The organism is Prevotella micans F0438 (genome assembly GCF_000243035.1).
Taxonomy (GTDB): domain Bacteria; phylum Bacteroidota; class Bacteroidia; order Bacteroidales; family Bacteroidaceae; genus Prevotella; species Prevotella micans.
In genome coordinates this window covers 115,344-161,794 of the sequence record NZ_JH594521.1, presented here as the reverse complement: position 1 = coordinate 161,794, position 46,451 = coordinate 115,344, and the positions used below count along the sequence as shown (strand labels likewise).

Here is a 46,451-nt window from a genome sequence, read left to right as displayed (position 1 = left end):
GCGGGGGACGACGGGGCGTATTCGTAATGCTGGCATCAATAATGGCGCCACGCTTTACAATGATTCCTTTAGCTTCCAATTGCCGATTTAAACTCCTCAAGAAGCGTATCATACAAATCCGCTTCAACAAGAATGTTGCGAAAACGGCACACGGTAGTACTGTCAGGGACGATATCTTCCATGCCAAGACCTGCAAAGCGACTAAAAGACAGGCGGTCGTTAACCTGTTCTTCAACTTCTCCGTCACTCAGACCATACCAGGTGCGGAGTAATTCAATCTTGAATAAAACAAGGCTGTCATAGCCGGGCCGGCCGGTAGACTTATAGCCTTTTGTATAAGCCACTTCTATTATAGCACGAATAGGTGCCCAATCAATGACTGTGTTTATTTGTGAAAAGAATGTCTGCTTGACCTTTCTTTGCCCAAGGAATAGGTCAGCAAAACTTGGAGAGGATAACTTTTGTTTCATACCATAAAGGTACAAAAAATATTTAAGAAAGACAAATTATAGGAGGAGTTTTGCAGAGGTCTCAGTACAGGAGTGGTATATCTTATATAAGAACCCCAAGATACCGTTCCTCCTAAAGAGGCTAGTGCCACCTGTCCGTAGTAGTTGGTTACCTCGACGGTGTGCTGTGTTGCGTCCGTTATATTGTAGTAGAGCGTTACGCCGTCGCTGTTGGGGACGGAGAAGTCGGCTGTTTGTGCCGTGCTCACATGTACTGCCATCAGGCAGAAAAGCAATGATAAAAGTTTCTTCATATTTATCTCTTTTATTGTTGAATGTTTAACCTGAATAATCGTCGTTATTTCCCTCTTGCGCAGCTTGGCAAAAGGGCACGAAAAAGCAAACAAAGGGAACCCTTACGAGCCCTTTGTTTATAGGAGTTACGGCACGCTTCGCGCGCGCGTAAGCGAAAGAAAATTTTGTATTGTTAGAGGCTAGGTGCCTGTGTGTGTGTGTGTGTGTGTGTGTGTGTGTGTGTTAGCACTTTTTCTGAACCCTGCAAGAATATAGTGTTAAAAAACACGGGAGAAATGGAATTCTCTCGCGCCGTATTATTGCTATAATAAAAGAAGGGTTTGTTACTCATGGCGGCAAAGGTATATCATTCAGTCCTTTCTGGCAAATTAATCTTGGAAAGATGTGCCTCGTCATCCGAAACTCCATCCTTATAGTATGGCCTTAACTAACAGCGTTACTTACCGTTGAATAGACCACTAAGGATAGATTTCTACCTTAATAAATCAAGAACGACAGTTGTATAAAAAGCAACTGTCGTTCCTAACTTATATCAATACTCTCTAAACGAGTTTAGAGACCTAATGCTTGCTTTGCATTCTGATTGTCGGGGTTTATTTTCAGCACCTTATTGTAATATTCATTTGCAAGCTGCTTATTCCCTTTCTTGGAGTTATAGTAACCCAGTCCATAATAAACGGACTCTAGATAGCTCTTAGATTCATCATCAAGTTCTGTCTTCGCTTCTTCATAGGCAGCTACCTTGATGTAAAGCTCGACAACCTTATCCGGGTCGTTCATCATGTTTGCAACATTAGCTTGATTCAACCAAATCCAATCGGATATTGACGGGAATTTAGCTATCATACTTTCATAAACATCCATAGCCTTGGAGTATACAGAATTTCTCTCGGCTGTATCTTCAATCTTCTCGGCCTTAGCTATATATGTTTGTGCAAGTCGTGCCCAGTCAGCTGAAGTAGCCTTGGAATTCTTAGCAAGATATTCCTGCTCGTACTCGAGAGCCTTGTCTTGGTCTCCTTTATCAAAATAGACCTCGGCCAAAACTTTCAGAATATTGAAGTTGTTGTTATCCATCTCCATGGCTTTATTGAGGTTTGCGAGCGCCTCATCATACTGCTTGTTACCGAGCAGCGCCCTGGCATAGACAACATAGTCATTAGAGACTTTTTTTCCGCTTCCGGCAAAAACAACCTTCGCAAAGTTCAATGCGTCTGTATAATCTTCCTTCTCAACAGCAGCCATAAGGCCTATTCGGCTGATATATTCACTGCCTGGGAATTTCTGTAACCCAGCTTGCACAACCTCCATTGCTTTTGTATACTTCCTATTGATGTAGCAAACAAAGCCATAGTTGTAAAAGTTGTCTTCCGTGAAATAATCACGATTGCCTTTGTCATACCATTCAATAGCTTCGGCATATTTTCCATCTTTAAGCATAATCTCTGCCGCAGTTGCCTCAACCGGATATTTTGGATTTACAGTACGGAGCTCTTGCAATTTATCAATTGCGAGCTTGGGGTTTACGCGTCTGTAAACTCTCGCATAACGTTCGTAAGCTGCATAATTTCGTGGGTCTAGGTCAATAGCTAGCTGATATTGAGTTGCTGCTGTACCGGCATTACCAATACTATCCTTCAGCGCGGCAATATCTCCAAGTAGCAAGTAAGCAAGACTGCCATTCATTCGTTTATTATTTGTAACGAGATTTGCCATCTCCGTTGCACGGGCAAAATCATGCTGAGCAAGAAAAACATTTCCTAAGGCCACAAGAGCAGCTTCATCTTTTTTATACTGTTTCTGATAATTCTTTATAAGATCTTTACCTGCCAACGGATTGTCTGGAGCAGCCTCTAAAGCACTTATAATCGGCTTGAGTGCGGCTTTATATCCATTATCCTGCGCCATTACAGATGTTGACAATCCCAGCATCATGGCACTTGCTATGAGATATTTAATAGTTTTCATAATCCTTCTTCTTTAAATCAAAATTCCTTTGTTATTATATATTTTATCTGATAATGCACGACTTGCATTAAACGTAGGTCTACTTCGTCTTAACCTTTACTTCTCGAATATTTATTTCCCCTCTATACGGCAAAAGTCCTGCCTTAAAAATTATCATTTGTCCAACAGGACCTGTTATGAAATTAGCAAAAGCCCATGGAAGAGCTTTATGAGGATCGGCAACAATAGCATATATCGTTCTGACAAACGGGTATCTTCCATCCAAAAGATAGGCTTGATAAGGCTGCCAGCTATTACTCGGAGATGCGATGGTTGCACTGGATATAGACATTACCTTTATATTCTTCTTAAAAGTGGTATTGGTAGTGTCTCTACGATCATTCAACCAATTAGAGCCGATAACACCAATAGCATTCGGGGTCTTATCTACATAATCTATTACAGCCTTACTGTTCTTTGCTGCAACAATATTGTTACTCTTTATATTTTTTCCCTCTAAAATAGAGTCTACAACATAGTGAAGAGTGGCTGAAGCTTTATTATCAAAAACAACCTCTATGTCTCCTTTATCTGACTTGGAGAATATCTGTTCCCAACGAGTCACCTCTCCCTTGAGTAATCGTTTTATATCATTAACCGTAATACATGTATCAACATTACTACGATTAACAATAAAAGCAACTCCATCATAGGCTATTGGAAATACTGATGGTATCGGCCCTTTTGTACGCAAAAGGGCATCTTCTCCTTTCTTCAAAACATGGGAGGTGAAGAAAAGATTAACTTTCTGATCAAGTAATAATTGCATTCCTGTGTTATCATCCGTATATATTGGTAGTAGATGAGTGTGCGGAAAGCGATATTGATATGTCTGTATCTCCTCTTCTATAATGGGGCTAAAACTTTCGTCAGAGGCGAATTTAATCGTCCCTGACGTCGGTGTATCTGTTCTGCCATCCTTAGCTTTTCTCTTTCCACATGAATAGAGAAAAGTAAGTGACAGCATCAATCCTACTGTTAAGTAGAATGTTGTTTTATTCATATTATATTACTCAAGTCTGAAAGTCACAGGAAGTGTGAACCATACATTGGCCGGTTGTCCATTATTCATACCAGGATTCCACTTAGGCATAATATTAACGACACGCAATGCTTCACGGTCAAGAGCCGGATCGATACCACGTACAACTTGGGCTTGACTTACGCTACCGTCTCGACCAACAACAAACTTAACAATAACTTTACCCTCAATACCATTATCGGCTGCAACCGGAGGATAACTAAGATGAGATTTTAACCAAGCTTGAACATTTCCTTTGAAAGATGGCATCTGTTCGGCAACAGTAAAGATTTTATTCTCTACTTCTTCTTTAGGTGCCTCAATCTTTGGAGCTTCTTCTTTAGGTTTTTCTATCTTCGGAGGAATCTGATCAGGCGTTACAATTGTAGTTCTATTAGCAAAATCAGAACGGTCATCAGTACCTTCTTTTGTTTCTAATCCAACAGCCTTGGTCTCTTTATTCATTTTGACCATAGGAGGCATTTCTTCCTTAACATCCTTATCGTCCTTAATAACCGGTGCGGTGAACTTTACAGTTGCACGAGTCTCAGGAACAACCTTTTCAGGCTCTTCCTTTTTGGGCTCTTGTTTCTGTTGATTCTTCTTACGCTCTTCTTGTTCCTTTTTTGCCCTTTCAAGAGCAGCAAGTTCCATCTTAGCTGCATACTCTGCTTGTGCCGCTAGCTCATCATTATGTCTTTTTATCTGATAAGCCAAATATCCTCCTCCAAGGAATGCCGCAACTAACAGAATCGTCAATGATTTAATGTTTCGCTGAGAAACAGAACGACGAAGTTTATAAGCTCCATATTCTTTATTTTTACCAGCGAACACCATATCGATCCACTTAGGATCGTATAGATCTATTTTTGCCATTGTTCTTTTTCTTTAATTGTTACAATCATCATGGATTAAGCAGTTACACCTTTCTTGGCTAAGAGGGCTTTATCCTGCTCGTTTAGCTTATCAATAACATAAGTTCCAACATATGATATCTGCATCTCATCTAGAATATCTACAAGATGACGGTATGAAGCTTTATCAGTTGGCTTAATAATTACAGTCATTGTAGGTATTTTCTTACCATTAACTGTACCCATTTTTATAGCCGTAATCTCTGACTGATAAATACTATCTGGATAAGCAGAGGGGTTTGCCGCCCTTTTACGTTGAAGTTCTTTCATTGCAATATTCATATCCTGATAAGGAAGTGTTATGGGTTCTCCTGTAGAAGGATCGCCAACTTGCTTATGTTGAAGAACATAACGAATCCCATTTTTAGTATTACTCCAATCAGCAGGTTTCAACCATGCAGGATTATCATATTGTTGTTTACCTTCACCATAGAAAATCTTATCGCCTTCAGCAATGTAAATAGAAATAGAATGGGAATCTTTTGCTTCATTCTTTTTCGTTTCATCTGTAGTCTTGTCATTACTCGGCATAGTAAGTTCCATCGTAGAAGGCTTACTCAAAGTTGTACATAACATGAAGAAAGTGATTAGCAACATCAGCATGTCAACCATAGGAGTGAAGTCCACACGGACATTCATCTTCTTCTGTTTACTTTTTACTTCTTTTGCCATTTACTTAACCTCCTGATTAGCAGCCTGGACAGCTTTTTTTGTATCTAATTGTGTAATCATATAGTAATGACTCTCATCCATATCTTGGAGTTCACTCATTACTTTTTTAATCGTACCATAAGGAGTATCAGCATCGGATTTTATTGCTAATCTTACCTTGGGATTAACCTGACGTGCTGCATTTATCCATTTCTGAAATTCCGTCATCTCCTGTCCTTTTATACTGTCTAGAGGAATACCCATCGTCGGAAGTTCTTTGTTACGAACAGCCGCAGACTTAGACAAGAAAGTCGGTAATTTATCTAATGGGACACCAAATGTTGCCTCAGCGGTGAAAGTCCTTTTTTGAGCCGGAGTTAATGTCGTCATCATATCAACAATGTCCCCAAGCTCTTTAGTGTTATCATAACTCATAAACACCTGACCTTCCCCAGTAGGTTTTCCATTAGCACCTTTCTGAGGGCTAACTAGTATTGTTAGGACTCCATTTTCAGGCACTTTCATATCAGACACAGACCCTGGAGTATTTACTTTCACTGGCTCACTTTTTACAAAAGTAGAAGTAAGCATAAAAAAAGTAAGCAACAAAGTCATAACATCCGACATCGGTGTCATGTCTATCCAAACATCACTTTTCTTAATTTTTACTTTACCCATAGCGATAATATATTTAAAGGGTTAGCAAAAAATTAAGCTTCTTCTGTATGATTTACTTCGTATGTCTGAGCGATAGAATAACCAACCTCGTCAAGGGCATAAGTAAGTTTATCAACCTTGTTTGAGAAGTAGTTGTAAGAAACCACTGCAAACCACGAAGTTGCAATACCGAACGCTGTATTGATAAGAGCCTCTGAAATACCTTGTGAAAGTGCAGCGGAATCAGCACCACCACCTGCAGACAGAGCAGAGAAAGACTTGATCATACCTGTTACAGTACCCAGTAGTCCTGTTAGAGTACCCAATGTCACAATAGTTGCAATAATAGGTAGATTCATTGTTAATGTAGGCATTTCTAATTGAGTAGCTTCCTCATGTGCCTGCTGAATCTTCACTACTTTCTGCGACTTCTTAAGATTAACATTAGCTCCTGTTTCCATATCTTTATATGCATTCAAAGAAGCTTTAACCACATTAGCTACAGAACCTTTTTGCTGATCGCAAAGTTGGTTAGCTTTAGCAAGGTCATTACTATTAAGGGCAGCTTTGATATTTGCAACAAATCTGGGAAGAGCTCCTTTACCGAAAGCTGTCTTCAAAGCTAACCAACGCTCAATAGACATAGCAAGTACTGTAAGTAGTAGAGCATGGATGACTGGAACCACGACCCCTCCTTTAAATATTGTTCCCCATACATCAGCAGGATTTTCTTTTGTTCCTGGATCTTGGAAGTGCATATCATTTCCAAACCAAGTGTAGAATAGAGCGAATGCGACTATAGCACAAACGACAATAATCCAAAACGCACCTCTAACTCCTGTAAAACCCTCTGCTTTTTTCTGCTGGGCCATTTTTTGCTGTGTAGTTGCCATAATTTGATAAAATTTTAAATTTCAGTTATTAATGAATTGAATTGTTAATATACTCTTGATTATAAAGCTTTTAAATAGTCACTAAAGACCACCTCAATATGGTATTATTCCACATTTTGCGCAAAGATAACAATTAAGGGATAAGCAATAATGCGATTAACAGCTTTTAACCGCAAGTAAATCTTTATCCCTAAACTTATAAAATTATAGGTTACTATTATATGTAATGAAGTTACATTAAAGACTTGGAAAATTATAGCAAACATTATATCTACAAATGCAGATCATGTCCCATCCTCTCCTTTTTAGTTTTCAGATAACGGTAATCATATTTATTTGGCGTTATTTCTATCGGTATATTTTCGGTTATTTCTAACCCATATGCTTCTAAACCAACCCTTTTTGTTGGATTATTAGTCATCAAGCGCATTTTATGTACACCCAAATACCTTAACATCTGAGCACCACAACCATAATCACGTTCATCTGGTTTAAATCCTAAATGCAGATTTGCATCTACTGTATCCAAACCTTCATCCTGTTGTAATTTATATGCTGCTATCTTATTCATTAAGCCTATACCTCGGCCTTCTTGCTGCATATAGATAACAACACCTTTACCTTCCTTTTCTATAGCTTGCATTGCCTTATAAAGTTGTTCTCCACAATCGCATTTACGACTTCCTAATATATCTCCCGTTGCACATGAAGAGTGCACTCTAACTAAAACAGGTTCATCTTTTCTCCAAACACCTTTAATCAGCGCCATATGCTCTAATCCATTGCTACTTTGCCGAAAAGGTATTAAGTGAAAGTCACCATATTCGGTCGGCATATCAACCTCTTCACCAACTTCTATACTAGTTTCATTAGACAAACGATATGCTATTATATCTCTAATACTTATGATTTTAAATCCCCATTCTTGGGCTCTTTTCTGAAGATCTGGCATACGAGCCATTGTCCCATCATCGTTCATGATTTCCATTAATACGCCAGCAGGATAACATCCTGCAAGCCTACAAAGATCTATGGCGGCTTCCGTATGTCCAGAACGTCTCAGCACCCCATTGTCCTGGGCATAAAGAGGGTTAATATGACCAGGACGTCCGAAAGTGCGGGGAGTAGATGCAGGATCAGCAAGAGCTTTTATTGTGGCTGCACGATCATGAATCGATACCCCTGTAGTACATCCCTCCAGTTTATCGACAGTAACAGTGAACGGTGTTCCAAGTACAGAGGTATTATCTGATACCTGATGAGGCAAATCAAGTTCTTTCGCACGAGATATTGTTATTGGAACGCAAAGTACTCCACGTGCATTTTTAAGCAAGAAGTTAACCTTTTCCGGAGTGATTTTTTCTGCTGCCATAATGAGGTCGCCTTCATTTTCTCGATCCTCATCATCAACTACTATTACGAATTTTCCTTCCTTGAAATCTTCAATAGCTTCTTCTATACTATTAAGTTTAAAGTTCTCCATTATATATACTTTTAGTCTAAACCGTTTCTATTTTTTCTTATCTCATTTATTATAGTCTCGTTAGTCGCTGTTATAATTTTCAGATCTCTGTAGAGACGTATCCTAAACATCCACATCCTAATGTAGAAAAATAGTCCAGCCGGAATAATTATAGCAGAGACGATATTCAGCCACTTATGTTCAAACGGACGAGTGTGTGCCTTAACCGTAAGTATCGGATATCTATTAAGTTCCGACATAATAAGCTTATTCTTTGTGTTGCTCAAATCTTCTATTATTTCCTCCAACTCATTGCTGATACGTTCTATTTCATGGTCAGGCTGATACCTAAAGAAAGTGTCTAGTACATTCGGAGGAAGCCACAAATTATGTCCTTCCGAATAACCAGAAATATCGACATTCATTTGAGAAAGCAATGAGGCATTTTCCTCATATTTCGGAGTGTTTATGATTACCTCCTTACCATTCACATGCCGTTTACTACGCAACCCCAATAACCTCATAAACAGATTTCGATAGACATCTATATTGAAAACTGCCGAATCGTTATTGGCTTTGTAGGTGATGAATATTGCTGTGGGAATAAGCACCGCAGGCGATAATCCTTTACCAAACCAAATAGCCCAATCACCCTGCCGTGCCATTCTGTAACCCGTATTATCGAGAATATAGTAGATGATGAACACAAAAACACTTATAATGATAGGTACACCCAATCCACCTTTACGTATAATAGCTCCAAGAGGGGCACCAATAAAAAAGAATATTATGCAAGTCAGTGCCAAAGTGAATTTATTAATCAACTCTATTTCATGCTGACGTATTTGCCTGTCGCCATCACTGGTGAGCATACTCTTAAATTCAAGGTCGCTCACCCCCTGTTGCACATCAGCCAGTGCCTGATCTACAATCTGCCGGCGTTCCTCTGGTCGCAACTTACTATAAAGAGTGTCCAGATTAAAAGACTGTGCCATCTTCCGTGCCTCTCTAAACTGTTTTCTCTTAAAAGGAACCTCACGATAAGAAGTAGACTGTACCTCACGATAATAAGCCCTACCTATACTATCGTAAACATGCACCAACGAGTCTCTATCATGTATTATCCTGTCAATACTCTTCGTGCGCGCATCACTTGCGATACCACCCAGATCAGCCAAGTTGAAATCAGCGTCGAAATCGAGTATTATACGCTTATGCGCAAAAGTTTCTCGACGATAAGGAACACTAGCACTATTGCCAAACTCCTGCGAGCGCATATTCTCAAACCATTCGCCGCTCCAGAGATTCAGCACAAGGTGCTTCTTCTCGGCTGTAGACTGAAGCATTCCCGAATCAGCCAATATGATGGCCTGGTCTTCGTAACTATCAGTCATCCGATAGATCATTATATTATAAAGGTGTCCGCTCGCCAAATCCTTATGCTCCACATACAAGTTCGTTTGAGGAATTCTGTTATAAAATACACCCTCCGGAATCTCCAGTTCCGGACTTTTCTGTTGCATAGAATAGATTAGCTGAGCTATATTCTTTTGAGCATTCGGACCTATATTATTCTGAAAATAAAACGACGCACAGGCTATCAGAGAAGTTATAAATATCAAGCCTCGAAACGACTGAAACAAAGATATCCCAGCAGATTTTATTGCTGTTAATTCCGACCTCTCTCCCAAATTACCATAAGTCATCAACGAAGAAAGCAATATCGCCAAGGGCAAAGCCTTTGCAGTCATCCACATAGCCATATACCAAAAGAACTGTCCCATAACCTCAAGCGAAAGCCCCTTTCCGATCAAGTTGTCCACCGACTGCCACAAGAACTGCATCATCAACACAAAAAGGCTGATGAAAAAAGTCCCAGTGAACAGCAAACCAAATTGCTTTGCAATAAAAATATCAAGTTTATTAATTCGGAACATCAGGTTTATGAGACAGTGCTCCAGCACTACGTTCTGCATGCAAAAGTACAAAAAGATTTTGTGGGTTATTTTTTTTCAATACCTTTGCATCACTTTCTTACAAAGGGAAAGCGCTCAAAAAACATGGCGGGATAGCTCAGCTGGTTAGAGCGTCGGATTCATAATCCGGAGGTCGTGGGTTCGGGTCCCACCCCCGCTACAAAGAATAGCCGTTAGTCATTTGATTATCGGCTATTTTTATTTTTCTCAAGAGATATTTACAAACCATTCTGCACTTTGGTAAGACTTAAAAGTCTAATCTAGTTTAGATATTATTAAGCTAGCATTATTCAATTGCCTCACCCACATTTTCATTCCTACTTTCAACCTCAAACGAATCATCATCGTCTACCGGCACATCTATCGGGGCAGCCGACTCATCATTCTGCATAATTTTCTCTTCTGCACTTCTCTTTCTCTGAGCACGACCTTCCCTGTAGCTCGTCCTAAAGTCGAGTGAGGTACGATTCATACGCCTAATAAGAGTTGAAATCAACTCCTCATCCTCCGATGCGGCTCGAAGATGGGCCATCTGGACATATAAACAAACGCTTGAAAAGGCACGGTCGGTCTTCGGACGAATCTTCTTCGAGCTGGGCAATCTATTGTCGGCCAAGTACATTCGTCGAGCCGTACGCAATTCATCGAACTCTCTGTTCACCTCATAAAGTTTGTTCAGCACATAAGCAAGCCCTAGGTTATTCACATGGCCGGAATGCTTTTCGGCATCCACACGAAGCCCCGCAATAAGCAAACTTTCCGTTTCAGCCGAATTCGACTGCATCCCTCTATATGGTCCAAAAACAACCGCCATTTCCTCGGCCGCCTCACGAATATCCTTGACAGGCGAAAGTTTTTGCGTTCTTATCACACCGAAAACATATCTAATCAGCCTATCGCGCTCTCTATCTTTCTCGCGCATTTTCGCAGTTAGAGCCGACTCTTTTGTTTCCTTATTGATTTCAATCTCAAGGTCTATGTTAGTCTTCCATTCTTTGAGTAATTCTTCGGGCATATCGAGTTTTGCCGCCCCAATCTCACTAACCAGGGCATACTGTGCCTTTTGAAACTGCGCATGTAACGGATTTTCGAACATATTGCACCCACCTTTCCCAATTTTCAGGGGATGAATTGAATTATACCTCTTCATTTACACCGATATTTTTAAGTATTATCTGAATATTCTATTAACGCTCTCTCGTTGTCGAAGTCTTTCCGGATGTAAAGATATATTTTTCTACAGAATTATCAATGCTGACACTAAAAAAATATTTTATATACTCGCATTAATAATGCCTATACATAAAACTTATTTTGATAATACGCATTGGCAATGCGTTAACTTATATTTTATTTCCAAGAAGCGCATTAATAATGCCTTAACTTATATTTTATATTGAGTAGGCGCATTGACAATATCTTAACTTATTTTTTCTCTTAAGTATAAGCATTGATAATGCTCATACTAATATTTTATTTTAATACTGCGCATTATTATTGCCTATACTGAAAAAATATTTTTAGTATAGGCATTATAAATTCCTTAGCTATAAAAACATTTATACTAAGAACAATGTATATAAAAACACCTAGAGGCATCTCAGAACTGAACCCGTAAGCTACCCTAACGTGCTCCTTGCATTGAACCTACATTAACATAAATGCCAGACATTACCCTTGGGACTTCATTCTAAGAGTATTACCTTTGCGGAAACAATCTTAAAATAAAGAATTATGAGAAAAGGATTACTATTGGCACTATGGCTTTTCGTTTCGATAACAGCCCTTGCTGTGCCTGCAAAAAGAGTATGGCGCACCATTCAACAGAGCGACGGCTCGGAGATGCAGCTGATGCTTGTCGGTGACGAGCATCTTCACTATTATGTAACCACCGACTATGTTCCGGTGGTTGAAGTCAATGGAAGCTATGTCTATGCAACAGCTTCTGAAAACGGAGTCATTGCGTCGGACATTCTAGCACACGACGTTACAGTACGTTCAGCTAAGGAAGTTTCTGCTTTGAAGAAATTAGGCGACCAAAACGAAGGTTTGCAAAAGGCTTACAGTCGTGCAGTTGTCGAGAATCATCCCCGCTCAAGAGTTACCCCTATGGGAATCGGAACCCCCAACCCCAATCTGAACGGAGAAAGAAAAGGTCTTGTGATTCTCATTTCATTTGCAGACAACGATTTCACACTTACGAATCCTAAACAGGAATTCGAAGAAATGTGCAACGTAAAAGGTTATTCCAAAAACGGAGCAGTTGGCTCGGTTCACGATTATTTCTATGATTGCAGCAACGGAAAGCTCTCGCTCACTTTCGATGTTGCCGGCCCATTCAAGGCCTCAAAAAATATGGCCTATTATGGTGACAACAACGACGCAAACGTGCGTGAGCTAATCAAAGAGGCTGTAAAGGCTGCCGACAATTCGGGAGTAGATTTCACCATCTACGACTGGGATAACGATGGATTCGTTGACCAGGTTTACGTTGTCTATGCAGGTTACGGCCAAGCATCGGGCGCCCCGTCATATACAATTTGGCCTCACGAGAGTACTCTGGGTTACAGGAATGAGTTTGGAATGATTTATGATCAAACCATTAAGGTCGACGGTAAACGCGTAAATACCTATGCCTGCGGTTGTGAGCTTCAGGGAACATCCGGTGCAACCTTGGACGGACTGGGAACACTCTGCCACGAATTCTCACACTGCCTGGGCTTGCCCGACTTCTACGACACATCAGGCAACTCGGGAAACAAGAACACCAACTACGGCATGTACATCTGGGACATTATGGACCAAGGTCCGTATAACGGCAACGGATTCGTTCCACCCGCATACACCGGCTATGAGCGCAACTTCTGTGGCTGGATAGACTATCGTGTGCTCGACCCCGAAAAACCTTGTAAGGTTACAGGTCTCAAATCAGTAGCTGCAGGCGGAGAGGTTTATCAGATAAAAAACCCCGACAACCCCAACGAATGTTTCCTCATCGAGAATCGCTATGCAGGAATCAAATGGGATCGTGGACTAGCCAACTACCTCGGCTCATCGTATGGCGGCGGCTTACTCGTTACTCATCTCTATTTCGTGAAAAGTCGCTGGACAAGCAATACCGTCAATACTGGTAAAGGTATTCAATGCTTCACCCCGGTAATTGCCGACAACGACCCCAACAATCGTTATACTCATAACAATGGTCACACCTATCTCAACCCATCGGGCGTTGCAGGCGACTTGTTCGGAGTGGGTAGGAACACCGAGTTCACAACTACAACTACACCTGAACTCAAATTCCATACACAGCCTCAAAACATGTTTACAGGAGGACTGACTAGAATGAAGAAGCGCGGTGGAGTTTGCGACTTCGTGTGGATGAAGGGTACAAAGGCCTGGGAAGACGTTACGGATGGAATAGCCGATGTGAATACTGAAGCTGATCAGACAACCGACAACCGAGTTTATAACATAAACGGACAATACGTCGGAACTTCACTGGATGGTCTTCAAAAGGGTGTTTACATCCAAAACGGAAAGAAAGTCATCGTTAAATAAAGGATTAATTTTTAGATTAGGAGCTGGTGTGTTTTTCGAGACACACCAGTTTTTTTTGTGTATCTATCTTTTCTCTCTGAAAAAACGAAGCATAATGTTTCTGCACTCGTTCTCCAATATTCCCGATACAACCGAAGCTTTGGGATGAAGGGCTTGCGGAGCATGTACGCTAAAGCCCCGACGCTCGTCGGCACATCCGTAAACAACTCTGCCTAGCTGCGCCCAACCAATGGCTCCGGCACACATAATACAAGGCTCAAGAGTAACATACAGGGTACAGTCTTGCAAATACTTTCCTCCGATTTCATTAGCCGCCATAGTTATGACCTGCATCTCGGCATGAGCTGTTACATCGTGCAGAGTTTCGGTTAGGTTATGCGCCCGTGCAATGATTCTGTCACGGCACACAATAACAGCTCCCACGGGAATCTCGCCCTCTGTATAAGCAGTTTCAGCTTCAAGTAGGGCGAGTCGCATATAGTATTCGTCTTTACTCTTTAGTTGCTCTATATTCATGTTCAGGTTTATTTAAAGGAGAGTTTGTTTAGCCGGTCTCGTAATTCGTGAGCTTTGGTTTGACGAATAGACAGGGTGATTTCACAAGTATTGTCGAATTGCTGGTTAATTATTTTCGGATTCATTTCCTTGACGATTCTCATAACGTCGTTCAGAATGGGGTAAGCAAATGTATAGATTATACGTTCTTCGATGAATCGCTCTTCAATAATGGAGTTAGCGATAGCTAAGGAGGCGGCAGTCTTGTAGGCTGTTATCAGACCGCCGGTGCCGAGGTTTATACCGCCGTAGTATCTGACAACGCAAACGAGGATGTCGGTTAGTTTACTGCTTTGAATTTGCCCGTAGATAGGTTTACCGGCAGTTGAAGAGGGTTCACCGTCGTCATTGAATCGGAATTGCATATCATAGCCGGTACCAATTCGGTAAGCATAGCAACAATGGCGAGCATCATAGAATCGTTTCTTGTAGTTTTTCAGGATGACTGAGATTTCGTCAGTGGTTTCGACATGGTGTGCAAAGGCGAGGAACTTACTCCGCTTGTTGGAATAGAATCCCTCGCCTATGCTTGTCTCTTTTATAGTTTGATAGGAGTCGGTCATTTACATTTCAACCTTGTCTTATCTTCTTCAAAAAAAGGTACTATCGTTTTGGGCAAAAAGTACTATCGTTTTCATGAAAAAGTACTATCGTTTTTGCCGAAAAGTACTATCGTTTTTGCTGAAAGGTACTATCGCTTTTACAGAAAGGTACTATCGCTTTTACAGAAAGGTGCTATCGCCTTGCTGGAAAGGATGTTACGCTTTCTTTAGTCTAGCTTGTGAATAATCAGACCTGAGCGTAGTTTCGGCTCGAACCATGTAGCCTTAGGCGGCATTATTTTTCCACTGTCGGCAATGTCCATGATTTGCTGCATCGAAACAGGATAGAGGGCGAGTGCCCAACGCATTTCTCCACTATCAACACGACGCTTCAGTTCGGAGAGCCCGCGCAGTCCGCCAACGAAATCAATACGTTTATCAGAGCGGAGGTCGGTGATACCCATCAGTTCATCGAGAATGAGTCGGCTGGAGATATCAACATCAAGCACTCCAATGGGGTCCGCATCGTTGTAGGTTCCCGGTTTTGCGGTGAGGCTATACCATTGGCCATCGAGATATAGGGAGAACTCATGGAGTTGTTTCGGATGATATTCATTTGTGCCTTTAGCTTCAACAACGAAGTTCTTTTCGAGTGCTTTCAGGAATTCGGCGCTCGACATCCCGTTGAGATCTTTCACAACACGGTTGTAGTCGAGAATAGTGAGCTGGCTAGCCTGGAAGCACACGGCCATGAAGTAGTTATACTCTTCGTTGCCCTTATGATTGGGATTCTGCTTTGCTTTTTCTGCTCCAACGAGTGCAGCTGCAGCCGAGCGATGATGTCCGTCAGCAATGTAGAGACTGGGCATCTTAGCAAATTCTTCCGTGATAGTTTTGATGTCTTTTTCATCAGAAACAACCCAGAATTGGTGTCTGAAACCATCGATGGGGGCAATGAAATCGTATTCGGGCTTCATTGTTGCGTAATGATTCAGAAGGTCGTTGAGTGTTTTGTTGTCAGGATAAGCGAAGAATACCGGTTCGATGTTAGCATTACATACACGAACATGTTTCATACGGTCTTCTTCCTTATCGCGGCGTGTGAGTTCGTGCTTTTTAATAACTCCGGTCATGTAGTCATTCACGAATGCACCTACAACTAAACCGTATTGTGTACGGCCATTCATAGTTTGCGCATAGATATAATATTGTTCCTTATCATCCTGTACGAGCCATCCTTTATCTTGGAACATCTGGAAATGTTCAGCTGCACTTTCATAAACGCGTGGATCGTATTCACTTGTGCCTTCTTCAAAATTGATTTCGGGCTTGATGATGTGATAAAGACTCTTTTCGTTTGTACCAGCTTCTACACGTGCTTCATCTGAATCAAGAACGTCGTAGGGACGGCTTTCTACTTGCTCAACCAAGTTTTTCGGGGGGCGAATACCTTTGAAAGGTTTTATTGTTGCCATAGTATAAAATAACTAGTTGGTGAATATTCTAAATATGCGGGATGAGAATATGCTTTTGTTCTTCTCATCCCGCTCTTCTAAACAATTACTATTCAATTGGAGATTTCTTATTTGTTCACTTGGAATCTGGTGTCGCCTTCTGCAAAGAACGAATTTATTTGTTTTGCAGCTGCAATACCAGCATTCGAGTTAGCCTCGGCTGTCTGGGCGCCCATCTTCTTCGGGGTAGAGAAGTAGCGGCCTTCGAACTTCTTAAATTCCTCATCAAGGTCAGGCTTGATATCAGTGATGAACTTGAGGTCTTTACGTTCCGACATAAGCTTAACCAATTCTTCTTCGTTAACCACTTCCTTACGTGCGGTGTTCACAAGGATACCTTCTTTTGGCATCTGATTCACAGTTCTGTAATCGATACTCTTAATTGTCTCAGGAGTTGCCGGGATGTGTAGAGAAATGATGTCGTTGGTTTGGAAGAGTTCGTCTTGCGACTTAACCGCGCGAACACCAGCCTGTTCTATAACATCGGCCGGGCAAAATGCATCATAGGCAGAAACTTCCATACCAAATCCTTTGGCAATGCGAGCTACATTACGTCCAACATTTCCAAAAGCAAGAATACCTAGACGCTTACCTTTGAGTTCAGAACCAGCTTTACCGTTGTAGAAATTGCGAACGGCATATACAAGCATTCCCATAACCAATTCGGCTACGGCGTTGGAGTTTTGACCTGGGGTATTCTCAACAACAACATTCTTTTCTTTAGCATAAGCAGTATCGATAGAGTCGTATCCGGCTCCAGCACGTACAACAATTTTCAGATTCTTTGCTGAGTCAAGTACTGCTGGAGTTATTTTGTCTGAACGAACAATCATTGCGTCAGCATCCTTCACAGCTTCCAGAAGCTGTGCATTATCGGTGTATTTCTCCAGCAATACGATTTCGTGACCGGCTGTTGCCAGTTCTTTCTTTATGTCTTCAACGGCTGCGGGAGCAAAAGGCTTTTCGGTTGCAATTAAAACTTTCATGTTATTTATGGAATTAAGAGGAGCCTATATGGTTTTTCAATCCCATATAGACTCCATGTATTGATTATGAATTTAGTGCTTTGCTTCGAATTCTTTCATTGCGTCAATAAGTGCCTGAACGCCTTCGATGGTCTGTGCATTGTAGCAGCTGGCACGGAAACCACCAACATCGCGGTGTCCCTTTATGCCGACCATACCTTTGGAAGTAGCAAAATCAAAGAATTCTTGTTGCAGTTCAGTGTACTCGTCGTTCATTACGAAACAGATATTCATGTAAGAACGATCTTCTTCCTTAACAGTACCGCGGAACAACTTGTTACGGTCGATTTCTCCGTAGAGCATATCAGCACGCTGCTTAGCAATCTTAGCCATAGCTTCAACTCCGCCATTAGCTTTAACCCAGCGCAGATTTTCCATTGCTGTGTAGATTGGTACAACAGGAGGAGTGTTAAACATCGAACCCTTGGAAACGTGTGTGCGGTAGTCGAGCATTGTCGGCAGAGGACGGTCAACTTTTCCAAGAGCTTCGTCCTTTACGATAACGATTGTAACACCGGCCATTGAAAGGTTCTTCTGTGCCCCTGCGTATATGCAGTCGTACTTAGCAACATCAACCGGACGACTAAAGATATCTGATGACATGTCACCAATCATGCGAACTGGTGCATCCAAATCTTTGTGCATTTCAGTACCATAGATAGTGTTGTTGCTTGTTATATGCAGATAGTCAATATCTGTTGGAATATTGTAGTTCTTCGGAATGTAAGTGAAGTTATCGGCAGCAGAAGATGCGACCTCTACTACTTCACCAAACAGTTTTGCTTCCTTCATTGCTTTCTTTGCCCAAACACCGGTATTTACGTAACCGGCCTTCTTTTTTAGGAAGTTCATTGGGGCCATGCAGAACTGGAGAGATGCTCCACCTCCAAGGAAAATTACAGAATAACCTTCTGGAACGTCCAGAACTTCTTTCACCAAGGCTACAGTCTCATCAACTACTGGTTGAAAGTCTTTTGCTCTGTGGCTGATTTCTGCCAAGGATAGACCACTACCGTTGAAATCCAAGATTTGATTTGCAGTGTTTTCAATCACTTCACGTGGAAGCATACATGGACCTGCATTAAAATTGTACTTCTTCATTTGAAATTGTATTTAAGTTAATATCTGGTTTATAGTCAGGAAAACTAACATTGCCAGTTCATGAACTGACGGACGCGAAATTACTCCTTATATTTCGTCCCTGCAAATATTTATACATGTTTTTCAGCGTACAAAATATGACAGAAAAGACAGATAATCACGGACAAACAGAGAAACATGGCAGTTTGTGTAAAAGGCTCACACGACCTCTTCCACTAAGGTATTTATACCTTTTATTTTCTCACCTTTAGTAAGTCTGAGAACTTGCGACAGTTTCGAACAATTAACTGCTGCATATGTGTATCGTTCCTTGACATCTATCCTTCCGACATCCGACGAGTTAAGTCCTCCTTTCTTGCATAGGAAGCCAAGGACATCACCTTTCGAAATATTATCTTTCTTGCCTTTTCCGATATATAGGATAACCATTCTTGCCAGCGCAGGTTTCGGCAGTTCTACGGGGAAAGAATATTCCTGCATTTCCTCCCGAACATATTCAGGCATTTGCTCCTCATGGTTGAGTATGAAGAAAGCATTTCCGGTTTTATTCCATCTTGCGGTGCGTCCGATTCGATGCACATATTCTTCTTCATTTTCGGGGATATGATAATTTATGATATTTTCGACATCGGGAATGTCCAGTCCCCGAGCTCCCAGATTCGTACTCACCATGATATTGGCCGCTCCATTGGAGAATTTATATAGAGCTGCTTCGCGGTAGCTCTGTTCCAGTCCACCATGGAACATCGAAACGGCGAATCCTTGTTCGCATAAGAAGGTGGCGGTTCGTTCTACGGCGTCACGATAATTCAGGAACACGATGCTACTTTGTTCTCCAAGAGTTAAAAGAAGATTCCGCAGAGTAGGAAGTTTATCTTTTTCAGGGCTGTTTATTTGGAAGAACGATAACCGATTATCGAGTTGTTTATTTTCCTTTCTATAATCTATCCGTTCGATATGTTGCATATTCACGAACCGCGGAATTATCTCCGATTCGGTTGCCGAAAGCAGAATGCGACGTTTAACTGCGTTGAGTTTCCCAACTAGACGAATCATCTCGTCTCGAAAGCCCATTTCTAAGCATTTATCGAACTCATCTATCACAAGATATTCAACCGATTTAGCAGACAGATTCTGTTTGTCAAGATGATCGTTCAGTCTACCTGGAGTTGCGAAGACTATTTGCGGATTGAGCTTCCGAAGCAGACGATGCTCGTCCATCGTGGCTCGACCGCCATAGAGCGCCATACTTTTCAATCTGCTGCCGAGACTCTTCATCACTTCGTTCGACTGTATCGCCAGTTCTCTTCCCGGGACCAGAACCACGGCTTGCAGTTCTTCAACGTCGGCTCGCAATTTCTCTACCAATGGTATAAGATAAGCCAGAGTTTTTCCCGATCCGGTGGGCGATAGCACCACAACGTCTTTATTAGTTCGACTAATAGCTGCCGTTGTTTCTTTCTGCATTGCGTTCGGCTCAATACCCAATCGTCGTATTATTTCACCTTGTTCCATTTCTAATCTTTTCTATTTCGTCGAATTCTTTGCCTTTGTTTAGACTCAAGTATATGGTATAGAGTACCGGCAACCATTTGTCTTTTTTCTCGGGTGCAAATTCGCGATAGCGTTCAATATAAGGTTGTGCCTTTGCGTAAAGTTCATTTATCCGAGCTCTCTTCGAGCGCGATTGCTGAACCTTATCGAGTTCAACGGCCTGGTTGAAATAAGCCAGTCCGATGTTGTAATAACCCTCGGCGAAGTCCTTGTTTTCGCTAATGAGTTGTTTGCAGATGTCAATGCTCTCGGCATATCGTCCGATGTTGAGCAGTGCGGTACTTTTCGAAAAGCGAAAAAGTACGCTTGTTGAGTCGGCCTCCAGTGCGCGGTCAATAATCATCATTGCCGAGTCGCGCTCGCCGATTTTGGAATAATATTCCAGAAGTCGGGGAAAGAAATACGCGAAGTTGGGATATTGTTCGAATCCTGCGCGCAGTGCCCTAATATAATTTGCTGTATCCTTTTCGAGTAAGAACGCATCAGCCTCGTATTGCCTTACGAAGTTAAGCATTGACGAGTCACGCTCGGCCAGTTTCATGTGCTTTGTGATTTTCCGAGCGTCGTTAATTTTGTAACCGCAATACATTGTCCAGTAGGCTGCATGAGGCATCAGCGCGTCGTGTTTCCCGTAGTTAATCCAGGACAGGAGCGGCTGTTTGATGCTTTCGATATAGATGTCGAATAGGTCGTAGGCCGTGACATAATCCTTTCTATGGATGAAATATGTTCCACCGTTGAAAAGATTCGGTCTTATGGAATTAAGAAATTCTGCGTGTTTATAGCGGAACTTCGGCTGCGATATACCACGAGCGTCGGGTCGGGCGTCGAGCGAGTCAAACGACTGCATTGTTTCGTATATTCTGCGTGTGAGCGAGAAGAACTGTGCTGTGTCGTATTTTTGTTTCAGATAGAGTTTCTCATTTCCTATTTCATATTGCTTTGTCAAAACTTCGCATAGCAGAAGCCATATTTTTTTGTTTTCGCGGTTTACCGAATCTTTCAGAAGCTCGCGCAACGAAGACTCGGCCTTCTTGAGGTCTTTACCGGTTTTGAGCTGTTCGCGCACTGCCGACATCTGCTTTTTCTGGGCCATGCCGGCTAGCGACATACAGCCGAAGATGAGTATTATGAATAACTTTCGCAATCTCATTTTTTGAATTTGCTAACCAACGGCTCCAGTTCGGCCGCTTTTGTCTTTTCGTTCAATATGATGTAGTCCATGTAGAGCGGTTCAACCCAATCCACTTTATTGCGTCGCGGGTCTTTAGCCCTGACACGTTCCAAATATGTTCGGGCTTGGATGAAAATATCGAGGAATTCTTTGTTCGACGCCTTTTGCCCTTTCTTACGACGTGCCACGACGGCCTTACGAATCTCGACACCTTTCTGATTAAGGCTCACGCCGATGTTGAATATCACGGGAATGATGTTCGGGTCGATTTCGTCGGCCTGCTTATAGGCTTCGATGGCTTCATCCCACCGTCTGGCGTTCATGGCAATTTCGCCTTTGAGAATCCAGGGTATGACCGAGCCGAAATTTTCCTCGAGTTGCTTGTCGACAAAATCTTCGAGGTTGAATCTGGGTGTTGGATGCTGATAGAAGCGCATAATCCACGAGAAATAGGTTTTGTTCGTCGGGTCGGTTTCATAGAGTTTCTTGATTACCGCCAGATAGCGCAGCGAATCGTTGGCAGTTACCATTTCCCGACTCATGCACTGGGCCTTAATTTCGGCCGCTCCGAGTGCAGTTTCGTCGTATTGCATAGCCATGTCGGCATACTCGTTGGCGTCTTTCAGATTGCGCGCTTTCAGGTTGTAGTAGGCCAGATTATAGGCTGCCAGTCCGCTCTCGTCGGGCATATCAGCAAGTAGTCGATTGTTTCGCGATGCAAGATAGAACTTCATTGTTTCCATTCCCTCGAGATGCGTATAAGGTCCTTTGAGGAGATACAGTCCGGCATCAATCAACCGTGGGTAGAGAGTCTGGATACGCTTTGCATTTTCATTTTCGAAACGCGGTTCGATGAGTTTATTCTGATTGGGTAAACGGTCGTATTCATCGCATTTCAGGGTGAATTTCACTCCATCTACTACGGCTCGATATATCTCGAGCGAATCTTTATGCGTCGTTCGTTTCGTTCGGGCATAGGCTGATTCGGCCAGCCGATTCATTTCGTCGGCCTTACGGAAATTGTCTTCCTGCGCCGAGACATGTTCTATGCCCGTAAGGAGGAGCGCTCCCAGAAGAACAATGTGTTTTATGTTCATTTCTATCAATTCTTTATGAGCGGAGCAATTCGTTCTTGAGCTCGCTCGGTTTTTTATGATTTTTATCTCTACGATTCTTGTCAGCAAGTGTCGGCGGACGAAATACAAAATTGTTTTTGAGCCACAGAGTGCCAGCGGGCGAAAAACAAAATTGTTTTTGCGTCACAGAGTGCCAGCGGACGAAAAACAAAATTGTTTTTGGGCCACAGAGTGTCGGCGGGCGAAATGCAAAATTGTTTTTGCACCACAGAGTGCCAGCGGGCGAAATGCAAAATTGTTTTTGCACCACAGAGTGTCGGCGGACGAAATGCAAAATTGTTTTTGAGCCACAGAGTGCCAGCGGGCGAAAAACAAAATTCCCATGCGCGGCCGAGCGGACAGAGAATCACTGTACCGACTGGATACACGGTATAAACCGACTCCAGAAAGGAATGCGCGAGTTTTTATTGAATCCGTGGCAGCCCATCGGCAGACGATTACGGTTGAGCTTGTAGGAAATCGTGGGTTTGAGGTCGAAAGCGAAGGTGAGAACCTCTTCTATCGTAGGCACACGCAGACTTGGAACAAAGGCCCAGAAAATATCCTCGTTGTACATCGGACTCGTGAGGCCCATCTGCTTGTAGCGTTCAATCTCGCCGGCATATCGCAAACAGTGGTTGCGGAACGTTTCAACTTTGCGCAAACATAAACCACCGTTGCCAATCTTTCCGAACATCTGGCAGTGGAGATTTTTCCATGCAGGCTTGAGGCGAATCTTAAGTTGGATGTATTGCTTGAGCGGGAATCGCTTGTAGCGCGGTCGGGTTGGCCAATGCGCAGCCACAAGGTCATACCCTTTACGGCACCACTGCTCGACCTCGTTTCTGAAGAGCCATGCGTCAACGTGACAGATGAAAATGTATTCGCAATCGGCAAACAATTCATAGAATCGGGCCGAAGTCATCATGTCGTTGTAACCTCTCACCCCGAGCTCCGAACCGAGCCAATTGTCGCTCACGTTTATCACTTCAACTTGAGGATATTGCCTGGCAAGCTCGCTTATATCGAGACTTTCGGGCTTGATGAATGCGGCAGGAATACCATCGAGCAAGGCGAGATTGTTTTGCAGAGCAGCCTGCTCCTCGGGATGCAGCTGGGCACGATAGATGGGAATGATTGTCTTTACGAGATGTGTTGTCATTTGTATGTCATCTTTTTCCTAATTGTTCGTTAATTCCGTCGTAATACGCGCGGTGAAGCATCATGAGGTCTTTCGGTTGCCATGCGCGGGTGAAAGGCATTGTGATTATGGCCGGAACAACATACCCCATCGCACCTATCCACGAACGTAGATAACGCACAGCCCAATTCCGCCCGTAATGATGATTCATATAAGCTTCGTTTCGCACCTGATAGTAGCGTTTCCACTTTTTTTTGCGGTTACGCTCAGTCCACGAGTCACCCGAGAAAAATTTATGCTTATCCATGACGGCGTCGGGCACGTAGACAAGGGTGAATCCGGCAAGATGAGCGCGCAAACAATAGTCGGTATCGTCGCAGAAGATGAATAAATCCTTGTTCGGGAGACCGATTTTGCTGACGACTGCTCTTGAAATTAATGGTCCCTCGAAATCGCATCCAACGATTTCAGTAGGCTTAGTTTCGTCTCCTGTGAGTTTCATGGCGTGCATACTGCCAACGGGATTCGAGAAGTCGTAGCGTCGAAATTCATGGGTGAACACCTTGTCATCCATAATACGTCGCGGACTGAGAATACCTATCTGTTCATAGGAGTACTTTTGCGCTTCATCGAGGAGATGGTCAAGACTGTCGGGCCGCGGAAAAACATCATCGTCCATACACCAAATCCAATCGGCACCATCATCATAGGCAGCTTTTATTCCTGTGTAGAATCCGCCACTTCCGCCCACATTTTCCTGGGTTATAACTTTCAGGTCTGATTGACAGGAGAGCCAATCCGCGGTTCCGTCGATACTTCCATTATTGACCACAATTATTTCCTCGAGCCTTTTCTGCCGACGCAGGCTTTCAATTCCTTTTTTAAGTAGCTCACACCGGTTATATGTGACTACTACAGCTGTTATTTTCATTCTTAGTTTGTGTCAGGGTTTATTTTACGCTTAACTACACGACCGTCTCTCACTTCCCACTCACGATCGAAATCTTCATGACTTCTTTTCCACCTGTTGTGACTCCACAACCACAGTTCTGGTTGCCGTTTGATGGTTTGTTCGAGCATTCTGAAATAGGCGTCGGTTATTCCCCACTGGGGCATTTCGTTTGGAGTGAGGGTTATGGGTTTCATTTCGCAAACATAATAGCCCCGCCGTATTCTCCGCAAGTCGCCATAGAAACATGCTTGGTTATTCTTTCGCGCAATACGTTCAGCTCCGGTTAGTACGGGTGTGTCGTGATTGAGAAAGTCGAGCCAATGATAGATATTGTTCCACATGGGAACTTGGTCGGCAATATAACCCAGAACAATTGTTTGATTGTTGTTTTTGAATTCAACGATTTTTCGAAGGGCATCCCGCATTGGAATGCAGATTGAATTGTGCCTTTCGCGAACGAATTTGAAAAGGCGATCGAAATATTCGTTCTCCAAAGGATGATAAAGCTCGCAACATGCAATCTGTTTCGGAGTCCAATAGGGCAATGAGGACATCCATTCCCAGTTGCAATAGTGGCCGAGATATATGGCACACGATTGTCCGCTCTCAAGCGTTCTATTGAGCCGTTCCATACCTTCGAATCGCATACGCCTCTGTATTTGGGCTGGTTTGATTGTCATTAGTTTCAGAGTCTCTACGAGATAGTCGCAGAACCAATGATAGAAATCGAGTTCTATTTGGCGAACCTCATCGTCGGTTCGGTCGGGAAAACTACTTCGGATGTTAGTCGAAATTATTCTGTGACGATATTTCACAACGTGGGCCACGAGGAAATACAATACATCGGAAAGAAAATAGAGCACCTCTAGTGGAAGCAAGGACATAACGTACCAGAATCCATAGGCTAAGACGTAGACCAAACGATAGATTGCATTCATGATTCAGGCATGAGTTTATCGTTGACCATGCGATACATGTACTGTTGAATTATGGCTTTGAGTTCGCATTCCATCTTTGATTGAACAGCAACGTGCCCATAAAGGTTGTGCTGCATGAGTCGGTCGGCAAGAGAATATATACCAACAACCTTCTGACCGTCGAACTGGAGAGTGTACCCATATTTCACGTATTGATAAATCCCATTTAGATAGCTCAATGCATAAGTTTGACTGGCAGGTGTTTTTAATACATCGCATCCGAATGCTAGATATGGTTTGTCGTAACCAATTATATCGAGAACGGTTGGCATGATATCGATTTGCTGGGCCACGGCATCACGCATTCCAGGTTTGACCGTCGTTGCCGAGGGATCATAGATTATGACGGGCGCACTGAATTCGCCTATTCCGGTTTTATACTCGGCGTGATTACTTTGGTTTGTGTGGTCGCTGGTGATGATGAATATCGTGTTACGAAACCAAGACTGTTTGCGGGCCGACTGGAAAAACTTGCCAATGGCCATGTCTGTATAGCGAATGCACTTGTGAATGGGCAGCTCTCCTTCAGTGTAGATATTCTTGTATTTGTCGGGTATCACAAACGGGTGATGACTCGAAACAGTGAATAGTGCCGTCATGAAAGGCTGTCGCATACGATTCATCTTCGCACAGAAGAATTGTAGAAAGGGTTCGTCCCATATTCCCCAATTACCGTCAAAGTCGTCGTCGCCTCCGAATCGTTTATCGGAGGCATAATCCTGCCTACCGTAATAATTCTGAAAGCCTATCTTTTTAGAAAATGCCAGAAAACCCATAGAGCCGCGATTAGCCCCATGGAAAAATGCTGTTGAATATCCCCAGTCTTTCAGAAGTCCAGGCAGTCCGGTGTAGGTATTCATAGATGCAGGTGTTAGCACAAATGGCTCTACGAACATTGGAATGCTGCACAACACGGATGGCATACCATCTATGCTTTTGTGCCCGTTTGCAAACGAGTGACTAAACACGCAACTACGAGCTATCAGACTGTCTACGTTTGGGGTATAACCTTTGTAGTGCCCGCCTTCTAGATCTTTATTCAGGGCACCAATATATTCGCGTCCGAAACTCTCGACAATCAGGATAACAATGTTCTTTTTATTTTTGACCGTTGGTTTCAGACTCCTAACAACTGGGTTAAATACTTTGGAGGCCGACTGCAAGTCGGGATAATAACTCGGCACCACATAAACATTCTTCCCGATTGTTCGTATAAGAGCAAACGGTGTGTTCAAAACGAGCCCACATTCAACGGGACGCTCCACAAATTGATTGGCGTTGCTTATGGTTATAGGGCGTACACCACTTTGCAAACCACCTCGAGCACCTGCTACGCCGAGCAAAGTAGCCACGGCAAGCGCAAGGAATTGAATACCGGTATAGATTAACCGATGGGATGCCCGGAGGAAATTATAAACCTTCGAACGCGGTGTTCTGTAAAGCTTCCACATAAGCCACACTAAAACAGCAAAAAGCAACACAAGATACCAATGTCTGAAAAGCTCTGTACCAACGATACGCAACAAGTTGGTTTCGTTTCCGAACTCATGAAACACGGTTGTAGTTGTTCTCCGAAGCGTGTAAGGGAAATAAACCGAATCTGCAAGATTTGTAGCCAAGCAAACACTGTTCACAATCACGAACACCAATCGGCAGAGCTTGTGATAGCCATCGAACTCTTTGAACCAAACGGGCAATAACATCATCACGATGTAAAGGGAGTTGGTGTAGACAATTGCACTGGAATCGAACATTAGCGCACCACTAAACAGTTCGGACAAATGGCGAATTGTGAGTGAGTGCCCCCCAAGAAGACTATAATTCTCAAGTAGGAAAGCCACACGAGCAATGAAATATATAATGTAGACCAGCAAAATGTTCATCACTACAGCAATCATCGGCTGAAATGATAAGTCTACAACGCTTTTGCTTTTTTCTTTTCTCATCACTTGTTTATGTTGAAAAGTGTTTGGTCGTAATTAAATCTCCTGCATGTCATGCAGTTTCTTGTAATATCCCGCTATCTCCATAAGTTCGTCGTGAGTGCCACGTTCAACGATTCGACCTTCATGCAGAACGCATATTTCGTCAGAGTTCTTGATGGTCGAGAGGCGGTGGGCCACGGCAATGGTTGTGCGAGTCTTCATGAGTTTGTAGAGCGCATCCTGTACAAGGCGTTCACTTTCGGTGTCTAGAGCCGATGTAGCTTCGTCGAGAATCAGTATTGGTGGATTTTTCAATATAGCGCGAGCAATACTCACACGTTGACGCTGACCACCTGAAAGTTTCCCCCCACGGTCGCCGATATTGGTGTCGTATCCTCTCTCGCTCTGCATAATGAACTCGTGAGCATTGGCAATTTTCGCAGCCTCTTGAATGTCGGAGTCATTTGCTTTTACACCGAACGAGATATTGTTTCTGAAACTGTCGTTGAAAAGAATTGCTTCCTGATTCACGTTACCAATAAGCTGGCGGAGATCGTGCACTCCAAGGTTCTTAACGTTTATTCCATCAATAAGAACCTCGCCGCGTTGCACATCATAGTAGCGCGGAATCAAGTCAAGTAGCGTCGACTTTCCGCTTCCGCTTTGTCCTACGAGTGCAACGGTTTTACCTTTTGGAATCACCAGGTTTATATCTTTTAGAACCCAATGCAGATGCTCTGTTTTCTCGTCGGCATAAGCGAAACTCACATTGCGAAACTCAATTTCATGTTCGAATGTTTTGATGTGTATAGGTTTCTCTGGCTCACAGATTGCCACTTCGGCCTGAAGAATCTTGTCAACACGCTCCATCGATGCTAGACCTTTGGGGATATTATAGCTTGCACGCGAAAACTCTTTCAGCGGATTGAGGATACTGTAGAGAATCACAAGATAATATATAAAGGTGGGACCGCTAATCACTGGATTCTGACTGAGCACCAACGTTCCGCCGAACCACAATACAACAACAATCATCACAGTGCCCAGAAATTCACTCATCGGGTGGGCAAGCTGCTGCCTTATGTTCACTCGCATGATGTCATCACGATATTGGGAGTTCACTTTATTGAATCGCCCGTTCATAAGTCCCTCGGCACAGAAGGCTTTTATAACCCGCAAACCACCGAGCGTTTCTTCAACCTGACTCATTGTGTCGCTCCACAACGACTGTGCTTTAATGCTATGTTGCTTGAGTTTTCGCCCCACGAAACCCATAAACCAGCCGAAAATCGGTACGAAAATGAGTGTAAAAAGTGTGAGCTGCCAAGAAATAATAATCAACGTGACGAAATAAATCAGAATGAGAATGGGATTCTTGAAGAGCATATCAATTGAGGACATAATCGAGCTATCGATTTCCTGCACGTCACCGCTCATTCGAGCAATGATATCGCCCTTGCGTTCTTCACTGAAAAACCCCAGCGAGAGCGAGGTTATTTTCTGAAAGAGTTGGTTACGAATATCACGCACCACACCTGTTCTGATTGGGGTTATCGACGCCGAGGAAAGAAAATAGGCTCCCGTTTTAAGGAAAGTCATAAAAGCCAAAGCCAGTCCGATAACTAGCAGAAGAGTCGAGGCTCCCCAAGCGTTGGCGTAGAACTGCGTGTAGTAGTCGGCATTATTGGCCAGGACGTCTCTCAAAGAGCCTTCGTTCCACTCCATCAATCGAGTTGCGACTTTACCCGAATCGACCTTAAACAGTATTTGCAGCATCGGAATGAGCGTTGCAAAAGAAAAGATGTTCAACAATGCCGAGAGGATGTTGAACACTACTGCCATAACCAAATATCGTTTGTAGGGCGGAACGAATCTAAGCAAAACTTTTATGAAATCTTTCATACTAAACTTTAGCTATTCTATATGCTTTCGCCCAGCAACGTAGCAGAAGTCGAACCGATTATTCTCACCTTGACGGTTTGCCCGATGTGATGCTTTCCACGCGGAATGACTACGGCCTTATTTTGCTGCGTGCGTCCCATGAGCTGCTCCTTGCTACGCTTACCGAAACGCTCTATCAGGATGTCGAACTCCCTACCCTCATCGGCTTTATTGCGTTCGGCCGATATTTCGGTTTGCAGAGCAATGAGTTCGTTTAGTCGGCGCACTTTCTCCTCTTCGGGTACGTTATCGGGCATATGCTTAGCAGCATAAGTTCCAGGCCGCTCGGAATATTTAAACATAAAAGCCGAATCGAACCGCACCTCACGCATCAATGAAAGCGTTAGCTCCTGGTCGGCCTCAGTTTCATCGTGATAGCCCACGAAAAGGTCGGTTGTCAAACCGCAATCGGGAATAATTCGCCGTATGGCTTCAACTTTCCGAAGATAATCTTCACGGGTATATTTCCTGTTCATCAGTCGCAGCACCTTATCGCTGCCGCTCTGTGCCGGAAAATGAATGTGGTTACAGAGATTCGGTTCGGCAGCCACGGCGTGCAGGATATCTTCGGTCATATCCTCGGGATTTGAAGTGGTGAAGCGCACCCGCATCTCAGGCACGCTCCGTGCCACAATCGTGAGCAATTCGGCAAACGAAGTTCCATTTTCCGGACGCTTGCCATTGGGCAGCAGTCCGTAGGAGTTTACGTTCTGTCCCAGCAACGTCACTTCTTTGAAACCCTTTTCCTGGAGGTCGGCAACCTCGCGCAGAATGCTATCCACGTCGCGCGACCGCTCCCTGCCACGCGTGAAAGGCACAATACAATAGTGGCAGAAATTGTTGCAGCCACGCATTATGCTCACAAAACCCGATACGCGATTACCACCGATTCTTTGTGGGATTACATCTCGATAGGTTTCGGTTGTCGACAGTTCGATGTCGAGTGCGTTATGCCCGTTTTCGCATTGTGCAATCATATCGGGCAGATTCAGATAGGAATCTGGTCCGCACACAAGATTCACATTATGATTTTGGATAAGGTCGTCGCGCACTCTTTCGGCCATACAGCCAAGGACACCTAGAATCAGTTCGCGTCCTTTTTTTCTTTCGGCATGTAGCGTATCAAGTCGATTGTATATTTTATTCTCTGCATTTTCGCGTATGGAGCACGTGTTGAGGAATATTGCGTCGGCCTCGTTTTCGTTTTCGCAAATGTCATATCCGGCCATTTTCATCACGGAAGCAACCACTTCCGAATCGGCAACATTCATCTGGCATCCATAAGTTTCGATGTAGAGTTTCTTCATTTATTTTCCATTTATCAATTGATGAGAATATACCGTTAGCGACGTTCCCTATAGATTACATTGTTTGCTCCGCTTGTAAAGTTGAGTGCTTCCGGATGGTCTTGCGCGAAGCTTTCGATGTGTCGTATACGTTTCTCTTCGAATATTTCGTCCACGGCTATCAGGATGCCGGTTTCCTCAACGTCGCCGAAGCCATAGTTTATTGCGGTGCCAAAGAGTTTCATAGTTGGCGAAAGATTCATATATGCATTCACCAGAGGAGGGATATTGAATCCGAGCCTGCGAATTTCGCGATTAAGAATCTTATAGTCTTCTTTGAAATCGGTTTCGTTGAACAGTGCTTCAAATTCAGACTCGGGAGTTTCGAGCTGCAGCGGTTTGATGGGGATAATGAGATTATCCTTATCGTCGAAATGTTTTTTGAGGAAGTAGAGAATCATGTCGCGCCCCCGGCGAATGTATGACGGATACATTGTCATCTTCCCGAAGAAATATTTGCATTGCGGATTCATAACCGTCAGTGCTCCCAGCCCGTCCCACAGATTATCGAGTGCAAATATGCTTTTGGAATTTTTCCTCACGTTTTGATATTCCAGCGACACAAACGAGCGCCCGAGTTCAACGGTATAGGGTGCATAGTCTTTCAAGAATTTATCCGAGAAGTGGAACATGTGACTTGTTGCGAGCAGCGGTTGTCCGTTGGCATCAAGCTGCCAATCGCTTCCAAAGAGATATCTGTAGCCTCCGATAATTTCTTCTGCTTCGGGATTCCACACGATGAGTTGTTTGCAGCATCCGGGCATTGTGTCGAATTCGTCGATATCGGCCGCCTTACCGGTTCCTCCTCCGGCAGCACGGAAGGCCAGTTCGCGCAATCGCCCAATTTCGGTCATTACGTTCGGTGCGTTGTGTGCCGATATAACGTATATATCGTTGTGGCTTTTATTTGTAGCACGAAGCAACTTATCCTCCGTAAGTTCTTTCTGCAGAAGTTCCCTGCTAACGGGTTTGATTATCTCTTCTTCCATCTTTTCTATTGAGGTTCTCTATGATGTTATGGGGCTGCCGGGGTTTTCTCTTCAGAGTTTATATACGTATTGTTTCACAAATTCGGCCCACTGTGTGGGTGTCTTGCTATTGTCGAATGTTTGCCAGGGAATGGGTTTACCGATGGTTATTTTGAAAGTTTTTCCAACGTTTCTATACATCTCGTCGACTAGGAATAGCATGGCCACATTCACCTTTTTGATGTACTTGTCACTGAAATGCGCAATGCGATAGAAGCGATCTGAATTTCGACCACTGAAATGAATCGGAACCACGTCTCGTTTATATTCCACGCTTTTGCTTATGAAGGTTTTCTTCCATGGCAGGTCGCGAATTTCGCCATTGATTTTCCTACTATTCAGTCCGGCCGGGAACATCAGAATGTGGTTATTGCTCTGAAATCCGGCTTCGACTATCTGTGGAAAGTCGCGCCCCTTTTTTCCGGTTGTGTTTATGCCTATGCAAAGTGGTTTCAATCCGGGAAGATTCATCAGCAGGTCGTTCACCAGATACCGGAAGTTATCGTCGTATCGTTTCCCGATGATAGCTCCCAGCGCCACCCCATCTTGCCCGCCCAGCGGATGGTTTGAAACGAAGGTGTATAGTTTTCCATCGTTTTTGTCGGGCAGATTTTCCATGCCCACAACGTCGAGGTTAATCTTCAGATACTTGATGCACGATTCCAGCCACTGGGTTCCATATACTTCGCGATTATCCCACAAAAAGCCGTTTACTTCGTCTTCGTGCGCTATGCGTCGTAGCCAATTAATCGCAAAATTGGGCACGTATTTTATTTTCGTGCCCATTTTGCTTGCTAGAATTTTGTCTATATCAATTGTCTTTTCCATCCGGCTCAACCTTCATTGCAATTTGCGATGCGCAAAAGTAGCTAAACCTTTTCAATTAGGCTTTTAGGCCTACAAAAATGTTCCGTAACCCCAACTTACGAACTGTCTGCATCATGCCGAACCGCCTCCTCGGTCGATAAGACCGCATCAGTGTGGACATTCCCGGAGTCAGAAAGTATTTTGGTGCCGGAATATGTTACGCCAGGAGCCACGAAACCATTTTTGGTGCCGGCGTACATTATTTCGGGACTTAAACTCGTTTCCGGCCCACGCCGAACATTACGCCAAGACTTAAAAGCCTTGTTTTGCTGACGACGCACTCTACGAAGGGAGTCAGAAACCTTTCTTGCTGCTGGCGTACTTTACGACAAGACTCAAGTCTGCTCGCACCCTGCCGGAATACGTTACGATGGGACTAAGAAAATTCACTAACTATTCATTTAGTGTAATTATAGTCTGTAATCTATTCATTGATTATTCAATTAGTGTAATCGAAGAATTAATTTATTAAATTAGCTTAGCAATTAGAATAATGAATATTTTATATCCTATAATTAGTTTTTCAGTTAATCTAATTGACATATTACATTATAAAATGCCTTAATCAATTATATTAAATAATATACTGAAGGTATAAAATACAATCTCATTTATTTTAAACTAAAATTCACTTAAACGATGTATAGTATCATTTAGACTAAATGATGTTTTACTTATATCAATAGTATTTTCATTTAGGCTAAACGAATACTCAATTGTATAAAATATATTTCCATTTAATCTAAAAGGAATATTCATTGTATAAAACTATGATTCATTTAATCTAAAAGAAATAAGCGTTATAGAAAGATATAACTCATTTAATCTAAATGAAATAGGCATTATAGAAAGATATAATTCATTCAGTCTAAATGGGATAGTTATTTGGTGAATATAAATTTCATTTAGTCTAAGTGGAAAAAGTATTAGTATAATACAAAGATTAAATAGTCTAATTGATAAATATATGGAAGTTCACTCCCCTAACGTAGTTTTATCCAGCAGCCGGATAATATATTTAAGTCGTGTCGTAAAGTTAGACGGCAGCAAAGAAGGGTGCCTGACTCCCGTCGTAGAGTACGTCGGCAGCAAGACAGGCTTTTAAGTCTTGGCGTAATGTTCGGAGGGGGCCGGAAACGAGTTTAAGTCCCGAAATAATGTACGACGGCAACAAAAAAGCCTTCGGGACTCCAGGCGTAACGTATGAAGGGAGGAATAAGGCCTTGGGGATTGTCGTTTGGGTGTGAAGAGGAATGAGGAGGTATCGTTCCGGGGTATGATATTCTTTTGAAGGGGGGAGGTTAAAGGGTGCGGAGGTGTTTGAAGAGTTTCCGAAAGGCTTTGTTACGCAGTTGGCGAACTCGCTCGCGTTTGAGGTTTAGTTCTGTTGCGGTTTCGGCCATGGTGAGTTGTTGCTTGCCAAACAAACCGTAGAGGTGGGAGATGATTTGTTGTTCGCGCTCGGAGAGAATGGCCATGTGTTGTTCTAGTTGTTCTTTGAGGAGATTGTTTTCGGCTTGCTGGTCGGCGTGTGGTGCATCGGTATTTTCGAGCTGACTTTGTAGGGTGAATCCGGTTTTGCTTCCTAGGGGAAGCGGTTGGTCTATGGAGAGGGTTTTGCGATACAGGCAGGCGGCTTGCGACTTGGGTGACAGGCGGGCGGTTTGTTCGGCAATGGCTTCTTTCATTGCGCGATGAATAAAGGGCGAGGCAAAGAGTACGAAGCGGGTGCCTAGCGAGCTGTCGTATTTCTGGGCGGCGTGCATGAGGGCGATGTTTCCTTCGCTGATTAGGTCGTCGTCGTCGAGGCCTTGTCCGGCATATTTATGTGCTATTGAAACAACGAATTTGAGATTGGCTTTTGTTAGTTTTTCGAGTGCCTGGGAGTCGCCGAGTTTTATCTGTGCGGCGAGGTTTCGTTCTTCTTCATCGGTTAGGGGTGTGATGGGGGCGAGTTTGGCGATATCGTCTTGATAGTTTGTGTTCATATTGTGTTCTTTTGTTTGAGTTTTTATTTCTCTTTGATTGTTTTGCGCCGGCGAATGAGCCATCGGGCCATGAGGTAAAGTAGGGCTATGGCGACGATGGTCATTAGGCCTACTTTTATATATTCTCCGTATTCGATAATCTTGTCGTTGAGCTGTTCTTGGGGTACGAAAGAGTGGAGATAATGTCCGAGTATGGCTAGGATGCAGTTCCATGCTCCGGCTCCGATGGTTGTGTAGAGGAGGAATTTCCAGAATTTCATTCTTGCCAGACCGGCGGGTATGGAGATGAGATGGCGTATTCCGGGGAGAAGTCGGCCAGTGATGGTTGCAACCATTCCGTGGTCGTCGAAATATTTTTCGCTTTTCTCGACTTTCTGCTGGTTGAGTAGGCATAGTTTTCCCCATCGGCTGTTTACGAATCGGTAGATTATCGGTCGGCCTAGATAGTAGCCGGCCAAATAATTAATGGTTGCTCCACAATCGGCTCCTATGGTTGCGAAGAGAATAACAAGCCATATATTGAGGTTTCCGCCTGCTGCATGATAGGCTGCGGGAGCTACTACGAGTTCGGATGGTACGGGAATAACGGTGCTTTCGAGGAGCATTAGAAAGAAAACCGTTCCGTAGTTGAGCTGTGAAAGCAGAGAGGATATGAAGTTCATATTTTCTTTTGTTCTTCGTTTCTGGAATATGGGAGTGGGGGTAGTTTGGGATAATCTTCGGGTGCCATGTCGGGCGGATATATGTCGGCAAGGGCTTCCCGACAGTCGTCGACACTTCGTTCGAGGGCTATTTTGAGATATCGCTGATATTCCTGTTCGGGCTTTCCTAATTCGTAGCAGCATCTTGCCAGGTAGGCGTACCCTAGAGACCAATCTTTATCGACCATCGGCAGGTGTTTGGTCAACATTTCGTAGGCTTTTTCTATATAGTCGTTTTCAAAGAGGGCCATTCCGAAGAATGCGCATGTTTCGTCGCGATTGTTGGTTTCTTTCATTGCGATGTCGAACCATTTCTTTGCGTTTACGGGGTCTTTCAGTCCCAAGTACAGGTGCGATATGGTTACGCTCATGGAGCTTTTGTATTGTTTGGGGCATAGCTCCTTGTAGCGTTCATAGTAGTTGATGGCTTCTTTATAGTTGCCCAGCCTTACTAGTCCGTTGGCTTTGTTGAAGATTGCCGTGTAATCGTTCGGGTCGATGGCTAACGCGTATTCGCTCGATGTGATGGAGTTTTGTATATCGTCTTGCAAGAATTGCGTTTGCGAGAGTTGGTCCCAATAGGAGGCCGAATAAGGGTCGTCATCGAGTAACTCGTTGAATATTCGTTCGCTTTCTTTGAACTGTCCTTTGTTTTTGAGAATACGTGCCTTGAATTCTTTGTAGTCTTCGTCGTTGGTAAGTTCTGATTTCTGAAGCCATAGTTCTGCGAATTTTGTTTCGTCGTAATCGAGAAACATCTCGGTGCACGAAAGAATATAATCTTCCATTGTTTCTTGGTCCTGGTCGGCATCGAAGTGCGAAATCAAATATTCGTTGGCCTCTTCAGGTTCGTTGGTTGCGACTAGAATCTCGGCCTTGAGGATGTGATAGTCAATGTCGGTTTTATCTTCTATTTCCTCGGCCAATTCTTCAGCCAGTTCGGGATTGTCTTCGGTTATCAGAACCATTCGTGCTTTGAACGTGAGCGGCGAGATTGCACCCGGAAACATTGAGATGGCATAGTCGACGGTTTGCATAGCTTCGTCGTCTCGGCCAAGGAGATGATAGTATTCCGCAATATCGGCGAGTTCTTCCGAATCGAGGAACTCGCCTTTATTACCTTTTATAGAGTCTTCGTAGGTTCGAAGCGTTTGCTTGAACTTATCGGAGTTATAATATTTGTCCAAAATGTTCTTTGTTTTTCAGGCTTTCGCCTTTTCCTTGGCCCATGTGTCTTTTAGGCCTACGGTTTTGTTGAATATGAGATGAGTCTCGGTTGAATCGGGGTCAAGGACGAAATATCCCGTGCGTTGGAATTGAAGATATTCGCCAGGTTTGATGCTGGCCAGATGATTTTCAACAAAGCAATTCGCACGCACTTTCAAACTCTCGGGATTGAGCAGTTCGCGGAAGTCGCGCTCGTCGGCCGACGGATTTTCGATGTTGAACAACCGGTCGTATTCACGTACCTCGGCCGTAAGACAATGGTCGGCACTAACCCAGTGAAGAGTTCCTTTCACCTTTCGATTGGCGCCCGGCATGCCGCTTTTGCTATCTGGGTCGTATTCAGCCTGAATCTCGGTTATATTCCCGTTTGTATCTTTGGTGCATCCGGTACATCGCACTATGTAGGCGTTTTTGAGGCGCACTTCTTTATCCGGAGTCATTCTGAAGAACTTCTTCGGCGCTTCTTCCATGAAATCGTCGCGTTCAATCCAAAGATTTTTTGAGAAGGTTATATTGTGCGTCCCGGCGGCTTCGTTTTCGGGGTTGTTGATGCTTTCCATCTCCTCCGTCTGACCGTCAGGATAGTTCGTGATAACCAGCTTAACCGGGTCAAGAACCGCACTCACCCTAGTTGCCCGTTTGTTCAAATCATCGCGCACGGCAGCTTCAAGCAGTGCAACGTCGTTGAGGGCATCGAATTTGGTGTAGCCTATTGAATCAATGAAGTTACGTATGGATTCAGGCGAATATCCCCGACGACGCATGCCGCTGAGAGTTGGCATTCGCGGATCGTCCCAACCGTTCACGAAATGTTCCTCGACAAGCGTGTGCAGCTTTCGTTTCGACATCACGGTGTAAGTGAGATTCAATCGGTTGAATTCAATCTGTCTCGGCCGATTGTCGTTGAGAACATCAGCTGTTCCGTCGCTCTCTTTCAGGAAGTCAATGAGTTTATCATAGAGCGGACGATGTGGTACGAATTCTAACGTACATATGGAATGTGTCACGCCTTCGAAATAGTCGCTCTGCCCATGAGCAAAATCATACATCGGATAGCAATGCCACTTAGTTCCCGTTCGGTGATGCGGAGTTTGGATGATACGATAAATCACCGGGTCGCGAAAGTGCATATTTGGGTCGGCCATGTTCAATTTAGCTCGCAGAACCATACTTCCCTCGATAGCTTCAGGCGTATTCATCTTGTGGAACAGTTCAAGATTCTCCTCCACCGGTCGATCGCGATAAGGTGACGCCTGCCCCGGTTCGGTTGGAGTACCTTTCTGCCGGGCAATCTCCTCGGATGTTTGCTCGTCGACATAGGCATATCCGCGCTGAATCATCCACAGGGCAAACTCCCAAAGCTTCTCGAAATAGTCACTGGCATAGTAGATATTCTCCCATTTGAAGCCCAGCCAGCTAATGTCGTTCAATATATTTTCAACGTATTCTGTGTTTTCCTTACTCGGGTTTGTGTCATCGAACCGCAGATTACAAATGCCTTTATAATGTTCGGCTACTCCGAAGTCCATACATATTGCTTTTGCGTGTCCGATATGAAGATAGCCATTCGGTTCGGGCGGGAATCTGGTTTGTATTCGTCCGCTGTTCTTCTTCTCGGCGAGGTCTTCTTCAACCAATTGTTCAACAAAACTCAAACTACGTTTTTCTTCGTTAGCCTTACTCTCAATTGTATTCATATCCTTATAATTATATGATGCAAAGGTAAGTAGATGTTTCCAAACCTAAAACGCCGCTGGTTTAGAAAGCGAGGACTACAACAAGGATTGTAAGTGGAAAAATAGAAGCAACGATATAGGTGTCAATAGGTCTGTAGTTGTCGTAAGATAGACGGGGGGATAAATAAAAACGGTAGACACCAATGGGAATGAGTATACCCATAATGATTCCAACCAGGATATCGGAAGGATAGTGAACACCGAGATAGAGTCTAGTCCAACAATTGAAAAGGGCCCAGCCAATGAGTGAAATGCTTATAAAACGGTTCTTAGTGAGGAGGGAGAAAAACACCGCAACAGTGAATGTGTTACAGGCGTGAGCTGAAAAGAAACTGTAGCCGCTGGCAGTGTAGCCAGAAACAAGATTGACGATTCCTCGTAACGATGGTTCCATCGACGGACGAAGACGACCGACCATCGGTTTGACGATACCGTTGTCGAGCCCGTTCGAAATAAGCATGCAAATACCTATGGCCAGAATCACGTGAAGCAGTCGGTGCGGTTCACGATTATTTCGCACAACCATATATAGCAGTGCGAAATAAAGTGGTATCCATGTCAGACCGTTGGTGAGCACTAGCACAACATGGTCAAAAGAAGTATTACCGGCGCTATTAAGTGCCAGCAATAGGGTTCTATCGAGCTGTGAAAGCATGTTTAGTGGGTTATATTTCTTCTATCTGCGAAGGCTGCATCCAGCCAGAGCGCCCGTCGGCGAGCTGAATACCGAGCCAGTCGCCCAAAGCTTTGTCGGTTATTTTCACCTTGGTTCCTTCGTGGATTATACCGGTGTTTTCGGCTTTACTGTCGGGAGCTGATTTGATTGGCGCCGATGGCGAAACGACGATAGCTTCATTGCGCTCGCGTTGCTTTGAACGTTGCTGGAAAGCCATTACGTTAGCAAAGATGAAAAAGAGGGCAAAGGTTATTCCACCAAAGAATCCTAGTTTCCGGAGTGCTTCTTTATCGGCCAACAGGAACAAGAGTATACCACAGAGGGCAAGCAACAGAGCAGTTATAGAGATAGCGGCCCAGGCATCAATGCTAAGGAGTGAGTTGGCATCGCTGGCCCAGGATGCAAAGAACATTTCATCTTTCGGACTGATTTTATCGATTGTTTTCGATTCTGCCAAACGAAGATTGAATAAAATATCATCGTCGGACGGCACCATTTTATGGGCTCGCTCGTAGCATATAATCGCCCGGGTGATGCTGTCAACACGATAGTAGGCGTTGCCGAGATTGTAGTATCTCTCGGCTGTAGGAGCTTGGTTTATCAACACCTTGTAGTCGGCTATTGCCTGCTGATAATTTTTCTGCTGATAGGCCTTGTCGGCGTCGGCCTTGGTAACAGCCGATACACTGCCGGCATAGCCAAGGAAAGCAATTACGATGCAGAGCAATAGCCGAACATTCTGCTTGGCTTTCTTACCAAGACATTCTTCGATGCCGAGGATGGCTGTCATTGCAGCTTCGTAGGTTCGGTTCATATTTCCTTTTTCGTCGCCTGGGGCATAGCGTTCAAACTCGCATTCGTCGAGGGCACCGATGAATTTATCGATTCGCTGGCGGTCGACATTCTTGTTTGCAAAACTCTCGGCTATATTTTCTTTCGAGAGCTGTTCTATGGGCATATTGAGCTTGTTGCCGGCATATCCCCAGAGGGTTCTAAGAATTTCGTCATAGAAGTTTTCGGCCTTGCCTTTTAACATCAGTTCGGATGCCTTCATGAGTTGCCGACGCGCAACTTTCTCGGCATTTTTTCCGCGGAACTGGGCAATGTCGGCACGGGCTATGGCTCGCTGGCGGAATGTGTAGACTACAAAGCTGAAGCCAGATACGAGTAGCAACAGAACAAGCCAATAGCTAATGGAATTAAAGAACGGAGAAACTGATGAGAGTTCGTTATCGGTGAGTTTAAGGTCATGTATATCGCCGTCGACCAAGAGATTTTCGGTGTCGCCCGAGTTCACTCCGTCACCTTGTTCAACCTTTATCTTGAAAGCTTGCGTACGGATGGTTTTATAGCTTCCGGTGGCGGTGTCGTAGTAGACAAACTTAACTGACGGCAGAGTATAATCGCCTTTTTTGTGTGGAACGACGAGGAAGTCGTATATCATGTTTCCCTCGAGTCCGTTTGCAGTGAGTCGTGTTTTGTCGGTTACTTTCGGATCGTATAGTTCAAAATCTTTCGGTATCTGTAGAGTGGGTTGCTTTATGAGTTTCAGGTTTCCGGCACCGCTTACAACCACACGGATGTTTATGGGTGAGCCTTCTTTGACTTCGGTTTTGTCGACCTGAGCAGAGATGTTAAAATGGCCTACTCCGCCGGAGAAGTCTGTCGGTTTGGATGGCAGCGGATCAACCTGAATGGTTAGTCCTTCGGCTTTGATGTCTTTGCGTAGTTCGCGCGGATTGTCGTCAGACATGAATGCGAACGGGTCGAAGGCATTATCGTCCTGCTGAATCACTCCGTGAAAAGTTATGGAGGGTATCTGCAGTTTACCTGTCATTTGCGGATACATCACGTACTGACTCCAGGTTGTACAGCGATAGTTTCGGCCACCTACTCGTTCGGTGTGGAAAACGTTTTGCTGGGGTTGCTTCACTTCCTGTACATGAAAACCGGTGAGGTCGGGCATCTTTCCGGTTAGGTTAATCAGATTCACGGCCGTATAGACCTTATAGGTTAACAGAACGGGCTCTTGTTCGTGAACGCGTGTTTTGTTAGCCGTGACTTTTATGAACAGGTCTTTCGACGTGATTTTCGACGGGGTTTTGATTTCTTCTTCCTCGTAATTGCTAGCGCCTGCCGACGAGCGTACGACACTTGAGCCTGCCGAAGCCGTTATTCGTACGGGGGTAGACGCGAGGTTTTGTCCGTTCACGGTCATTCTGGCCGGTGGAATTATGAATGTGCCTCTCCTGGTGGCCACAAACAGGTAGGTGTAGGTTGTAGACGACGAGCTGCTTGTGTGACCGTTTCGCATCTGAATGCTCGACTGCGTTGAGCTGAACGGCCCGTTGGTGCATTCAACTCCAGCGGGGAGTTTCCCGAGTTTCATTCCCTGTACGCCGTCGGTGAAAACGGTGTAGGATACCTGGAATTCTTCGCCCACTGCCACGCTGTTAGGTGCGGCCACGCGAATATGCTGCGCCTGTAGTGCGAGGGGCAGCAATTGAATGAGGAGAATGTATGCAATTTGTTTCATAATGTTTTTTCCTACCAGTTTTTTTCCAGTTTCCGACTGCTTTTCTGCCTCATGGCTTTTTTGAGTCGTTCTTGGGTTGCTTTTTCTTCTTGCAGAGCTGCATTGAGAAGCTGTTCGGCGTTATCCTTACTCATCTGGTCTTTCTGATTTTGTTCATTGGGCTTCTTTTTGTCGTTTTTCTTATCGTTCTGCTTCTTCTTATCCTGTTTGTCTTTGTTGTTTTGTTTGTTCTTGCTCGACGACTTGTTTTGTTGTTGTTGCTGTTTCTTTTGCTGTATGCAGAGTGCCAGATTATAGCGTGCTTGTTGATGGTTCGGGTTGTTGCGGAGGGCGTTTTTATAGGCTTCTATTGCGGTGTCGAACTTTTTTTGTCCTTGCAGAACGGTTCCCATGTTATAGAATGATTCTGCTCGTCGGGTGGGGTCTTTTTCAAGATTTGCGGCAGTTTCATATTGTTTCAGGGCCAGCGAATCTTTCCGTCCGGCCTGCAGGGCGCGCCCGAGGTTATAGGCGGCTATGGCGTTCGATGAGTTTTTGCCTAGCGATTTCTTGTAGTTCACTTCGGCCTGGGCGTAGTTCTTTGCGCGAAACTCGCGGTTGCCTTGGCGAATGAAATGTCGGTCGGTTTGTGCGCCAGCCGACAGAACAGCCATTGAGAGGAGAAGAAGGATATATCGTTTCATTTCTTACGTTTGAAGAGTTGCAGATTTTGGAGCCGGGAGTTCTTTTTTTCCAGGATTATGGCTTCGATGATGAGGAGGATAATCAGGATTATGGCCACGGCTTGGAATTGTTCGCTGAAGGCGGTGCTTGTTAGGGTTCCGAACTGGCCTTTCTGCATTTTTCCGATTTCGGCTTTGAGTTGTCGTTCGGCTGCGTCGCTATTGTCCACGTGTATGTAGGTTCCGTTTCCGGCCGCGGCTATTTTTCGGCACATGTCTTCGTTGAGGCGGCTCATCACGGTATTTCCGGCATTGTCTTTGAGATATTCTCCGTCGCCGAGCGGAATTGGTGAGCCTGCTGGCGAACCAACGCCGAGGATGAACACTTTTATGCCCATTCCGGCGGCTTTGCGGGCCATTTCTTCGGCATTGCCTTCGTGGTCTTCGCCGTCGGTTATGAGTATTATGGCCTTACCGGCTTTAGTGTCCTGTGCGAAGCTGTGCATGGCCAGGTCGAGTGCCCTACCGATGTCGGTGCCTTGTGTTTCTATGAGCGAGGGGTCGATGTCGTCGAGAAACATTTTTGCCGATACATAGTCGCTCGTTATGGGCAGTTGTACAAAGGCGTCGCCGGCAAAGACGATGAGCCCTATGCGGTCGTCTGTGAATCGTGTAATCAGGTTCTCAATCATGAGTTTGCTCTTGTCGAGTCGCGATGGTGCCACATCCTGTGCCAGCATTGAATTACTGATGTCGATTGCTATAATGGCTTCGATGCCTTCGCGTTTTTCGGGTGAGGTGGGCGATATTGTTTGCGGTCGGGCCAGAATGATTATTGCCAGTGCCAGTGCAATTTCAATGAGACTGAATTTAACTATCGAGCGATAGCGCGACACGCCTGGCGATAGCTGTTTGAGCAGTTCGGGTGTTCCGAAAGCTTTATAGCGTTTCTTTTTCTTTCGGGCATGATAAATGTTCACTATCACCAGTATCGGGATAAGCAATAGCAACCATAGATATATAGGGCTTTCGAATCTGAACATCATTCGTTTTATATTTTTTCTCTCCCTCCGGGGGGAACGCTGTTTTTTTCGTTCTTCAGTCTTTCGGCAGGTGCCGAAGACGTGCTTTTTTTATTTTTTGCTCGTCGGCAAATGCCGAAGCGTTGTTTCTGAAGTTTTTTGGCTTTCGGCAGGTGCCGAGGCGTTGTTTTTGAAATTTTATGTCTTTCGGCGGGTGCCAACGACTGTTTTTTTGAATTTTCTGCTCGTCGGCAGATGCCGAAGCGTTGTTTTCTATGTTTTCATCTCATCCGAGACCTCGGAAGCACTGTTTTTTATTTTTTCTCCTCTTCCGAGGCCTTGGAAGAGGATGTATATCATAGATTTACCCTTACGGAATGCGCCGCAAGACGGTTGTGCGCAACCATATTTCGAGTAACAAACTAAGCAACGCCGCCAGCGCAAACGGGAAATAGGCTTCATACCGACGACGATTCGATTTTGAATCAATCTTCGTTTTTTCAAGCTTATCAATGTCTTGATAGATTTTCGACAGTTCGCCGCGACTCTGCGCACGATAGAATGTGCCGTCGGTGGCCGAAGCTATACCCTCGAGAGTTTTATAGTCGATTTCGCCCTTGGCCTGGATGTATTGGTTTTGCCCGTTTATAGAAATGGGGTAGCGCACCATACCATCGGTTCCGAGACCGATGGTGTAGACCCTGATTCCGAACTTTTTGGCAATCGCGGCGGCAGTGAGTGGCGATATGTCGCCCATGTTGTTACTTCCGTCGGTTAGGAGGATAACCACCTTACTTTTAGCCTTGATGTCTTTGAGCCTGTTCACAGCATTTGCCAGTCCCATTCCGATGGCCGTTCCATCCTGAATAAGTCCGTTTGCGGCGAGGTCGGTTCGCACGCCTTGCAACAGGTTCAGAAGCGACGCATGGTCGGTTGTCATAGGGCATTGTGTGAAAGCTTCACCTGCAAATATGGTTAGACCGATGTTATCGCCCGGCCGACTGTTGATGAACTCGGTTGCCACATCTTTTGCGGCTTCCATACGGCAGGGGGCCACGTCCTCGGCAAGCATACTCGTGGAGATGTCCATGGCGAGCATTATGTTTATTCCCTCCGTTTGGTTCTTTCCGAAAGGACTATTGGTTTGCGGTCGGGCCAGCACAATAACCGTCAGCGCAAAAGCCAGGCATCGGAGCCACATGGGCAGGTGAACCATCCGAACTCGCCAGTTGCGAGGTGCATGGCGATAGGCAAACGTGTCGCTCATTCGCATTGTGGGCTCGCTGTTGCGGCGATAGCGAAAATACCACAGCACATAGGGAACTATAAGCAGCAGTAGCAACAAGTATTCTTTATTTGCAAATTCCATTGTGTGGAGAGAAGGAGGGTTAAACAATCAAATCGTAAACCGATATGCCTATGTATATTAGGATGCCGATAGCCGAGGAGACTAGCAATGCTATGCCCGACTTGAGAAGTAATCGGGTGCGGCGCGACTGCTGCTCTTCGGCCGTGAGCTGCGGCGCAGATTGCTGGGCTTCGGGTTGTGCCTCGAGCTTTGTTTCCTGAATAAACTGAACAACGTTTGTGAGATAGAGCTCCTCTTCGTTTCGGAGGGTGGAGTGTTTGGCGAATTTCACGAGGTCGGCCGTTTGGAACACCTCGCGTAGCTCGTTGAGCTTTTCTCTGCTATCTTCGGCACGTAGGCGGTCAATAATCTCGCTCGAGGTCATTTCCATAGCCATAATTCCGAATCTATCTTCAAGATATTGCCTTAAAATATTGGTGAGCGAGGTGTAATAAGCCTTCTGGTCGTTGCCGGTTGTGCGGTTTATCTTTTCTATTTCCTGCATTGCTTTCTCGTGCGGCAGAATCTTCTTTTCAGTCTTAGAAAAAATTGTAATCGGTTTGTTTCGGCGTAATATTCCACGCAAATAGACTGCAGCTATACATAGACCGAGTACGAGGAGTAAAAGAAGGATTAGCGGAATAATTTCGGCCCACGAAAACGAATTGTCCATCACATCGCTGGGCGGAAACGGAGTGGCACGAGCGGTAGTGTCGACCTTTGTGGACTGAACCGTGAGCGGGATAGACTTGGTTGGATATTCCTTTCCATTCACGCGCACCTTCATTGCCGGCACATCGTATTTCCGGGCTTCCCAGGCGGTGATGGTATATGTGTTCACGGTTTTTTCAAGGTTGTTGCCTTGCTCTTCCTTTTCTCTGTCGGCAGTCACGACCTCCAGCCCGCCAGCCATCTGCTGGTTCGCCGAATAGTACGGGAAATTCACTGTAGAACCCTTAGGTGCTGTGACGCTTATCTGCAAGTGGGCCTGCGAGCCTATGAGAATCTCCGTTGAATCGAGACGTGCTTCGACATTCACTTGCGCCAGAACCGTGACAGCAGTAGCGATTAGGAATATTGTGGTGAGAATCTTTTTCATTTGTTTCGTTGAGCAAATAGGAACAATAATCTTCTAACGAAATCTTCGTCTGTGCCTATGGCCACATTGTCGACACTGCATTTTGAAAATATGTCTGACAGCTTTTCTTGTCGGTCGAGCCAATATTGCTTGTGTGCGTTTCGGATTCTTTTATCGCCAGTATCGACATACATTTCATGCCCTGTTTCAGGGTCTAGAACTTTCAACAATCCCACGTCAGGAAGTTCCTTCGCACGCGGGTCGTAAACCTGAATGGCCACGACATCGTGCTTATTGGCCGCAATGCTCAGGGCGTCTTTGAAATCGTCTTTCACATAGAAATCACTTAGAATAAACGATGTGCATCGCCGTTTCATCACCTTGGTTAGAAATTCTATCGCGTTGCCAAGGTTGGTTCGCTTGCTCTCGGGCTGAAAGTCGAGCATCTCGCGAATAATATAGAGAATATGCTTCTTTCCTTTCTTAGGTGGAATATATTTCTCAACGTGATCTGAGAAAAACACCACTCCAATCTTGTCGTTGTTCTGAATGGCCGAGAATGCAAGTGTAGATGCAATTTCAGTGAGCAAATCTTTTTTTAGCTGATTAACGGTCCCGAAATCAAGCGAGCCACTCACGTCGACGAGTAACATGACGGTGAGTTCGCGCTCCTCTTCGAATACTTTTACATAAGGATGATGAAAACGAGCCGTAACGTTCCAGTCAATGTCGCGAACATCGTCACCGTATTGATATTCGCGCACCTCAGAGAAAGCCATACCGCGTCCTTTAAAAGCAGAATGATATTGACCCGCGA

38 protein-coding genes, 1 tRNA gene and 1 pseudogene (1 of these 40 only partly in view) are annotated in these 46,451 nt (G+C 44.3%); 2 read left to right on the top strand and 38 right to left on the bottom strand.

The window, feature by feature from the left end; genetic code table 11:
* The 10 genes and pseudogenes from HMPREF9140_RS00615 to HMPREF9140_RS00570 form a co-directional block, all read right to left on the bottom strand.
* A pseudogene (locus tag HMPREF9140_RS00615) lies at window positions 1–470 on the bottom strand (transposase); the annotation flags it as partial.
* On the bottom strand, window positions 467–763 hold the full coding sequence (locus HMPREF9140_RS00610) for a hypothetical protein (RefSeq protein WP_006951029.1): 297 nt from the start codon (window positions 761–763) through the stop codon (window positions 467–469). The gene HMPREF9140_RS00610 and the pseudogene HMPREF9140_RS00615, both read right to left, overlap by 4 nt.
* A 553-nt stretch (window positions 764–1,316) precedes the next feature.
* Window positions 1,317–2,732 (bottom strand): tetratricopeptide repeat protein, encoded by a 1,416-nt coding sequence (locus HMPREF9140_RS00605; protein ID WP_006951027.1) that lies wholly within the window; start codon window positions 2,730–2,732, stop codon window positions 1,317–1,319.
* Window positions 2,733–2,811: 79 nt separating this feature from the next.
* Entirely contained in the window at window positions 2,812–3,774 is a 963-nt protein-coding gene (locus HMPREF9140_RS00600) for a PstS family phosphate ABC transporter substrate-binding protein (protein WP_006951025.1), read from the bottom strand.
* 6 nt (window positions 3,775–3,780) lie between these two features.
* Entirely contained in the window at window positions 3,781–4,668 is an 888-nt protein-coding gene (locus tag HMPREF9140_RS00595; RefSeq protein ID WP_006951024.1) for an energy transducer TonB, read from the bottom strand.
* A 35-nt stretch (window positions 4,669–4,703) separates the two neighbouring features.
* Window positions 4,704–5,378 (bottom strand): ExbD/TolR family protein, encoded by a 675-nt coding sequence (locus HMPREF9140_RS00590; RefSeq protein WP_018572359.1) that lies wholly within the window; start codon window positions 5,376–5,378, stop codon window positions 4,704–4,706.
* Window positions 5,379–6,035 carry an ExbD/TolR family protein gene (locus HMPREF9140_RS00585; RefSeq protein WP_006951020.1) on the bottom strand — a complete coding sequence of 219 codons (657 nt, stop codon included), beginning with the start codon at window positions 6,033–6,035 and terminating at the stop codon, window positions 5,379–5,381. It lies immediately after the preceding gene.
* 32 nt (window positions 6,036–6,067) lie between these two features.
* Window positions 6,068–6,907: a MotA/TolQ/ExbB proton channel family protein gene (locus tag HMPREF9140_RS00580; RefSeq protein WP_006951016.1), complete on the bottom strand. Its 840-nt coding sequence runs from the start codon at window positions 6,905–6,907 to the stop codon at window positions 6,068–6,070.
* Between the two features lie 271 nt (window positions 6,908–7,178).
* Window positions 7,179–8,390: a bifunctional 3,4-dihydroxy-2-butanone-4-phosphate synthase/GTP cyclohydrolase II gene (locus tag HMPREF9140_RS00575; protein ID WP_006951014.1), complete on the bottom strand. Its 1,212-nt coding sequence runs from the start codon at window positions 8,388–8,390 to the stop codon at window positions 7,179–7,181.
* Between the two features lie 11 nt (window positions 8,391–8,401).
* Window positions 8,402–10,306: an LptF/LptG family permease gene (locus HMPREF9140_RS00570; RefSeq protein ID WP_025073357.1), complete on the bottom strand. Its 1,905-nt coding sequence runs from the start codon at window positions 10,304–10,306 to the stop codon at window positions 8,402–8,404.
* Window positions 10,307–10,431: 125 nt separating this feature from the next.
* On the opposite strand from HMPREF9140_RS00570, the gene HMPREF9140_RS00565 reads away from it, so the two are divergent.
* Window positions 10,432–10,505, top strand: a tRNA-Met gene (locus HMPREF9140_RS00565).
* 126 nt (window positions 10,506–10,631) lie between these two features.
* Here the strand turns inward: HMPREF9140_RS00565 and HMPREF9140_RS00560 are convergent.
* Window positions 10,632–11,495, bottom strand: a complete 864-nt coding sequence (locus HMPREF9140_RS00560; protein ID WP_006951012.1) for a DUF6261 family protein — start codon at window positions 11,493–11,495, stop codon at window positions 10,632–10,634.
* A gap of 584 nt (window positions 11,496–12,079) precedes the next feature.
* On the opposite strand from HMPREF9140_RS00560, the gene HMPREF9140_RS00555 reads away from it, so the two are divergent.
* Window positions 12,080–13,903, top strand: a complete 1,824-nt coding sequence (locus tag HMPREF9140_RS00555) for a M6 family metalloprotease domain-containing protein (protein WP_006951011.1) — start codon at window positions 12,080–12,082, stop codon at window positions 13,901–13,903.
* Between the two features lie 63 nt (window positions 13,904–13,966).
* On the opposite strand, the gene HMPREF9140_RS00550 is transcribed toward HMPREF9140_RS00555, so the two are convergent.
* The 27 genes from HMPREF9140_RS00550 to HMPREF9140_RS00410 form a co-directional block, all read right to left on the bottom strand.
* On the bottom strand, window positions 13,967–14,419 hold the full coding sequence (locus tag HMPREF9140_RS00550; protein WP_006951009.1) for a nucleoside deaminase: 453 nt from the start codon (window positions 14,417–14,419) through the stop codon (window positions 13,967–13,969).
* Window positions 14,420–14,427: 8 nt separating this feature from the next.
* The gene (locus HMPREF9140_RS00545) at window positions 14,428–15,021 is read right to left on the bottom strand and encodes an IMPACT family protein (RefSeq protein WP_006951006.1); all 594 of its coding nucleotides are present in this window, start codon (window positions 15,019–15,021) and stop codon (window positions 14,428–14,430) included.
* 206 nt (window positions 15,022–15,227) lie between these two features.
* On the bottom strand, window positions 15,228–16,475 hold the full coding sequence (locus tag HMPREF9140_RS00540; RefSeq protein ID WP_006950999.1) for a DUF1015 domain-containing protein: 1,248 nt from the start codon (window positions 16,473–16,475) through the stop codon (window positions 15,228–15,230).
* A 107-nt stretch (window positions 16,476–16,582) separates the two neighbouring features.
* Window positions 16,583–17,500 carry an NAD(P)-dependent oxidoreductase gene (locus HMPREF9140_RS00535; RefSeq protein WP_006950997.1) on the bottom strand — a complete coding sequence of 306 codons (918 nt, stop codon included), beginning with the start codon at window positions 17,498–17,500 and terminating at the stop codon, window positions 16,583–16,585.
* A gap of 72 nt (window positions 17,501–17,572) precedes the next feature.
* Window positions 17,573–18,640: a 3-phosphoserine/phosphohydroxythreonine transaminase gene (gene serC / locus HMPREF9140_RS00530; RefSeq protein ID WP_006950995.1), complete on the bottom strand. Its 1,068-nt coding sequence runs from the start codon at window positions 18,638–18,640 to the stop codon at window positions 17,573–17,575.
* 198 nt (window positions 18,641–18,838) lie between these two features.
* A complete protein-coding gene (locus HMPREF9140_RS00525) occupies window positions 18,839–20,155 on the bottom strand; it encodes a DEAD/DEAH box helicase (protein ID WP_006950993.1) in 1,317 nt (438 codons plus the stop codon).
* Complete coding sequence (locus HMPREF9140_RS00520; RefSeq protein WP_006950991.1) at window positions 20,142–21,347, bottom strand: tetratricopeptide repeat protein; 1,206 nt, start codon at window positions 21,345–21,347, stop codon at window positions 20,142–20,144. The genes HMPREF9140_RS00525 and HMPREF9140_RS00520 overlap by 14 nt, the downstream gene beginning before the upstream one ends.
* Window positions 21,344–22,465 carry a tetratricopeptide repeat protein gene (locus HMPREF9140_RS00515; RefSeq protein WP_006950989.1) on the bottom strand — a complete coding sequence of 374 codons (1,122 nt, stop codon included), beginning with the start codon at window positions 22,463–22,465 and terminating at the stop codon, window positions 21,344–21,346. The genes HMPREF9140_RS00520 and HMPREF9140_RS00515 overlap by 4 nt, the downstream gene beginning before the upstream one ends.
* Before the next feature lie 385 nt (window positions 22,466–22,850).
* Window positions 22,851–23,645, bottom strand: coding sequence for a DUF5672 family protein (locus HMPREF9140_RS00505; RefSeq protein ID WP_006950988.1), 795 nt, complete (start codon window positions 23,643–23,645; stop codon window positions 22,851–22,853).
* Window positions 23,646–23,652: 7 nt separating this feature from the next.
* Complete coding sequence (locus HMPREF9140_RS00500) at window positions 23,653–24,555, bottom strand: glycosyltransferase family 2 protein (RefSeq protein ID WP_006950986.1); 903 nt, start codon at window positions 24,553–24,555, stop codon at window positions 23,653–23,655.
* Window positions 24,556–24,557: 2 nt separating this feature from the next.
* Window positions 24,558–25,514, bottom strand: coding sequence for a lysophospholipid acyltransferase family protein (locus HMPREF9140_RS00495; RefSeq protein WP_006950984.1), 957 nt, complete (start codon window positions 25,512–25,514; stop codon window positions 24,558–24,560).
* Window positions 25,511–27,499 (bottom strand): LTA synthase family protein, encoded by a 1,989-nt coding sequence (locus HMPREF9140_RS00490; protein ID WP_006950982.1) that lies wholly within the window; start codon window positions 27,497–27,499, stop codon window positions 25,511–25,513. Before HMPREF9140_RS00490 ends, HMPREF9140_RS00495 begins: the two co-directional genes overlap by 4 nt.
* Before the next feature lie 33 nt (window positions 27,500–27,532).
* Window positions 27,533–29,380 carry an ABC transporter ATP-binding protein gene (locus HMPREF9140_RS00485; protein WP_006950981.1) on the bottom strand — a complete coding sequence of 616 codons (1,848 nt, stop codon included), beginning with the start codon at window positions 29,378–29,380 and terminating at the stop codon, window positions 27,533–27,535.
* Window positions 29,381–29,397: 17 nt separating this feature from the next.
* Window positions 29,398–30,726 (bottom strand): tRNA (N6-isopentenyl adenosine(37)-C2)-methylthiotransferase MiaB, encoded by a 1,329-nt coding sequence (miaB, locus tag HMPREF9140_RS00480; RefSeq protein WP_006950979.1) that lies wholly within the window; start codon window positions 30,724–30,726, stop codon window positions 29,398–29,400.
* 35 nt (window positions 30,727–30,761) lie between these two features.
* Window positions 30,762–31,754, bottom strand: coding sequence for a GNAT family N-acetyltransferase (locus HMPREF9140_RS00475; RefSeq protein WP_006950978.1), 993 nt, complete (start codon window positions 31,752–31,754; stop codon window positions 30,762–30,764).
* 51 nt (window positions 31,755–31,805) lie between these two features.
* Window positions 31,806–32,621 carry a glycerol acyltransferase gene (locus HMPREF9140_RS00470; RefSeq protein ID WP_018572355.1) on the bottom strand — a complete coding sequence of 272 codons (816 nt, stop codon included), beginning with the start codon at window positions 32,619–32,621 and terminating at the stop codon, window positions 31,806–31,808.
* Window positions 32,622–33,961: 1,340 nt separating this feature from the next.
* Complete coding sequence (locus HMPREF9140_RS00465) at window positions 33,962–34,648, bottom strand: sigma-70 family RNA polymerase sigma factor (RefSeq protein ID WP_006950976.1); 687 nt, start codon at window positions 34,646–34,648, stop codon at window positions 33,962–33,964.
* A gap of 23 nt (window positions 34,649–34,671) precedes the next feature.
* A complete protein-coding gene (locus HMPREF9140_RS00460) occupies window positions 34,672–35,310 on the bottom strand; it encodes a DedA family protein (protein ID WP_006950975.1) in 639 nt (212 codons plus the stop codon).
* The gene (locus HMPREF9140_RS00455) at window positions 35,307–36,536 is read right to left on the bottom strand and encodes a tetratricopeptide repeat protein (RefSeq protein ID WP_006950969.1); all 1,230 of its coding nucleotides are present in this window, start codon (window positions 36,534–36,536) and stop codon (window positions 35,307–35,309) included. The genes HMPREF9140_RS00460 and HMPREF9140_RS00455 overlap by 4 nt, the downstream gene beginning before the upstream one ends.
* Window positions 36,537–36,551: 15 nt before the next feature.
* Window positions 36,552–38,273, bottom strand: coding sequence for a glutamine--tRNA ligase/YqeY domain fusion protein (locus HMPREF9140_RS00450; protein ID WP_006950968.1), 1,722 nt, complete (start codon window positions 38,271–38,273; stop codon window positions 36,552–36,554).
* 61 nt (window positions 38,274–38,334) lie between these two features.
* Window positions 38,335–38,967: a phosphatase PAP2 family protein gene (locus HMPREF9140_RS00445; RefSeq protein WP_006950967.1), complete on the bottom strand. Its 633-nt coding sequence runs from the start codon at window positions 38,965–38,967 to the stop codon at window positions 38,335–38,337.
* Between the two features lie 10 nt (window positions 38,968–38,977).
* Entirely contained in the window at window positions 38,978–41,524 is a 2,547-nt protein-coding gene (locus tag HMPREF9140_RS00440; RefSeq protein ID WP_006950966.1) for a BatD family protein, read from the bottom strand.
* Window positions 41,525–41,535: 11 nt separating this feature from the next.
* Entirely contained in the window at window positions 41,536–42,207 is a 672-nt protein-coding gene (locus HMPREF9140_RS00435) for a tetratricopeptide repeat protein (protein ID WP_006950965.1), read from the bottom strand.
* A complete protein-coding gene (locus HMPREF9140_RS00430; protein ID WP_026253287.1) occupies window positions 42,204–43,229 on the bottom strand; it encodes a VWA domain-containing protein in 1,026 nt (341 codons plus the stop codon). Before HMPREF9140_RS00430 ends, HMPREF9140_RS00435 begins: the two co-directional genes overlap by 4 nt.
* A gap of 349 nt (window positions 43,230–43,578) precedes the next feature.
* Complete coding sequence (locus HMPREF9140_RS00420) at window positions 43,579–44,577, bottom strand: vWA domain-containing protein (RefSeq protein WP_006950961.1); 999 nt, start codon at window positions 44,575–44,577, stop codon at window positions 43,579–43,581.
* 19 nt (window positions 44,578–44,596) lie between these two features.
* Window positions 44,597–45,655 (bottom strand): BatD family protein, encoded by a 1,059-nt coding sequence (locus HMPREF9140_RS00415; RefSeq protein WP_006950959.1) that lies wholly within the window; start codon window positions 45,653–45,655, stop codon window positions 44,597–44,599.
* Window positions 45,652–46,451, bottom strand: partial view of a DUF58 domain-containing protein gene (locus HMPREF9140_RS00410; RefSeq protein ID WP_006950958.1) — the 3' portion only. The gene runs 73 nt beyond the window's last position; only the last 800 of its 873 coding nucleotides appear in the window; its start codon lies off the right edge, out of view; it ends in the stop codon at window positions 45,652–45,654. Before HMPREF9140_RS00410 ends, HMPREF9140_RS00415 begins: the two co-directional genes overlap by 4 nt.

Excerpts from the sequence above, each read along its gene's own strand:
- HMPREF9140_RS00610 (WP_006951029.1), bottom strand. The coding sequence starts at position 763 with ATGAAGAAACTTTTATCATTGCTTTTCTGCCTGATGGCAGTACATGTG.
- HMPREF9140_RS00605 (WP_006951027.1), bottom strand. The coding sequence starts at position 2,732 with ATGAAAACTATTAAATATCTCATAGCAAGTGCCATGATGCTGGGATTG.
- HMPREF9140_RS00600 (WP_006951025.1), bottom strand. The coding sequence starts at position 3,774 with ATGAATAAAACAACATTCTACTTAACAGTAGGATTGATGCTGTCACTT.
- HMPREF9140_RS00595 (WP_006951024.1), bottom strand. The coding sequence starts at position 4,668 with ATGGCAAAAATAGATCTATACGATCCTAAGTGGATCGATATGGTGTTC.
- HMPREF9140_RS00590 (WP_018572359.1), bottom strand. The coding sequence starts at position 5,378 with ATGGCAAAAGAAGTAAAAAGTAAACAGAAGAAGATGAATGTCCGTGTG.
- HMPREF9140_RS00585 (WP_006951020.1), bottom strand. The coding sequence starts at position 6,035 with ATGGGTAAAGTAAAAATTAAGAAAAGTGATGTTTGGATAGACATGACA.
- HMPREF9140_RS00580 (WP_006951016.1), bottom strand. The coding sequence starts at position 6,907 with ATGGCAACTACACAGCAAAAAATGGCCCAGCAGAAAAAAGCAGAGGGT.
- HMPREF9140_RS00575 (WP_006951014.1), bottom strand. The coding sequence starts at position 8,390 with ATGGAGAACTTTAAACTTAATAGTATAGAAGAAGCTATTGAAGATTTC.
- HMPREF9140_RS00570 (WP_025073357.1), bottom strand. The coding sequence starts at position 10,306 with ATGTTCCGAATTAATAAACTTGATATTTTTATTGCAAAGCAATTTGGT.
- HMPREF9140_RS00560 (WP_006951012.1), bottom strand. The coding sequence starts at position 11,495 with ATGAAGAGGTATAATTCAATTCATCCCCTGAAAATTGGGAAAGGTGGG.
- HMPREF9140_RS00555 (WP_006951011.1), top strand. The coding sequence starts at position 12,080 with ATGAGAAAAGGATTACTATTGGCACTATGGCTTTTCGTTTCGATAACA.
- HMPREF9140_RS00550 (WP_006951009.1), bottom strand. The coding sequence starts at position 14,419 with ATGAATATAGAGCAACTAAAGAGTAAAGACGAATACTATATGCGACTC.
- HMPREF9140_RS00545 (WP_006951006.1), bottom strand. The coding sequence starts at position 15,021 with ATGACCGACTCCTATCAAACTATAAAAGAGACAAGCATAGGCGAGGGA.
- HMPREF9140_RS00540 (WP_006950999.1), bottom strand. The coding sequence starts at position 16,475 with ATGGCAACAATAAAACCTTTCAAAGGTATTCGCCCCCCGAAAAACTTG.
- HMPREF9140_RS00535 (WP_006950997.1), bottom strand. The coding sequence starts at position 17,500 with ATGAAAGTTTTAATTGCAACCGAAAAGCCTTTTGCTCCCGCAGCCGTT.
- serC (WP_006950995.1), bottom strand. The coding sequence starts at position 18,640 with ATGAAGAAGTACAATTTTAATGCAGGTCCATGTATGCTTCCACGTGAA.
- HMPREF9140_RS00525 (WP_006950993.1), bottom strand. The coding sequence starts at position 20,155 with ATGGAACAAGGTGAAATAATACGACGATTGGGTATTGAGCCGAACGCA.
- HMPREF9140_RS00520 (WP_006950991.1), bottom strand. The coding sequence starts at position 21,347 with ATGAGATTGCGAAAGTTATTCATAATACTCATCTTCGGCTGTATGTCG.
- HMPREF9140_RS00515 (WP_006950989.1), bottom strand. The coding sequence starts at position 22,465 with ATGAACATAAAACACATTGTTCTTCTGGGAGCGCTCCTCCTTACGGGC.
- HMPREF9140_RS00505 (WP_006950988.1), bottom strand. The coding sequence starts at position 23,645 with ATGACAACACATCTCGTAAAGACAATCATTCCCATCTATCGTGCCCAG.
- HMPREF9140_RS00500 (WP_006950986.1), bottom strand. The coding sequence starts at position 24,555 with ATGAAAATAACAGCTGTAGTAGTCACATATAACCGGTGTGAGCTACTT.
- HMPREF9140_RS00495 (WP_006950984.1), bottom strand. The coding sequence starts at position 25,514 with ATGAATGCAATCTATCGTTTGGTCTACGTCTTAGCCTATGGATTCTGG.
- HMPREF9140_RS00490 (WP_006950982.1), bottom strand. The coding sequence starts at position 27,499 with ATGAGAAAAGAAAAAAGCAAAAGCGTTGTAGACTTATCATTTCAGCCG.
- HMPREF9140_RS00485 (WP_006950981.1), bottom strand. The coding sequence starts at position 29,380 with ATGAAAGATTTCATAAAAGTTTTGCTTAGATTCGTTCCGCCCTACAAA.
- miaB (WP_006950979.1), bottom strand. The coding sequence starts at position 30,726 with ATGAAGAAACTCTACATCGAAACTTATGGATGCCAGATGAATGTTGCC.
- HMPREF9140_RS00475 (WP_006950978.1), bottom strand. The coding sequence starts at position 31,754 with ATGGAAGAAGAGATAATCAAACCCGTTAGCAGGGAACTTCTGCAGAAA.
- HMPREF9140_RS00470 (WP_018572355.1), bottom strand. The coding sequence starts at position 32,621 with ATGGAAAAGACAATTGATATAGACAAAATTCTAGCAAGCAAAATGGGC.
- HMPREF9140_RS00465 (WP_006950976.1), bottom strand. The coding sequence starts at position 34,648 with ATGAACACAAACTATCAAGACGATATCGCCAAACTCGCCCCCATCACA.
- HMPREF9140_RS00460 (WP_006950975.1), bottom strand. The coding sequence starts at position 35,310 with ATGAACTTCATATCCTCTCTGCTTTCACAGCTCAACTACGGAACGGTT.
- HMPREF9140_RS00450 (WP_006950968.1), bottom strand. The coding sequence starts at position 38,273 with ATGAATACAATTGAGAGTAAGGCTAACGAAGAAAAACGTAGTTTGAGT.
- HMPREF9140_RS00445 (WP_006950967.1), bottom strand. The coding sequence starts at position 38,967 with ATGCTTTCACAGCTCGATAGAACCCTATTGCTGGCACTTAATAGCGCC.
- HMPREF9140_RS00440 (WP_006950966.1), bottom strand. The coding sequence starts at position 41,524 with ATGAAACAAATTGCATACATTCTCCTCATTCAATTGCTGCCCCTCGCA.
- HMPREF9140_RS00435 (WP_006950965.1), bottom strand. The coding sequence starts at position 42,207 with ATGAAACGATATATCCTTCTTCTCCTCTCAATGGCTGTTCTGTCGGCT.
- HMPREF9140_RS00430 (WP_026253287.1), bottom strand. The coding sequence starts at position 43,229 with ATGTTCAGATTCGAAAGCCCTATATATCTATGGTTGCTATTGCTTATC.
- HMPREF9140_RS00420 (WP_006950961.1), bottom strand. The coding sequence starts at position 44,577 with ATGGAATTTGCAAATAAAGAATACTTGTTGCTACTGCTGCTTATAGTT.
- HMPREF9140_RS00415 (WP_006950959.1), bottom strand. The coding sequence starts at position 45,655 with ATGAAAAAGATTCTCACCACAATATTCCTAATCGCTACTGCTGTCACG.